Source organism: Paenibacillus sp. 7541 (genome assembly GCF_002276395.1).
Classification (GTDB): domain Bacteria; phylum Bacillota; class Bacilli; order Paenibacillales; family Paenibacillaceae; genus Paenibacillus_AQ; species Paenibacillus_AQ campinasensis.
The window spans coordinates 113,196-169,609 of the sequence record NZ_NQLZ01000016.1; the positions used below are offsets into that span (position 1 = coordinate 113,196).

Below are 56,414 nucleotides of genomic sequence, written 5' to 3' on the forward strand. Positions count from 1 at the left end.
AGAAGGTCCTTTCGGTCAAGAAGCTGGAGGAACGCCATTTTGTTGTGACAACAAACCTGGGCGAGCATCATGCCAAGGCAATCATTATTACAGCCGGCGTTGGAGCATTCCAGCCGCGCCGTCTCGAGCTTGAAGAAGCCGAGAAGTTTGAAAAACGCAATCTGCACTACTTCGTGAACGATTTAAGCCAGTTTAAAGGCAAAAAAGTGCTGATCAGCGGCGGGGGCGACTCTGCAGTCGACTGGGCGCTGATGCTGGAGCCGATCGCCGAACAGGTGACACTCGTGCACCGTCGCGACAAATTCCGTGCTCATGAGCACAGTGTCGAGCAATTGATGGCGTCCAAGGTGAACATTATCACCCCGACGGAGATTAGCGCACTTCATGGCGAGGAGACGATTACCAAAGTGACGCTCTCCCACATCAAGACCCAAGAAACCCAAGAGATTGAAGTGGACGATGTAATTGTCAACTTCGGTTTTGTATCATCGCTCGGACCGATTTCCGAGTGGGGCATCAACATCGAAAGCAATTCGATTGTCGTAGATTCCCGAATGGAAACCAGCATTCCGGGGATTTTCGCAGCAGGCGACATCACAACCTATCCAGGCAAGGTCAAGCTGATCGCCGTCGGCTTCGGTGAAGCCCCGACAGCTGTGAACAACGCCAAGGTGTACATCGATCCGGATGCGCGTCTGGCTCCTGGACACAGCAGCAACATGAAGCTGTAGATCCGCTCGCATCTGCCAGAATAATACAAACAAAAAAAGGTATCTCCATCCCGCTGTCCGGTGGGGTTGGCAGATACCTTTTCTATTTGTGTAGAGCAGCAAGTTTCAAATACGGTAATTGCTAACAGATCCAATGCTTCGTCATGCTGTTCCTTGGACATTTATCTCATCTATCGTTCATCAGCCTATACTAGTGCAAAACATTGCCGGAATTGGTGTCCAAGTTCCGTTTTTGAATTTCGGCCAGCAGGAGAGTGATAAACTCTCGTTCCAACTTTAACTCTACAGCCATATGATAGGAATCGAGCAGCATCTCATCCGACAACATAGCCATCTCTTATACACCCCTTCCTCTTTTTTCCTGGGTCTATCATAGCAAACATTAAATAGTGGAACAACTGTTCGCTTATCCACACCCAACTGTGGAAATCCTGTGTATAATTTGTTGGTAAGTATTAAAAATGTGCTCGTATCAACGTGGATTATGGGGATAAATGTTATACACAGGTGAGAAGCCAAATCTACTATAAAAAAAATTAATCACCTATTATATCGGTTTTTTTGTGTCAATTATTAAATACCCTATTAAATTTTCATATAAACGCTTAGATTTGGTCTCATTGGATAATCTTAGGGAGGAAGGGCATCCTATAAGAGATCAGCTCGGACGCGTATTAACTTCCAGAATCCAGATCTTCCCTTCTTGATCGATGCCGTAATCAAAACCGAGCTGTGCGATTCCCGGGAATTTGGATTCCAGGAGCGCAATGCAGTGCCGGGTGAGGCCGCGCATCTCCCGTCGTTTCTCCCTTACTTTCACACGCGGCAGGGATAACACCATCGCCTGGGTTCCTCTCAGCAGACTTCCGCCTTTGCAAATATTCGTGACAATCAGTCCCGGACTGGCAAGCCGGCCGACCATAGCCTTAAACCGCCAAGCGCCTCTTTCCTTGACCACCTTCACCCGATAATCCAGCGGACGGCCTCGTATTTTGGCCAAATGTATCCCTTGCTGAATCATGTATTCCCTTTTTAATTTCATGCGTGCAAGTACCCTCATAAGGGCATCCATCGTTTCCACATGAACCGTGCGTCTTTTGTAGGTAACCATGTAACCCGTACCGCTTTTGAGAATGCGTATGACACCATTGCCGCCAGTCCCGATAATCGGCTTGATGACAACCATGCCATGCTCCTCCAGCATCGAGGTCAGAGCCTCGGTCCCAAAAGCCTGGGTGGCCGGAATGTAGGGAGCAACCTGCGGATCAGACAGCAATGCCTCGGTTTTGAGCCATTTGCTGGCCAATTGTCTTCCCGCCATAGCTGCTTTCGCCTCCTTTATTCATGACATATCATATAGTACTCTCTAACGCACTGTCCCTCTTGGATGATTGTCCGGTATGGGATGCCTAATAATTGGCGGGCACCGCCCGTTCTGAAGCGCTATTCCAAATCAAGCCGACATGTCGTATAGTAAGTACAAGGCATACAACGACGTACACAAGCTAAACGGAGTATAATGAGGAGGATTCTTACCTTGGAACAATTATTTGAAATATTGTACTGGGTGGCAATCGTGGGGATGTCTGTCGCTCTTGCAGCGGTCACGGTCCTTATATTTGCCATCGGCTTCAAATTTATTAAGAGCAACCGCAAGGGACTCGGCGTGGGCTGCATTGCGTTCTCCCTTGTCGCAGCCGGGATGATTGTGCTCATGCTTAATGACACCTTTTTCTTCCCTGCCTGATGTTGCCATATCCCATGCGATTGCGATCAGCCATGCAGCTGTCCACTCTATACCAGAGGAGGCAACTGCATTTTTTGTTTGAACCGCGTTTTGCTCACATATAAAAAGCCCCCAATCAAACGCTCCTCCGAAATGTCCAGCGCGATAACAGCGGCGGGGAGATATGGGAGTGGTACGATACCAGCCCTACCTCGAACGAAATCGAGATGATTCGATCTATTATTGAATCCGAACAGACGACGCTCCGGCACGAAGGATCGCAATACTACAATGACCGCACCATCACCAATTCGGAAAAAAGAGCGTTAAAAAACGTGTTGGATGCGTATGAACTCATAACCGCCACGAATCCTTAATACCTAGCCCTCAATGGAGCAATCCTGCGAGGGCTCATTTTTTTATCCTTCTCTAGCGGTCCTTGTCCCATATAGCCAATCCAATTGCTTGATCAGCCCCGGCGTCTTCAGCACCGTGTACTTCAACTGCTCAAACGCAAACATATAAAAAAGCCTCTACAGCGAAAAACACGCTATAGAGGCTCTAACCGACAATCCTTAACGGTACCAGAATGGCTGGTATGGGATTATCGTTCATATTACAGGAATCTAAGCTTGTATGAGCATTATCCGCTTAGCACGGCTCCTCGCTTGGCTTGCCGGCATCGGTAGCCGTACGGAAGGAAGCCCCGCAGCCGCAAGTAACGGTCGCATTCGGGTTGTGGATTGTAAACCCTCCGGTCATGCCCGATTCCTCAAAATCAATTTCCAAACCGTTCAGGTATTTGATGTCATCCTTCTCCACAACAATTCTCAAATCCTGAACATCCATATATACATCAGCTTCCGTCTCTTGGTCGTCAAAGCCCATGGCATACGAAAAACCGCTGCAGCCGCCGGCAGTTACCCCCAAACGAAGGAACATATTTGGTGCTTCCTGTTCGGACAGCATTTCTTTTAAACGTTCTGCTGCCGTTTCACTGATTGTGATCATAGGTCATCCTCCTTTCGCTCATCTTTTAGTATACTCCTCTCTTCTCAATCCCTCAAGCATCATTCCCCCTGCCCGCCGCCATATATTTCCCTTCAGGCGGGGAAAATATGGCGATCGCCCCGTTAAAGTACGTTTTGACGGTCTTCTTTGCGTTATCGCTTTTCCCCAATAGTATTGCCCCTCCGAAATGTGAGGTTTATAATAGGGAAGGAACCCGGGCGGCAACGCACCGGATGGATCGTTTGTTCCGCCGGCCTCGCAGCCGCCGGAAGCGATGGGATTATTATTGTATATTTTTTCACAAAACGATCGTGCCTCGGCACGCAAACAAGAGGACCGTTCCCGCTTGGGAATGATCCATTTTAGCACCTCGATTCTCTGATACAGAGAATGGAAGGTGTGAAGAGGAGGATGGAGCATGTCCACAATCGTTACCCCCTACACCGACCATAGAATGGCGGAAATCGCCGATAAGGTACGCAATGGCGTTCGTCTTTCTCTTGAAGACGGTGTATATCTGTACGAAACCGATGACCTGCTGACCCTGGGGCAGCTGGCCAATGAAGTGAATCTGCGCAAGAACGGGAAAAAGGTTTATTTTATTGAAAATATGAGCCTTTATTTCACCAATGTATGTGAATCCCACTGCGCTTTTTGTAATTTTAGAAAAGATCAGGGCGAGGAAGGCGCGTACACCCTTTCCGGTCAGGAAATGATTGAATATGTTGAGCAGCATATCCATCCGGGTGTTCGGGAATTTCATATTGTCGGCGGACATAATAATCATGTGCCGTTTCAATATTATGTGGACTCGCTGAAGGCGCTGAACGAGCGCTTCCCTGATGTTACACTGAAGGCTTACACAGCGGCAGAAATCGAATTCTTCACCCGCATCAGCGGTCTCAGCACGAAGGAAGTGCTAGAGGAGCTGCGCAAAGCGGGCCTGAAGACGCTCACCGGCGGCGGGGCTGAAATTCTGTCGGATCAATACCGTCAGAAAATGAAAGTCGATAAAGCCAATGTCGATCAATACCTGGACGTGCACCGCACCGCGCATCAGCTCGGCATGAAGACGCATACGACCATGCTGTACGGCGCGATCGAAAGTCATGAAGACCGGATTCGCCATATGATCCAAATCCGGGATCTGCAAGATGAAACCGGAGGCTTCCTCGTCTTCATTCCGCTGTCGATGCAGCCGAAGAGCAAGAATGCCAGCATTATGCGCCGCAACTCGGCTTATGAAGACCTGAAGACCATCGCCATCAGCCGTTTGATGCTGGACAATTTTGACCATATCAAGGCCTATTTCATTAATATCGGTCCACAGCTGACCCAGGTTGCTCTGAGCTTCGGAGCCTCTGATGTGCACGGCACCATTCTGAAGGAAAGAATCAGCCATGCTGCCGGAGCATTGACACCGGAAGGACTGACGCGTAAAGAGCTCGTCTGGCTGATCAAGGGTGCAGGACGCATTCCTGTGGAGCGCGATACGTTCTATAACGAAATTAAAGTATACGAATAAGAAGTATAACAAGCCAGCCTAGACCAGACCGAATCAAGCCTATACAGATACAGAATGTTCCCGATAGCGGAAATTCGGTTAAAGTGATCATATAGGGTGGAAATCCATAAGCCGCTTATAGCGGCGTTTTTCTTGCGAAAGCGGATTCAAGAATCACATTCATACGCATTTTCTCTCAAGAAAGGAAGAAATCTATGAAAAAGCTCGTCATTCTCGGTGGAGGCTATGGCGGCCTCGCTTTGATTCAAGAATTGTTCAGCGGCTATCTTCCTCCAGATGTAGAAGTTATTCTCGTCGACCGCATGCCCTACCAGGGCTTGAAGACCGAATATTACGCTCTGGCTGCCGGAACCGTCTCCGATGTATCGGTACGCGTGAAATTCCCTCAATATGAAGGATTGCGCATCCTGTACGGCGAGGTGACAGAGATTGATCTGGAGAACAAGCGGGTGCTTATGCTGAACGATGATCCGATAGAATATGACCAGCTGGCCATCGCGCTCGGGTGTACAGACCGGTACCACGGCGTTCCGGGAGCCGAAGAATACACTTGCAGTCTGCAGTCATTTGCAGCGGCCAGAGAAACGTACGTCCGTCTGAACAACCTCAGACCGTACAGCCGGGTTCATATTATCGGCGGCGGCTTGAGCGGGATCGAGCTTGCAGCCGATCTGCGGGAGAGCCGGCCTGACTTGAATATCGCCATCCTCGATCGGGGACAACGGGTCCTTTCTTCTTTTCCGAATCGTTTGTCTGCTTATATTCACCGCTGGTTTGAGGATCACAATGTGGAAATCCATAACGGCGTGTCTGTCTCCCGGGTGGAGCAGGATGCGGTATTCAACCTTGAAGAACCTATCGAAACCGACATCGCGGTCTGGACGGCCGGCATTCAGCCGGTCAAGGTCGTTCAGGAGCTCGATCTGCCCAAAGACCGCAGCGGCCGTATCCTGCTGAATGAATGGTATCAGGTGCCCTCTCACCCTGAGGTATACGTCATCGGCGATTGCGCCAGCCTTCCGTTCGTGCCGAGTGCCCAGGCTGCAGGCGCGCAGGCGGAGCAGGTCGGCAACGTGCTGAAGGCGCTGTGGAGAAATGATACCCCTAAAGTCCATCCGTTGAAGCTGAAAGGGACGCTCGGTTCCCTTGGCAAGCATGCCGGCTTCGGATTGATGGGGAGCACTTCGGTCATCGGACGCGTACCGCGCATCCTGAAAAGCGGTGTCCTGTGGAAGTCGAAGCGGAATTATTAGCCCTTCTCATTCTCCTGCTCTAGAAGCTCAAGCTTCTGTGAAATAAGGGCGAACAGTTCTTCGGACGTGACGGCTTCCACCCGGTCGCCATCCACATAGGCAAAAGGCGCCAGGTAACATTGCCCGCAGTCGGTCAAGCAGCCATATTCAATAATTTGGCAATCAAACCGCTCGGCAAGCGGCTGAAGCGCCTGATCCGTTCCGAAATAGCTGTTACTCGTGCAAAATTCAATCATAATGGACATAAGTCAAGAACCTGCCTTATAAGTTTGCCATTTTATTTTGGCGGTTTATGTACTATAATAAAGAAAGGAAAGGAGTTGAACAAGATGAGCGATAACGCACAAATCACCATGTATGATGAAGTGGCTGAAGTGCTTGATAAGCTTCGTCCGTTCCTGCAGCGCGACGGCGGTGACGTGGAATTGGTCGACGTTGAAGACGGCATCGTTAAGCTGAAGCTGATGGGTGCTTGCGGAAGCTGCCCAAGCTCCACCATTACACTGAAGGCAGGAATTGAACGCGCCCTCGTTGAAGAAGTGGAAGGCGTTCAAGAAGTAGTACAAGTATTCTAATCATGGTTTATTATAAAAGAAAGTCTTGGTTCTTCTCCGAACCAAGACTCTTTTTTTTGCTGTCATTCCATACAGAATCGTTCACTTCAAGCAGTCGAGTCATTCCGGTTTAATCCGTGAACGGATCGGATCAAGCCCGCCGGACACATTGATCATGTTGCCGGTTAGGAAATCCGATCGATCCTGGCACAGAAACTCAATCACCCGGGCTACATCTTCCCCGCTTCCGGAGCGCCCTCGCGGTGTCAGCCCGTCATCGACGCCGGTCACTTCTTCAATCGTCTTCTCCTTGTTCGCTCCCCGAATATCACCGGGACACACCATATTGACCGTAATCCCGTGCGGCGCTTCCTCAATCGCAAGCGTCTTCGTGAACGACACCAGCCCGACCTTGGCCGCGGCATATACGGCCCGATGCGGCCAGGCCCGCGCCTCCACTGCATGCCCGAAGCCGAAATGAATAATTCGTCCCCACTTCTTCTCCCGCATAGCCGGCAGCACGCGATGATCCAGAAGCATAACCCCGGTTAGATTCCCGTTGACGAGACGAACAATCTCATCTCTGGAATAGTCGGCAAACAACCGCCGCTCATGAATATATGGCCCTGCATTGTTAACAAGAATATCCACCGTTCCAAGCTGCTGCTCCGTTGTATCCACAAGCGAGTACAACTGCTGCTCATCGGTTATATCCGCCTGAACCGATATCGATGACACGCCAAACTTCTGTATCTCTCGGCAAAGCGACTCTGCCTGCGCTTGACTGTTCACATAGTTAACGGCAATATGGCATCCCTGACGTGCAAGCGACAATGCAGTCATCTTGCCGAGTCCCGTCGCACTGCCTGTAATCAGCGCCACCTTCCCCTTCAAGGCTTTCCCTCCTCCAAGTGGATGTCCTGTCCTCAGTATAATGGATGGGATGGCCTTCAAACAACCTGAGACGTCACACCGCCGACCGCAGCCATGCTAGGCTGGCCTTCCTCCGTCCGTTACTATTCTCATCGCCTCTGTCTTCGTTTGCCCTTATAACACCGATTCTAGCCGTACTAAAAAAGCGAACAGGTGCGATAAATTCGCACCTGTTCGCTTATTCTGTCACAGTATGCTGTCTGTTCCGCTGCAATATTAGAATGCTGGAACGACCGCGCCTCCGAATTCCTGTTCGATAAAGCTTCTCACATCTTCCGTAGTCAACGCTTTAGCCAGTTTCTGAATGGCGTCGGAATCTTTGTTGTCCGGACGAGCCACCAGCAGGTTGGCATACGGGTTGTCTTTATCCTCAAGCAGCAGGGAGTCCTTGGTTGGATCCAGGTCTGCTTCAAGTGCGTAGTTCGTGTTGATCACCGCAAGATCCATTTCATCCAGCATGCGCGGCAGCATCGCTGCATCTACATCCTGGAATTTCAGATTTTTCGGATTTTCCACGATATCCCGGGTGGTCGCTTCCAGCTTGTTCTCATCCTCCAGCTTGATCACGCCGTTCTTGGACAGCAGGGACAGCGCACGGCCCAGGTTGGTTGGGTCGTTTGGAATCGCCACGACCGCGCCATCTTTAAGCTCGTCAATGGAAGTAATCGTTCTGGAATATACGCCAAGCGGCTCAATGTGAACGGCAATAACCGGTTCAAGTTCCAGACCGCGTGCATTGATTTCTCCGTCCAAGTAAGGCTGATGCTGGAAGAAGTTCGCATCCAGCTCTTTGGAATCTACTTGTGTATTCGGCATTTGATAATCGGTGAACTCGACAATTTCCAGGTTAACGCCCTCTTCGGCAAGAGCCGGCTTGATATGCTCCAGAATTTGGGCATGCGGTACCGGTGTTGCGCCAACCTTGATGGTAACTGCTTCAGGAGCAGACTCGCTTCCACCCTCCGGCTGGGATGCATTATTGTTGTCTGTGCCTCCGCCGCCGCAAGCCGCGAGAGCCCCAACCAATGCTAAACTGATGAATCCGGATAACCATTTTTTCATTTCTTAACCCCTCCACAAATGTAATATCATCTCTATATGTGAAATCCCTTGCTGCCTTCTTCAAAAACTTACTTTCTCGTAAAACGCCGCACCAGCCGGTCACCGGCCATCTGCAACAACTGTACCAATACAATCATGGCAATAACGGCAATAATCATAATCTCGGTATCATAACGATAATAGCCGTATTGGATCGCCAAGTTACCAAGACCGCCGCCGCCGACCTGGCCGGACATCGCCGTATAGGAGACCAGCGTAACGATAGTGATGGTCATCGCTGCGAGCAGACCCGGCCGCGCCTCCGGCAGCAGTACCCGAAAGATAATGTGCCGTGTCGAGGAGCCCATCGCCTGAGCCGCTTCAATCACGCCCTTATCCACTTCATTCAGCGCAGTTTCCACCAGCCTTGCAAAGAACGGGGCCGCCCCGACAACCAGCGGCGGAATCGTTCCAATCACTCCGTAGGATACACCGACAATCGATTTCGTAATCGGAATCATCGCCACGATCAGAATGATGTACGGAATAGAACGCAGAATATTAACGATAAAGGAAAGAATTCCATATCCGAATCTAACCCAGCCCGACGTCGACCTGGCGGCCATATACAGTATTACCCCGATCGGCAAACCGAGAATAAAGCTGAATAATGCCGATAGCCCCAGCATCCGCAGTGTATCAAGCGAAGCGGTCCCGATTTCATTCCAGTTTACCTGAGAAAAGTCCAAACCCAGCATCAACGAATCACCTCCACGTCGAGCCCTTGCTCAAGCAGCTTCTTTATTGTCTCGTCCGTGGCAATTTCGTCACCTTCGAACCGGACGATCAGCTGACCGTACGGCGTTTCCTTGATCGTTGAAATTGTCCCCTGCAGAATAGCAAAATTCACGCCGGTCTCATGCACAATGCGGGACAGAATCGACTCATACGTCTTGGTGCCAAGGAACGTAATCTTCACCGCGCGCGATGGACCGGAAGCAGCACCTGCAATCGCCAGACGCAGCGCTTCGCCGCTATCGGTTTCCTGGCGGATGAATTCCTTTGTAACCTCATGCTGCGGCTTGAGGAACACCTCCGCTACCGGCCCCTGCTCCACGATGCCGCCCTGGTGAATGACAGCAACCTTGTCGCAGATGCTTTGGATGACGTGCATCTCATGCGTAATCAGCACAATCGTCAAGTTGAACCGCTTGTTGATATCCAGAAGCAGCTTCAGGATGGAATCCGTCGTCTGCGGATCGAGCGCCGAAGTTGCTTCGTCGCACAGCAGCACCTCCGGGTCGCTTGCGAGCGCTCTTGCTATGCCAACCCGCTGCTTCTGTCCGCCGGACAGCTGTGCAGGATATTTATGGCTGTGCGCCTCAAGTCCGACCAGGCTCAGCATCTCCTTCACCTTGCGCTCGATTTCCGCCTTGGGCGTCTTCGTCAGTCGCAGCGGATACGCGATATTGTCAAACACGGTCGCCGAGGACAGCAGATTGAAATGCTGAAAAATCATACCGATCTTGCGCCGCTGGGCCTGCAGCTCGGTCTTGCCGAGGCGCGTCAGGTTGACGCCGCCAACCCATACCTCGCCCGACGTCGGCCGCTCCAGCAGATTGATGCAGCGGATCAAGGTACTCTTCCCGGCTCCGGAATGTCCGATAACGCCAAATATTTCTCCTTTGTCAATTGACAGATTCAATCCGGACAAAGCGGTAGTTACATTGCCGCCCGTGCCGTACTGCTTCGTCAATTGTTTGATCTGTATCAAATCTTGAGCCTCCCTTTCCCTAGCCTTTGGCACATCTATTGTCCATAAAGAAAAGAGCCTCTCTTTGTCAGAATCAAAAAGGGCTCTCTTTACGTAAAGTCAATGCCTTTTCTCATCTGTCAAAACTTCGGATAGATTCCAAAGTCTTGAAGGAATTAGCACCATGACACTCCAGACGTCTGCGGTGATCCGCTTAACGTCAGGAATCGGTTGCCGGGCTTCATCGGGCCTGTCCCTCCGCCGCTCTCGATAAGAAATAAATGTGTTATGAAATTATCGTTTTCATGAGGAATTTCATCGAATGCAATTGTTAGTATAGTTTTTTTTCAGCTTTTTGTCAAAAGGAATTTCATAGTAGCTTCCCCATCAGGTCAGTTTTCAAGCTGAATTCCTTGGGTCGTCCAGATCTGATTCGTATACCGGAACGACGCTGCGAGCGTCTGGCATACCATATCCAGTCCTTGCTTCAGATCATCCAGATGCGCATCCAGATCCTCCAGCTCAAGCTTCGTATCATGCCCCTGCATCCTCTGCCACAGATCATCCTGCATTTCAGCGTTCATGTAATGAATCTCGGCATTACGCCGTTTGCGCAGCGTCCCCATCGGCACCTTGTACTTGGCTTTGATCCCTTCAAGCTCCTCGGACAGCGAATCATGAATTTTCAGAAATTTAAACTGCCGCAGTACGGTAAAATAGGAAAAATGCACTTTTACCTTGGATGTGTGCAAATTGAACAGCTCATCAAGCACAGTGCCCAGCTTATCCAGAATGGCAAACACACGGATGAATCCATTCTTATAAAAATACACATACCTGGCGTACTCTTCCTTCTCCTGAAGCGACATATCATCAATGAAGCCGGACGTCACCGATTTGCGAAAATGGCAGGCTGCATACCAGCTCTGCTCCAGTTCATCCAGCGATACAATCAGCCCGCGTATCCAGATTTCCAGCTTGCGGTGGTCATGGGTCGGATCCGGATGTTTCTTGATCTCCTCCCGCAGCAGCTGTACGGTCTTCGTCATCGATTCCACCGCAGCTTTAAGATATCCATCATTATGTCGGGGCTGCTCCCCTAACAAGGTCCGAAGCATGCCATCCCTCCCTGTTCACAAGTTGTCCGCCATTCGCCGCCATAGTTTCCCGCATACTTCTACTTCAACATCTCCAGAGCAACCGAATACAGCTGACGCGAATGTCCCGATTACTTGCCAAAATACTCATTCCAGCGCTCATCCACCATGTTGACGATATCCTCACGCGGGAACAGCTCAGCAGGATAATCCGGCTTCATGCGCGCGTCTATAACAATCGGCAGCCGGTACGACAGGTGATGATGCTGAACATTCGCCGCAGCGAACAGGTCGGTCGCTGGATTGAAGCGGGTAAATACCGTCCACAGGAAGGAGGTTTGGGTCGCTGCCGCCTGCTGTGCATTATCCACAACGATAACGAGCGGCCACGACGTGTCCCGCGATTTCAGATGCTCCATCACGCGCAGGGCGAGATCGGAATCTTTGTCATAGGATGCCCCGGAAACGACAAGACAACCGCCGCAATACGCAACAACGTTGTCAATGCCCGGGATGTCGCCTTCCTCATAGCTGCGCGGAAGCTCGCGAATTGGATGGCCAACGCCGATGAGCACAGCCTTGCTGCCATGATTCAGTTTTTCACCTGTATAATCGAGCGTATCCTGGGATGTTTTGTTGAAAATATACAGGTCTGTGGACGGGTCGAAGCGCTCAAGCACCGCCTCCAGCGTCTCGTTGAAATCGGTCAGATCCACCGGGCGGCTTGTCAGCATCAGAAACTTCGTCAGCGACAGCTGCCCTTCTCCCAAGATGCGGAAGGCCGATACGAGCGCTTCACGCGAATAGCTTTCCCGAACCACCGCGGCCGTCAGTGCATGGAATCCGGTCTCAGCATAAGTCCAGAGCGAGCGGACCGATGGCATTACCATCGGAAACGCCGGCGACAGCAGGCGCTGCAGGAAATCGCCCAGATAATAATCCTCCTGTCTCGGTTTGCCTACAATTGTAGCCGGATAGATGGCATCCTTGCGATGCCACATATGGTTCACATGCAGCACCGGATACTCGTGCGCCAGAGAATAATAGCCGTAATGATCGCCAAACGGCCCTTCAAGACGGCGCTCATGCGGCGGCACATAACCGCTGATCGCAAATTCGGCCTCCGCCGGAATGCGATGTCCGCCCAGCGGGTTGTCCGTCATCGGCAGACGCCCGCCCATGATCAGCGAGGCCAGAAGCAGCTCAGGCAGATGCTCCGGAACGGGAGCGATCGCTGCAGCGATCAGCGCCGGAGGGCCGCCGATAAAGATCGACACCGGCAGCGGCTGGTTCTGCTGCTCCGCTTCAAAGTAATGGAATCCGCCGCCCTTATGAATCTGCCAGTGAATCCCGGTCGTGTTATTGTCGTAGATCTGGATGCGATACATACCCAAATTGTGGTGCTTTGACCTGGAAGGGCTCTCTGTGTAGACGAGCGGAAGCGTAATGAACGGACCTCCGTCCTCCTGCCAGCTTGTCAGTCTTGGCAAATGTTTCAGCGGCTCCTCCGTCACCTTTACGCCCATGATCGGGGCTTCCTGCGGGACGACACGCTTCATGCCAAGCTTGAGCATATCCTTGATCAGTCCGCGCTCGTTCCAAATGGCCGGCAATGTCGGCGGAATCAGCGTTCCCGTCGCTTCAACCAGCGACTTCATCAGCTGCTCAGGCCGAGGACCAAAAGCCATATCCACCCGCCGCGGCGTGCCGAACAGATTCGTTGCTACCGGGAACGGCGTGCCCTTTACATTCGTAAAGAGCAGCGCAGGCCCTCCCTCCTCAATGACACGGCGATGAATTTCAGCAAGCTCCAGGTACGGATCCACCGGTGCTTCGATGACGGTCAGATCATTTTCCTTACGAAGCGTTTCCAGCCATTGGCGTAAGTTTTGATAGATCAACGAGCCCACTCCTTCAATAGCAGCATAGTCCTCGTACAATTGTCCGGGGACTATGCCTGCGTTTCCATATGATGCTCATCGTTGGACTTCCACAGCCTGACGGCTGCCTCTAAACGATATGTTTCTGATCCCGGGCCTGGTCGGATGTCTGCTGCAGCGAGGCTGGTCTGCTCAGCTGCCACACTCTGACACTCATATAACTAAGGACGCCGAACAATATGGAGATCAGCAAGGTATGTCCCAATGCCGAGAACACATAGACTTCCTCGTTGTGGATCGTTGCCATAATAATCCCGCCGCTGATCACCTGCAGCACGCACAGAATCGTTGCAGCAACGCCCAGCATCTGAATCTCCCGGTTGTTCCGGTTGCGCCAGTATGCAAAATGTCCCATAACGGCCACCAGTACCAGTAGCAGCAGCGCCGCCACCCTGTGCATAAAGGCGATGCCTACGCCTCCGCTCAGCTCCGGAATCACCTCGCCGTTACACAGCGGCCAGCCTGAACAGCCTTCCCTGGAATCGGTATGACTGACAAACGCCCCGATGTAAACGACGATATAGGTATAAATAGCCGTCGCCCAGACGAGCCAACGAAACGCTGGCGTAACCCGGGGCTGGGGCTTGTCGTTGGCCATGCCCCCCGACTTCTCCACTCTTCGCATGCCCAGCGCAAGCATGGCCGAGCTGGCAAACGCAATAAGCGAAAAGCCGAAATGCAGGGCCATGACAGCTGCCGACTGCCGGTTCACCACCGCAAAAGCTCCCATAATGGCTTGTACGATGACAAAGATGGAGGTCATGATGACATACGCCATCAAGTCCCGGCGATCCCGCTTATATTTCCAGAAGGCGATCAAGGATGCGAGCGCAGCCAGACCTGCAAGTCCGCTCACCGCCCGATGCGAGTATTCAATCATCGACGCCACGGTGTAAGCGGGAACAAATCTGCCGTTACACAGCGGCCACTCTTCCCCGCACCCAAGTCCTGACCCTGTCTTGGTCACGACCATGCCGCCGAAGGTTGCGCAGAACATGATCACACATGTTGCGTAGCTAAGCCATTTCAATTGTTTATCATTCACTAATCTCACCTGCTGCCCCGTAATGATCTATCCCACAAGCCGAACATTACCTTCTATGTACAATCCACATTCCATTATACCTGATTCCGCTGTCAAGGTCATGAAGCGTTTGTGACAAAATAGATGAAAACGCGTTCAATAGTAGCACGACCGAGCATTCGCTACAAAAATACCGCCGAATCGGCGCTTCCCAATTCGGCGGCATCTGCACTGCCTGTTGCTCTTCGGTCGCTGTTCACCTTCCCGAACACCAGCCTTACTTGTGGATCGTCTCGTATACGTCCACGGCACGCTGCAGGAAATCTTCAATCTCCTCGCGCGATTTGCGATATTTATTCACGAAGCGAACGAGCTCGCGCCCATCTGAATAGGCCACAAAGCTCGGAATGCCCAAAATGTTCTGCTGCTGGCTGACATCCCCGACTGCGTCCACATCCACTTCAACCAGAGTGAGCTGATTGGAGAACTTGGTCTCCACTTCCGGCATGAACGGATCGATGAACTTGCAATCTCCGCACCAGTCCGCTTTAAAAACAGCGACCGTCAGTCGTGGCGACTGGATCGCAACCTGGAATTCCGCTTCAGATGTAATCTTTTGCATGTGGGTATCTCCCCTTTCTGACGAATCTGTCACCCTTAGTGAATCAAATTGAAGAGTGGAAGTCAAATTTTCGAGCCATACTGACAATAAACGATGTGAACGTCCGACAGTCAAGGATAAGGAAGGTGTTCATCACATGGGCGATTCTCACGGCTTCAAGGCCGGCACCCGGCATCTGTGGTCCAGGCTGGCCTCGTTGCCGAGAGCGGCGGGGGCAGCCTTGAGCGGTTTTACAGCAGCCTGGCTGGATTCCAGCGAGCTCAGACGCTCCCCGCAAGATCTCCATTGGAACGAGAGTGCAGTCCAGAGCATTTTAGAAATATTAAACAAAACCGCCGCGATTCGACGCATGGAGCACACCGGGGGCCATCCGGGGCCGACAGGCGCCTCCCATATTCCCCCCATCCAGGGCTCTGCTCCGGCACCGTCGGAGCTTTCCAGCCGGGACCACCTGCTGCTGCAGCGCATCCGTGAAAATGTTCAGGATGCCAACAAAAGCAACATTACCCGGACCCGGGCTTACTTACAATTTTATGAGGCGTTCCCCGAGGTGCACTGGGCGCTGCTCGCCCATATGGTATCGCGCAATGCCGGCTGGAATATGACCGATCTGAAGAGCGGGCTTATGTCCGATCTTGTAAAGGATCCGTTTAAGGACCGGCTGTATCGCTTTCTGGAACGCTGCAATGCGCTCATTTTTCAGGACGCTTATCCGCAGCTGCTGCTGTATCAATACAGCCGCGAACAGGGGAGAAGCTGCTTTCATTTGCTTCCCCACTTTCATATCTCATCGTTCATGACTCCGTTCTGGGAACGATTCTGGTTGGACCGGAGCAGCAGCCCGGTATTAACGGTTGCACTCATTATCAATGAGCAGAACTATATTGAAGGGCGGGTCGTCCAGAACCCGATGTTTCGCCAAAATGTACTGGATCATCCCTCGATGAAATTATTTGACATCGCCAGGCTGAACCAGGTTCTGTTTCCGCTCGGGAGCCCGAACTGCCGCCACGATCTGTTTCGTGAATCCATCCTGCCTCTGCGTCCGCTGGCCGGATTGACCATGCGGCAGTTCAAGGACGTTGCTGCACGGATCAGGACAGGGAAGGCGTTATACGCCATGCTGTTCGGCTATAAGGATATTTACGAGGGAGTGATGCATTTTGCCCGCTGCACGGATCATCACGGCTCGCGCTCCGAATATTGGCCAGCGCTGTTTACATCCCGGAAGCAGGCGGCCATGGCGGGTGAGGATGCCAGCCTGGAGCTGCTCGAATCCGAATGGAGAACTTACGGTGATCGGCTATACAGCCCACGGCTCGAAGATGTTTGGTACGATAACGAGTACGAGCCGATTCCGAGGTACGACTGGTTTCAGTCCACAGAGCGGCTTAGCCACCTGAAGCGGCCTTCCCGCCCGCTCCTGATCGACATGACCCATGCTCACCGGTTTGTACTGGAGCGAATTGCCTTCGCTCACGATGCCGAAGAACAGTTCTAGTCACCTAGAATCATAAAAAAAGCCAGGCCACCTCCCATACCAAGGGAGACGAGCCTGGCGCTTCATACACACTTCCTGTAGCCGGAGATACTCGCAGCGCACTTTCCTGGTACGCCATCCGACCTGCATGAAGCTTTCGGCAAGCGACTCCGATCGAATAAGATCGGACACGATCGGACATGCCTGGACACATAACACACGGGGCTTGTCTTCACCCCTCACATCAAACGATGTGGACAGCCTGTTATCCCCGCTCGCGAAGACGTGCAGGCTGCAGTCTCATCAGCGGACGGAACAGCTTCTGCAACGGACGCGGATAGCTGGCAAGCTCGGATTGACGCAGCACGCCAAACATCACCATGAGCACCAAATACACCACCACCACGGCTACGCCGACGATGAGGCAGGTTATCAGGAATGCCAAGCGGCTCGGCATCACATGCACCAGCTGAATGCCCGCCTGGTTGAGGCCGTAGCCGACCAGCCCGGAGGCCAGCACCGTCAGCGCGAAGCCGACCCAGCGTTTTCCGAGCATGGAGAACGCAACAATCGCTTTGATCGAGCGAAGATTAAGTGCTGTGATCACGAGGAAGCATATCGCGGTGCCGCCGATAATGCCGTAAATGCCAAACAGCGGGGCCAGCAGGAAGCTTGCGGCCAGCTTGACCACCACTCCAATCATGACATGGACCATGGATAGCTTCGCTTTGCCGATGCCAAGCAGAATCGAGTTCGTGGTCATCATCGTGATCTGAAGGATGGTGCCAAATGTCAGGAACGCAATGATACCGGTTCCCTCCAGATTACTGAACAGAAGACCGTTAATGGAGTATGCTGCCGTACACAGCGCAATCACAACCGGCATGCCGGTCATGATCGCGACCCGCATCGCCATCGTCACCTGCTGCTCCAGATGCTCCTGATCCTTTCGCGCATACGCTGCGGAGATGATCGGAATGAGCGAGGTGCTTAGGGCGATGGCCAGAATCGGCGGAATGCCGGCCACGCTCTGTGCCCGCGTGCCGAGCACCGCCAGCGCTGCCGTTGCCGCTTCCGCACCAATCGGCCCGGTAAGCAGCGGCTTGACGATGGAATTGTCGATGAAATTGACCGCTGGCACCGCCATCGATGACAGCACAATCGGAATGGACAAGGTGAATATCGCCTTGTAGATTCCCCTCAGCGGGATCGAGCGGTCAGCCGGCGGCATATGGGCCTCCCGGTCCGTGCGGCGGAGCTTGGCTGCAAAATACAACATGACCGCAAACGCCCCGATGCTGCCCAGCACGCCCCCGAAGGATGCCCCAGCCGCAACCCACTTGTCATCATACCCCATGCGAAGCAAAATGTAAGCCAGACCGATAGCGGTAACGACCCGCGCAATCTGCTCCACGATCTGCGACAGCCCGCCGGCCGTCATATTGTTGCGGCCCTGGAAGTAGCCGCGCATCATCGCGATCGCCGGGAACAGCAGCAGCGCCGGCGCCAGCGCCTGAATCGCCGGGGCCGCTTCCGGAAGCTCGGCCACATAAGTGGCGTAATACGGCGCTGCGAAATAGAGCAGCACCGTGATGATCACGCCTGCTGCGGCTGCGAACAAAAGCGCAGCCTGATATACCCGCCGGGCCTCGGCAGGCTTGTTCAAGGCGTGGCGCTCGGAGATCATTTTGCTGAGCGTGCTCGGTATGCCCGCTGTAGCTACAGTTAACAGCATCAAATATAACGTATTGGCAAAATTGAATGAGGCCTGTCCCACATCGTTCAGCATGTGCTCAAGCGGCACGCGCTGCGCGATGCCCAGCACGCGCGCCACCAGAGCAGCCACGGCCAGAATGATGGTTCCTTTAATAAACGTTTCCTTCTTCGACAAGTGTCTACCCTTCTTTCCCCAAAAAAGCATCCCGTCAGCTCAGCAACCATGCGCCGATCATCTGCCACCCGTTCTAAAGCAAAGTGTGACCATGCCGTTCTTCAATCAATTGCCGGCCCTAAGGGACTGTTATTTAGAAAACCCAGATAAAGAAAATAATAATCATCGCCAGCTGCAAGATCACCTTCACCAGCACGCTGCTGAACAGTCCCAGTACAGAGCCCATTCCAACCTTGAGCGACTTGCCCGGCGAGGAACCGGTCAGCATCTCCCCGATCAGCGCCCCCAGAAACGGGCCGATGATCAGACCGAACGCCGGAATGACAAACGGCCCGATAATGAGTCCGATCGTACTGCCCCATATGGAGGCCTTCGAGCCGCCAAGCTTCTTGACACCCCAGGCATTCACCGCATAATCAGCGATAAACAGCACGACCAGAATCAAGGTCTGGATGATCCAGAACCATAACGTGTAATCTGCAAACGAGAAGAACCACCCGTACACAAACAGTGCAAAATAGATGGCGAGCACCCCGGGCAATATTGGATAGATCGCTCCGGCCATACCGATGACAAACAGAGCGATCACGATAAACCAGCCTAATATGTCCATAACCTCACCCTTCGATCAAAATATGATCCCGGATCACCTCGACAATGCCGTCCTCGTTGTTGCTGGACACGACCAGATCCGCCTCATCCTTCACGGTCTGTTGGGCATTGCCCATCGCCACACCGAGTCCGGCCTGCTGTATCACCGCCAGATCGTTCAAGCTGTCGCCAACGGCAACGACCTGGGACATCTCAATGCCCAGCAGCTCGCACACCTGCCTGATGCCCGTCGCTTTGTTGACGCCCATCGGGTTAATCTCCAGGTTATACGGCGAGGAATTGGTGATTTCCAGTCCGCCCATATCCTGCAAGGACATCAGAATCCGATGCCGGACCTCATCATCCTCGGTCGTATACCCAAACTTCAGCCATTCCTGGCCCTCCACATCATCAATCCAGTGAGTGTCATTGTAAAGCCGGTCAACGGTGTAGGCCCAGAACCATGCGCCCGTCTCCACTGCCAGCTCATGCATCTGCTTCACCAGCTTGCTGTCGAGCAGCGCACGGCGGTGAAGCTCATACGGCGCCCGCCATACTTCGCTCCCGTTCACCGTCACCATCGGCGTCATCAGCTCCAGCTGTTTCGCGTAAGGATATGCATCCTTGAACGGCCGGCCGGTGGACAGGCATACATAGATGCCGCGGCGGACCGCCTCCTTGATCCATTTCACCGTCTCGTCAGAGATTTCATGATTGTCCTGAAGCAGTGTTCCATCCATGTCCAAGGCCAGCAGCCGGTATTTATAATCCATGGTTCATCCCCCTTGGTTTCTCCAAACATGATCTGGTGCGTTCGATCCCACACCTTTTATAGCTCACGCATAAACATAACGACATTTTACCACAAATAAATAGGAAGCAAAAAAGATCGGCAGACATCCCCAGCAGGCAGTCTCAGTCATACCTTGTGCATATACGTTCCGGAGGTGTATTTCGTTTCACCATAACAAAAGACAGGCCACAGGGATAGGCTCCCCACGGCCTGTCTATTCAGCACAGAGGCGGCGGGAGCTCCCCCGATTATGGCTTACTGGTTCTCCCCGCCCTCACCCTGCTCTCCATCCTCCTGCTCCGTTTCTAGGTCTTGCTTCGGATGCGGTGTTCCGTCGAGCCCGTAGATTTCATCATAGGCGTCGAATATTTTGCGCGCGATCGGCGCAGCGCTCTGGGAGCCGAATCCGCCCTCCGGTATAACTACAGCTACCGCCAGCTTCGGATTCTCACGCGGTGCAAAAGCGATAAACACACCGTTATCCACCCGTTTGCGCGTTCCATTAATGTAAATATCCTGCTCGGACGTACCGGTTTTTCTGGCAAAATCGTACCTGAAATCATCAAATGCCCGCAGACCCTGCGTGTTCATGCCTTTAATGACCGCATCCCAGTGTTCCTTCGAAAATTCCATCTTGTTCAGAACTTCCCGTTCGAACTTCTTCACGACATTGCCGTTATGGTCAACAATCTCCGTCGCCAGCTGCGGCTTGATCCGCTCGCCTCGGTTTGCCAGAGTTGCGGCGTATTGAGCCAGCTGCAGCGTGGTATACTTGCCCCCTTGACCGAAGGATGAGAAGGCCAGCGACGCCAGCGAGCTACCCATCTGCTCTACATTGTTGTATTCCTTCCGGCCCAGGAACTCATTCGGAAGACCAGAGCCTGTCGAGACGCCAAGGCCAAAGGCTTCCATATAGTCATTCCATACATCAAGACCTTTGGAACCGTATTTGCCAAACAGCCGTTCTGCCACCATATCGATCATATAGGCATTAGAGGAGTTCTGAATGGCGGTTATTGCATTCAGCGAACCGAACGCCCGGCTTCCCGAGTTTCGGATTTGACGCGGGTCTTTCCCGATCTGGGCATATCCGATGTCCGGATAGTATTCATTCACGCCAAACAGATTCTCGTTCAATCCAATCAGCACGCTGAGCGGCTTGACGGTGGAACCGAGCAGCAGCACAGATTCCAGATTATTGCCTGATCTGCCGGAGCTGTATGGCGAAATCGTACCGTTGCGGTAATACTTCATGACCGACTCCCAATCGTCCGATCCGTTCTCCCACACGTTCGGATCATAGTCCGGCATGCTTGCCATCGCCACGATGTTTCCGGTATCGACCTCCATAGCGACTGCGTAACCGGTCAGCGCATCCCTGTGAAGCTTGCCGGAGACCGGATTGGTGTGCAGCCATTGCAGCTGCTCCAGGATCGCCTCCTGTGCTGCCAGCTGAATATCCTTGTGGATCGTAGAGTGGACATTGTAGCCTTTCTCCGGCGGCACCATCGTTGGCACGCCTTCCGCCATATTTTGCGGATTGATCGGAATGCTGATGTAGCCATTCTTACCGCGAAGCTCCTCCTGGAACATCATTTCGAGTCCATCTACACCGACCTTCTCCTGCTCGGTATAGATCAGCCCCGGATCCTCCTGGGTTCGGTTCTGCTCATCGATCTCCTTATATTTGTTCAGATCCTTAGTCCCTTTAAACTCCCGTAAATAACCGATGGTCTGTACCGCAATGCGGTCCGTATTGTAATGGCGCGAGCTTTCTTCCACTACCTCTACGCCAGCAAATATATTTTTGTGCTCCAGAAAATACGCCACTTCCTCAGGCGTCAGATTGCTCTTGATCCGTCGCGGCTCATACCCGGGCTGCTTGTTAAACTCCAGGTCCATCGCTTTGATGACATCATCAACGGTCATCTGCTCCCCATCCGGGTCCCCGTACTCATCAAATACCTTGACCATTTGCTCGGCCACTTCTTCGATCTCAGGCCGATTCTGCTGCCCTCTCTCCGAAGAACTGTAATCCTTCAGCAGCGTAATATACAGCGATTGAGAAGCTGTCGAATAAGCAAGCGGCGTACCGGAGGCATCCACGATGCTTCCCCGGATCGGCTGAAGCGGGAAGCTTCTTGACTGGCCGCCGGTTTCCTGTCCCTGAAGCTGAGGCCCCTCTACAAATTGGAGAATCGCCAATCGAACGATAATGATACAAAATAGAATGAATGTACTGAAGAAAAACACATTGATCCGCAAATTAAACTGATTGCTGGATTCCCCTTCGTTCTGTTTGTTGTCCGGCTTAAACCCTTTCACTTTAAGCTTCTCCCCTTTATCCCAATCACATAAATTCATATTAACACAAAATGATAAGCCGCTTCATCCGGAGAACCTAGGAAAGGCGGACTTTCACCCGAAAGCCCGCCTCTAAAGCTTAATGATTAACGAAGCCTCGGCCCTCTAGAAGACCTGCTCCTTGATATGCGTTTCGTTGAAGCGCGGCGGGTTGAACCAGTCACCGCTCTGTGCCCAGGTAGGATCAAGCGGAACCCATCGTCCTTCCTCGCTGAGGTATACTTCATTCCAGGCGTGCGGGCCATAGCCGCCCTGACCATTATACCCCCGCCCGGTCACAACTCGCACATCCAAATCCTGCGAGCGGGCCATCATGGCGTACAGGCGGGCATAATCGATGCAGACACCAAGCCGGGTATTGTAGGTATCCTCCGGTGTCTGTTCCTTCCAGATGCGATGCTCTTCGTACAAGCGCACCTTCTCATGATCATAAGCGATGCGGGTGCCGACCCAGTCATACAGCCTGCGCGCTTTCTCCTCATCGGTCTCAGCTCCCTCCACGATATGGGAAGCCGTTTGCTCAATGCCCTCCGGTATCTGGTGATCGATGACCTCATACTTCCGCTGAATGATTCCGTTCAGCTCTTCCTGAACCGATTGCGTGAAGACCGGCAATCTCTCGCGGACGATCGTCCCTGACAGAGGCTCAATCACCGCTTGCGCTCCCTGCTTGTAGACCGGGGAGGCCTCGACATAACGGCTGAAGCCGTTGTCGGGATTCAAGCTGACCCAAATGAACAAAATCGCAATCAGGATGATGCTGCGAGCGGCTCCGATGACGCCCCCGATGCCCGCTCCGGCCAATCGGCTGAGCAGCGATGCGGAAGAATCCCGTCCCGGGCCGAACAAGCTGATCCGGCTGCCAAGCGTCATCGCAGCCAGCAGACGGAGCATGAAGCCGACCAGCCCGTAACCGATGATGAACAGCAGTGCAAACCGAAGCAGCGGGAAGTCCGCGATCGATCTTACTGCCGTATAGTACATCTGCTCCCACAGCTTCAACTCCCGGTCTGGTAGCGAGCTGCCAAGCTTCGTAAGCCAGTCCCCGGCTTTCGGGGACAGCCACAACGTAAACGGCACAGAGATAGCGAGCGCAATCAAACGAAGAAGCGCATCCCCCACAAAATGAACGAGCTTTCCGGCTGATCGCGAAGCGCCGCGATTCCAGCCCTGAAATATCGAGAACAATATAACCAGGAGCAACAGAACCGTAATCCCGTTGCCCTCTTTCAAACTATTCAACCATTCTGTCATCATGGGCATAATCCTCCCCTCCCGGATGATGTCATTGTTGGTATACGAGGAAGAGTTCTGCACCTAGTCGATCGTTGCCATTCAAGCCGAGACGAACCATCTTCCGTATTTCTGTCAGCCTTGATTGGACCCGGTGTTATTTCTGGCGCTGTCAATATAGCTGCGAATGGTGTCATTCATTTCCCATTTGCCCACAGGAACCCCTCTGAAAGTCACTTCAACTTCATTGGAGCCGGACTCCCCCTTAAGCTGCAAATTCGGGGCCGTAATGGAGAAGCTGCCGTCGCCGTTGCTAACATACGTAGCTTCTTGCGCTTCTTTCATCATCATATTCAGTGCCTCCGTCTTCACGGTGTCGATGGTCTCATCGGTCACCGTAGACACGACATCCTTGATCTGATCAAGCGAAATGCCGCTGTAAATCAGCAAACCTGCAATGATCAGCACAGCGAGGGCCCATTTGACAACCGTCCTCACCACATTGAGAACAACAAACAATACGATCAGGGCGATGACAATGACGAGCCAGTTTTGCTTCAGAAACTCTATCCACACTTCCGTATTCATAATCCTTCACTCCCGTAGACTCTTCAGACAGCTCACACGGGCCGCCCTTGTTAATTATACATGATTCCCAGTTGCTCTGTCAGCCAACCCTCCCGGACATTGAAAAGGTATAAGCTTGCCCATTCCAACGTACAAGTAGTAACATAACATCTTTTGCCGGGTTGGAGGTGCCGTCTTGAAAACTGCATTATGGCTCTATATGTTTTTGTTCCTGGCCTTTTTTGATCTTCACGCACAGTATCCCGTATTGACGCCGTTCGCCATATCCCTTGGCGCAGCGCCGGCCTTTATCGGATGGATGATGGGCATCTATGCACTCACCCATCTGCCGGGCAATCTGATTGCCGGCGGCCTCATTGACCGCCATGGCAGCAGACGCTACATCATCTTCAGCCTGACAGCGGCCGGCATTGTGCTTCTGCTGCAGGCACATGTCCAGTGGCCCTGGCAGCTCCTCGTCCTGCGTTCCATCAGCGGCTTTGTGCTCGCCTTCCTGTCGCCGGCCTGTCTTGCGCTCCTGGCCTCCCTGTCCCGGGATCCGGTAACGCAGGGCAAGTACATGTCCGGCCACGGCGTCATCCATACGCTGGCCTCTGTGCTCTCCCCTGCTGCAGGCGCCTTTATCGTAGCCAACACCGGCTTCTCCGGCACCTTTCAAAGCCTCGGCTGGCTGCTGATCCTCACCGGACTTATGGCTTATCTAAGCCTGCCGAAGAGAGCCCCCGTTCCAGCCAACTCGGCCAGCCCCGAAACCGGGGACAAGAAGGAGACTGATGCGCGTCTTCCCTTCAGTCTTCGTCTATATTTGCTCCCTTTTGCCATCGCTTGCTCTCAGGGCATCCTCTTTTTTGAAATTCCGCTGCGAGAGAGCGGGAAAGCGAGCATTCTGTCCACCGGCCTTCTGTTCTCGGTTGTCAGCCTCGGAGCGCTGATCACGCTGTGCATGCTGTTTCTGAACCGGTATGAGCCTTATCCCCGTGTCGCTTTCGGCATGCTTGGGTTCGCGCTGTGCTTCTATGCCTTGGCCGGTATCGGGCAGATCCCGCTTACAGCTATCCTGTTCATTCTCGGCCTTTGCAAAGGCATCTTGTTTCCGGCACTATCCTCACTCTTTATTGAGCTTAGCGGCGGGACGAGGCTCGGCCGTGTCTTCTCGTATCAATCGATTGCGATGTCACTTGGATCGTTTGCCGGTCCGATTGCAGCCGGTCAGCTGCGCGCATTCATCTCTCCTTATTTCATCGCCTTCGTCCTGCTTATGGTTGTGCTGATGCTGCTGCCGAACCAGCGGCGCCCGGTAGAGCGCATTCGCCCGGCTGATCAGCCGATTTCGACCTAGGCAGCGGACCATATTTCGGAGCTTCGCCCGCAGACAGACCATAACTTCAAGCGCAGCATCCTGAACATGTGCCCAAAACGCCTGATTTGGGCCGATGCACAATCGTTGCGGGACATTTGACATAAGATACAGTGTGGCAAATGACCACGGACATCAGACCTAAGGGGTGAACATGGATGAGTCATGTGCATAAGCATCATCACCATAAATCTCCGGTAGGCGGAGGATATTCTGTAGGCGCGATTCTGGTGCTGTATATATTGCTCGTTATCATTCTTAGCGGCTACTATTATTAATCCCCAGTTCGTATCCTTCCCTCATGGCTCCCGCAGGTCCTATAGACCGATGGGGGCTTTTTCACATGCTCAAGCCTGTGTAGCAGCTCGGCTGTCCCTCTTGTACTATCGCTTCGGTTTTTTGCATGAATCAGGGAATCCAAGTTACACTAGTGACATACCCAAAACGTCTGTAACCTGACCGAGGTGAGTTGATGTCGATTTATATGATCGTGGAAGGAAAAAATGACCGCAGCCGCCTTCGCAGGCTGCTAACGTCCGACATTACCATTCTATGTACGTTCGGCACCCTGAACACCGCCAAGCTGGAATCGCTTCGCAAACAGGTCAGGGATCATGAAGTCTACCTGTTTATGGACAACGACAGCTCCGGCAAGAAAATCCGGGCCATTCTGCGCGATGCGTTTCCAGACGCTGTTCAATTGTACACCCGGCGCGGCTATGCGGGCGTTGAAGGAACGCCCGATGAATATTTGATCGCTCAACTGGAAAAAGCCGGACTTGAAGAGTTCATTATATATCCTCCCCCGGAGCACGAACCGGGCCTTTCCGGTTACAGCGGTACAATTGAGCACCGCCTTCCAAGAAGGCCCTGACCGATAGGCTGCCCCATCCAGCAACCACCAACCACCAGCTGCGCATTCTCCGCCACGCCTCCGCCAATAGACACAACAAAGCGCCCGCCACACAAGTGGACAGGCGCTTTGCTGTCATGCGCATCTATTCGTTGATCAAGTTGTATATATCTTTCACCACTTCATCGATCTCCACATCCTGCGGAATAGCCGCATTATACATCTTGCGGATGTTGTTGTCCCTGTCCACGAGCGCGATGTAATTGCCGTGGGTATAGTTGGTGGCATCGTTTCCGAGCAGAGGGATTTTGAACGAATCCCGCATCAGTGTCCGCGTCTCCTCTTGATCCCCCCGAAGGAAGTACCAGCCGTCGTAATCCGCATAGAACCGGTCGCCAAACTCCTTGATCTTCTCCCGGGTATCCGTTTCCGGATCAAACGAGATGGATACGAAGGATACCTTCTCGCCGAAAACACCTTCCTCCTTCTTCAGCTCGTCCTGAATTTGGGACAGCAGGAAGGTCGTCACCGGACACACATCCGGGCAGCTCGTAAAGTAGAAATACATCAGCCGGACTTGACCGGCCGTATCATCCCGCGAGACCGTAGCACCGTCTACATTCTCCATGGTGAAGTCCCCGACTTCGCGAATGACCGGCAGCTTCTCCTTGCCGAAATCAAGCGCATTATATACCAGATAGACTGCCGCGATCATACAGACAACCAGCAGCAGCCAGCTCCATTTATGTTGTTTCAATCCGTTCATCTTATAAGTCTCCCTTCATCTCATCAGCCTTGCATGACTCGCCGCTAGCCAGCTTCGAGCACCGTCTTAGAAAGACGTGTTCAGGATGAGAACGATCAGGCTCAAGGTCAAATAGTTGATCGAGAATAGGAACACTTTTTTGGACCAAGCTTCGTCATCCTTGGCTCGAAAGCCTTGCAACGCCGTATAGAGCCATCCGATCGCCAGCAGAAGGCCGATGACCAGGAAAAACACGCCTGCATATCCGTAGGTGTACATCAATATTGGCAGCGGTACCAACAACACCAGATACGGAATCATTTGAAACTTCGTGCGCCGAATGCCCTTCACTACCGGCAGCAACGGAAAACCGGCCGCCCGATATTCTTCCACACGCCGGATGCCAAGCGCCCAGAAATGCGGCGGCTGCCACAGAAACAGCATCGCAAACAGCAGAATAGCCCCCATATCGACGCGATGGGTAACAGCTACATAACCGATGACGGGCGGCATCGCTCCCGAGATCGCCCCGACCGACGTGCTCCAGGTCGATGAGCGCTTAAGCCACAACGTGTAAATGACCACGTACACAAACATCCCGACAACGCCGAAGATGCCTGCGAGCAGCCCTGAGAACAGGAACAATATCGAGAGGCCGGCGATGCCCAGTATGATCGCATACCACAGCACGACCTTCGGGCTCAAACGTCCCGTTGGCAGCGAGCGATCCCGGGTCCGCTCCATCTTCATGTCAAGCTCCCGGTCGAAGTAGTTATTGAACACGCAGGAGGATGCCATGACAAGTACGGTTCCCAGCAGTGTGGAGACCAACAGTCCGAACTGGATGTCCCACTTGGAAGCAAGCCAAAATCCGGCAAAAGCTGCTATTAAATTAGACCGGAGAATTCCGGGTTTCGTCACAGTGATAAAATCTTTCCATGTTCCCGCTGGCTGATCTGCGGGTGCAGCGGACGCGAGGGCCGCCGATTCTGAAGGAGACTGGTATCTCAAGCGATTGTCCACGTGTACAATATTCCTCCTTGTTCTTTCGATGATGGAGGAAGTGCCGCCTCCGCTATAAAGTTTATCATATCATTCCAAAAAAGTGTTGAGCAATCCCGCGCAATTGTTCGGATCTGTATGACAATTCGGTGAATTTTGCCAGGCCTCAATCTTGACGCCAGACCTTTCTTTAAGGCACAATTTCAGTTAGACGTTCTGACCTCGATCCACAGCATAAAAAGCCCGGTGCATAGAAGCACCAGGCCTGTGATCGCTTATTGGTTAAGAAACAAATTTACAGTGTACGGCCAGACCCGGAGAGGGACTGCTCGGCCAGTTGAACCAGACGTTTAGTAATATATCCACCCAGGGAGCCGGTTTCCCGAGAAGTATAGTTACCGTAGTAACCATCCTGCGGAATCGTCACTCCAAGCTCACGGGCAGCCTCCATTTTCAGTTGCTGAAGAGCGGCTGTTGCTTGCGGCACTACCAGATTGTTGCTAGAACGTCCTCTTGCCATATTATTGTCTCCCTTCACTGAATGTCTGATGTTCCAGTGCAAGCTTGCAAACTTATTATGGCTCTTTATCGCAACGTTATTCGTATTTTTTTAGTTTACACTTCCCGGGAGGTAATCTTGATATGAGCAAAGGCTTATCCTTATGGTTTGCAATCTCGTCCATTGCCCTGCTTAGCGCTTCAGCCATGACGATCAGTTATAACGGATGGCTTGCTGCCATGCTTGGCGTGCTGTCCATTCTGAACATCGGCTGGGGATTCGTCATTAAATCCAAACGCAGGCGCTCCTGACCCAGCTGCAGGCCGCAAGCGGATTTATTTCGGAGCCAGAAATCCCATCTTCTCCTTCACATCGCGAAGCGTTGCAGCGGCGGTTTGACGAGCCTGCTCTCGGCCCCGGGCCAGAATATCATGAATTTCCCCGGTTTGGCGGATTTCGAAGTATCTAGTTTGGAGCGGCTCCAGCGCAGCCACAACGACTTCGCCAAGCTCCTTTTTGAAAGCTCCGTACATCTTTCCTTCGAAACGATCCTGAACCTCTCGGAGCGAGACTCCCGCGCATTCGGAATAGATGCTCATCAGATTGCTGATCTCAGGCTTCGCTTTCGGATCATAAACCACTTCTGTGCCGGAATCCGTTGTCGCCCGGCTTATTTTTTTGCGAATCTGATCGGGAGAGTCGAGCAGCTTAATATAACTGCCTTCAACCGGACTGCTTTTGCTCATTTTTTTCGATGCATCGTCCAGCGACATGATTCGTGCGCCCACTTCCGGAATGTATGGCTCCGGGATGGTGAAATATTCACCGAAGCGGTGATTAAAGCGCGCCGCCAGGTCGCGGGTCAGCTCCAGATGCTGCTTCTGATCATCGCCTACCGGCACAAGATCGGCGTTGTACAGCAGAATATCTGCCGCCATCAGCGCCGGATAAGTAAACAGGCCGGCACCCACGGACTCTTTGCCCGCCGACTTGTCCTTGAACTGCGTCATCCGCTCCAGCTCTCCCATGTGAACAAGCGTGGTCATGAGCCATCCGAGCTCCGCATGCTCCGGTACATGGGACTGAAGGAAGACATTGGAGCTGGACGGGTCGATGCCCGCCGCCACGAACAGGGAAGCGACCGCCTCCGATTGCTCCCTGAGCGCGGCCGGCTCCTGAGGAACCGTGATCGCATGCAGGTCCACCACCATGAAATAGCACTGTGATTCATGCTGCAGCTTGACGAAATTTTTCATCGCGCCGATATAGTTGCCGAGTGTCAGGCTTCCGCTTGGTTGAATGCCGGAAAGTACCTTTTTCATATCGTTTAACCTCCCTATTGAATATCCATGAAATACAAAAAGGCCCTCATCCGCTAAAGGGACGAGAGACCGTGGTGCCACCCTAATTCGCTGCAACAGGACCATGATGTCGCACATCATTGCCGCAGCCTTGGATTCTTATAACGGAGAATAACCGGCCCGCATAGTAAGGAGGGAGCACGAGGCTTCTTCCTGTTCTGCCCAAGGCACTCCAAGGTCCATTCAGCAAAGCGGCTTCACCGATTCGCATCACCCATCGGCTTTCTGAAGAATGACCGCGCCTGCCTACTTGTCCTTGTCATCGTGTTTAAAGTCATTGAGAACTTGTTACAAGCAAATGATAAATCCCCGAACTTCCCTTGTCAATTCCATTTTGACCGAACTTGTCCTTATGTTTCGAAGCTTTTCTTTTACGTACACTGCAAAAATCTGTTATGATGTGGTTAATCGTCAAGACAATGATTTCTGTTAGTAAAGGAGCATCGATATGAATCAAGTGACCAAAGGTCAATGGAATGGTTACGACACTTATACTCTTAACAGCGGCCGTCTTGAAGTGACACTCCTTCCCCGTTTAGGCAACAATGTTATTGAAATCAAGGACAAAGACAACCATCGCCAAGTTCTACGGAAGCCGGATGAAACCGAGCTGGCCTTCTATTTGCAGAAGCCGTATCATTTCGGGATTCCGATGCTCATTCCGCCCGGCCGGATTGATAAAGGACGGTTTGAATACGGCGGCGTTGAATACCAATTCGAACAGAACACTGCCAATGATAATCATATTCACGGTTTGCATCGCACCCAAGCGTGGTGCGTCAGCGATATTGAAGAAGACGATGAAGGATGTGCCGTCACTACGGAATTTGTCACCTCGGACGATCCGAAATGGATCGCGCAGTTTCCAGAACCTTTGAAGCTTGAAATGAATTTTCGACTCCAGAACAACCAGTTCATCCAGACCCTTCGTGTGCATCATATGGGAAAGCAGCCGGTCCCGTTCGGCCTTGGGTACCATACGTGGTTTTTGCTGGACGGACAGCCGCAGAACTGGACGCTTCAGCTGCCGGTTGAGGCGATCTACACGCTGAACAGCGAGCTGCTTCCTACAGGCGACACCGCTTCCCTGGGGCATCTCCAGCCGCTGAACAGCGGCATGAATCTGAAGGAGGCCGATCTGGATACGATTCTGAAAATTCCAGAAGGACAGCCTGCCGAAGCGGTGCTCACCCGGAATGACGGTTATCAAATCCGTTATTCTGCCGACCGTGCCTATTTCAAACACTGGGTACTGTATACCAAGGGCATCGCGGATCAGTTCCTGTGCATTGAGCCATATACATGGCTTCCGAATGCTCCGAATCTGGATTTGCCAGATTCCGAAACCGGCTTGATCCGGCTTGAACCTGAAAGCATGGTGGAGCTGCGGACCAAGCTGACCATCTCGAGCCCTGAATCGGAGGCCTGAGCTGCAAGGCTCCTGCCAGAAGGTCGCAATCGACACTGTCAGCTGCTCTCCTTACAGTCATTTCCCCCGACTGGCGGGACTATACGAAAGCGCGAGTAAACGGATGTATTTCCGTCTGTACTCGCGCTTTTTCATATGGATAAACCACGGAATAGCTTGTCGTAAAAACCCGAAAGATGACATATAAAAACTTGCATGAACTAATCATTCATGCAATATTAGGGATTATTACCCAATTGTGTTGAATATTGTTGATCAGACAATATGTTTGTCATATAATGAGTCACAAGCCCTAGTAAATATAGGGAATAAGTATTGTTGAGGAGGTGTTTGGAATGATTCAATTGGACCAGCTTTCGCTAGCCCGACAATTGGACATTGTTTTTAAAGAATTAGAGGAGGAGTTGGCAGGACTTAACTCCGGCACGGTATTTGTTCAAATACGAAATAATGTCATTGGCAAATTCGGAATTCGACATAATCCGGTACAAGGGCGCAACGGTTTCCTTGATTCTCAGGAGCCGGGACTTAATGAAGCTCAGCAATTATCATTTCGAGCCATGGCACTGGAAAGTCTCAAGCACAAGCGACGCTGGACACACGGTGAAATCAGTTACGAATTTATGGTAAGACAAGGCACGATTGTCGTTGATGCTATACTTGAATCCAACTATAATATGGCGAATCTAATGATACGTTATCCCCGACATACATATGCCGAGACGGTGTCAGAATCCTAATATTCCATGAACTTATTATGTATACCTTATTTATAACATAGTGAAAGAGGCGATCTTTGGGGAGAAGATCGCCTCTTTCTATTCCGGCTGGAGGGAAGAGATGCGATTACAGGTTCGAACGACCCGATAATTGCTGCTCAGCCAATTGAACCAGACGTTTCGTAATGTAACCACCCAAAGAACCGGTTTCACGGGAAGTGTAGTTCCCCATGTAACCATCTTGAGGAAGAGTCACACCCAGTTCTTGAGCTGCTTCAGCTTTCAGTTGTTGAAGAGCTGCGCTAGCTTGAGGAACGACAAGATTGTTAGAACGGTTGCGTCCTTGACCTTGACCTGCGAATCCCATGTATGTCACCTCCTTTGATGTTGTATGAGGTTATTATGGTTGAAAGAAGCCTTTCTCATTCGCGCAATCGAAAGTGTAGTATTGGTAATATTAGCCGTATGCTAAAATCCCGCCGTTATTACGGTTTCCTGCCACACAAAAAGGGCTGTTCCCCAAGGTATAAACCTATAGAGAACAGCCCGCTTTATGGCTCAATAAACGAAGATACAGGCATCCCGAAGCAAGGGATTAAACCAGATGATCCGTCATTTTCAAAAATTGCTTCACATCCGAGATGCACAGATCAGCCGCACTTTGCCAGAAATCACGCTGGGTCAAATCGACATCCAGATGCTTCTTGGCCAGGTTCTCGACCGTCATCACACCTGTATCGCGCAGCAGCGCATCGTACTTGTCCGCAAACGAGCTGCCTTCCTCCATGGCGCGTACATACAGTCCCGTGCTGAACATATATCCGAACGTATAAGGGAAGTTGTAGAACGGAACCCGGGTGATGTAGAAATGCAGCTTGGAAGCCCAGAAATGCGGATGATAGGAAGAAAGCGCTCCGAGATAAGCTTCTTTCTGTGCCTCTACCATCAAGTCCGAAATTTCCGACGCGCTGAGCAGACTTGTTTTCCGCTGTTCATAGAACCGGGTTTCAAACAGGAACCGTGCATGAATGTTCATGAAGAAAGCAACGTTTCTCTGCACTTTCTCCTCCAGCAGCGCCAGCTTCTCCTGCTCATCGGCAGCCCCCTTCACGAGCGCATCAAACACAATCATCTCCGCGAAGGTCGAGGCCGTCTCGGCAACGTTCATCGCATACCGTTGATTTAATACCGGCACGCCGTCCATCACATGCTGATGATATGCATGCCCGAGCTCATGGGCGAGTGTCGACACGTTTGAAGCCGTTCCGCCAAAGGTCATGAACACGCGAGTCTGTTTGCTGTTCGGGAAGGAAGTACAGAAGGCGCCCGGACGTTTGCCAGAACGATCTTCAGCCTCCACCCAGCCTTTGTCAAATGCCATCTGGGCGAACTCGGCCATCTTCGGATTGAATTTTCCGAACTGCTCAACCACGCTTGCTGCCGCTTCTTCATACGGAATTTTGGCTGCCGATGTCCGGATCGGAGCGTCTACATCCGTCCAGTCCAGCGCTTCCAGACCCAGCAGTTTGGCTTTGCGGTTCAAATACTCAACCAGCACCGGCTTCGTATCCTGAATAACCCCCCACATCGTATCCAGCGTTTCCTTGGTCATTCTTCCGATAGCGAGCGGCTCCTTCAGCACATCGTCCCAGCCGCGCTTCTCATACAGCTTGAGGCGGAAGCCCGACAGATGATTCAGCGTATCGGCACAGTAATCAGCGGAAGCGGACCATGCATTCTCCCACTTCTCAAACAGTTCCTGACGAACCTCACGCCGAGGATCATGCAGCTTGTTGAACGCTTGTCCGGCCGACAGCATCTCGGTCTTTCCATTTTCCTCATAAGGAATTTTGATTTTGCTGACGATCGTATCGTACATGTCGGACCATCCATGATAGCCATCAACCCCCAGTGCCAGGGCAAGACTCTCCAGCTCGGGGCTCATTTTCTCCTTCGCCTGATCGCGGCTTTCATTCAGAACGAAATTATACTCCGCAACCTTCTCGCTCTTGATCCAGTCTGCCCACAGCTCATCATTCATGCCGCGAAGCAGATTGTCGAACTGTGTCTTTACGCTCTGCAGGACGGCAGACAGTGACATCACGCGTCCTGAAATTTGCGAAGCTTTTTTATCATTTACGTTTTGGGCCGTCAAACAGCTTACAAACGCAGACGCCTCACGGATACGTGCAAAACAGCTGCCGTACAGCTCAATTATGTTCTGAGTGGCGGATACTTCGTCCAGGCTTGCAGGAACCTTCGCCCCCTTAACCTCTTGATCAAGCTGCTGAATATCCTGCTGAAGAGCCTCCAGAAAAGAGGACAGCTCAGCCGAGTCCGCGCCTCCAGGGAATACCGAATCCAAATTCCAGGTCTGTTGAAGTGACATACTTGGGGTCAACACCTTTCATAATAATGTGATAGGATAGCAGTAAGCATTTGTGTGGCTTTTGGGAAAAGTGTATAACTATATATAACAACAAATTACTGCTGGAGGTACACATCCATGAGACCTTTGCAAATATCTGCGGAGACAGCGATTGCGTTGTCCAAGCAGCTTGGCGTGCCGATTGAGCAGCTGATGCATATGCCGCAGCACATTCTGATGCAAAAGATCGCCGAACTTGCCAAATCGGACAATGCCCCTGCTTCGGGCAAGGATGAGCAACCGCCGTCCCAACAGGAGAACTGATGATTCCTTTTTCAAACACCTGGCCGTATGACATTGTTCAGAATGATGTATATGTACAAGACTGCCCGTTTTGCGGAAGCCGTAATGTACTGCTGCCCATGAAGCCGAAAGAGCTGGTCAGCGTCCGCGAAGGGAAAAAGAAGCTGCTCGTTTTCCCCTGCTGTCATAACCGGGTCACTGTTCTGGACAGCGATCCGGATTATATCCTCACGGATCAGAAGCTCCGTTAAATCGACTATGGCGGTTACACGGAGCGTAGCAAGAGGCGTGTCCCTTCCCGGGAACGCCTCTTTCGCTTTGCGGGCGATCCGGCCGCCATCACGAGAGACCGGCTTCCTTGCCCTGCTCTTCCATCTGCTGACGAATAAGCTGCCATTGTTCTCTCGAAGCCCGAATCATGGCTGCATCCATGATCTTCTCATCCCTGACCACTCTGGAGAACCATTGCACCGCTTCGTTGAAACGTCCCAGCCGCCGGTTAATCTCCCCGATCAGGTAAAGCAGACGCGCATCGTTCGCACCGACGCCTTCATACTCAAACACACGGATATAGGAATCCAGCGAGTAGGCGAGAAAACGCTGCTCCTGTGCGGTGTTGTTCTGGTATCTATACAGCCAGGCAATGTGATGCAGCAAGCTCGCAATCAGGCGATCCCGCTCCCCGATCACCTGCGCGCACAACAGCGCCAGCTTGTACACCTCAATGGCATCTTCCAGACTTCGTTTGCCGCTGAAGTCACGCCCTACCCAGCGGCTTCCGATCTGTGATCTGAAGTCCTCCCGCTGCTTGTCTGTCAGCTTATTGACAGAATGCTCCGTTGAGGCAAACCCGCATTTCGGACATACTCTAACCACGTAGAAATCCGGATTCTCCGCTTTGTAATAAGCACAGAAATCCGTATCCGTCCGAATCGGCTTCTTGAAGCTGGGCCGGACGCGGGATGTAGCGTACTCGGTACCGCATTGGACACACGTTACGTTAATCGAATACAAGGGCTCTAGTTTCACAGGATCTCCATCTCCTCTTGACGTCCACAAAACGTATTCAGGCACATCCAGCTCCGTTACTCTGGTGTGTTCACAAAATGATTAGCCGGTCCAGACAGTCTCTGAATGACAAATTCGCGGAGCGTTTCATCGACACCGATATCCTGAAGTGCCGCCGACATACATTTCAACCATTCCTGCGCATGACTTGGCGTGATGGGAAACTTCAAATGCCTCGCCCGCATCATCGGATGCCCGTAAGCTTCCGAGAACAGGGCCGGCCCTCCAAAAAATTGGCTTAAAAACATATACTGCTTCTCCATCACCGGATCGATATCCTCCGGAAACAGCGGAGCAAGCAGCGCATTCTTCTGAACTCTGGGATAAAAAGCCTCAACCAATGAGCGAATGCCATCAGCTCCGCCCAGATTGTCGTAAATGCTTAAGTTCGGATTCATGGTCGTATGCTCTCCCATCTAATTTGGATGTGCAATCTTATTATAGCAAAAAACAACAAAAAAAGGCGCTAAACGACAGTTTAGCCCCTTGAACTCCTTTAGTAACTGCGCCAATCCTCTTCACCCTGGACGAGAGAAGCACGTATGACATAAACGAAGGCGCATACCAATATACCCGCGACTATGCTCATCATCATCACTCCATCCACACTTAATCCCGTTAACCGTTACGATTAGTGGTTTTATTATAACACAAGATTCTTAAAAAGGAAGCTTTTTTGCAAGCGCTTACCCCAAGTTTTTATACTGTTTGTCCGCTCTCAGGCATACATTTTTATCAATATGGACGTGTTGCCTACACTGACCTTCAACGAATCCGGGAGTTGATCATAATCATGACCCAGAAAATCGCGAGTTTGCTCCTCATAACCGGGGCGCTGTTAAGCGTAGTTGCCCTAATGACTGTTTTCCCGGAGGCCGCGCTTGAATCGTCGCTGCGAGGACTGGCGATCTGGTGGGACGTGCTGTTCCCTTCGCTCTTCCCCTTCTTTGTCATATCCGAAGTGCTGCTCGGCTTCGGTGTCGTTCATCTGATCGGGACGCTGCTCGATCCACTGATGAAGCCGCTGTTCCGCATCCCCGGAAGCGGCGGATTTGTGGCCGCCATGGGCTACGTATCCGGCTATCCGGTCGGTGCGAAGCTGACCGCCAAACTGTGGGAACAGAACATGCTGAGCCGGGATGAAGGAGAGCGTCTTGTGGCCTTCACCACTTCTTCAGACCCGATCTTCCTGATCGGGGCGGTCTGTGTCGGCTTTTTTCACAAGCCGGAATTGGCCGTCATTCTGGCGCTTGCCCATTATGGCAGCGGGCTCCTTGTCGGCCTCTTGATGCGATTCCATGGGCGTAAGGAAATAGAGGCCACCACATCCCGCTCGGAGAATAAACGGAAGACAAGCCGCATGAAGGCTGCCCTTCAGGCAATGCACGCCGCAAGAGCACGTGACGGGCGGGATCTGGGCACCTTGCTGGCCCAGGCGATTCAGTCCTCCCTCCAGCTTATTATTGTCGTCGGGGGGCTGGTTGTATTCTTTTCTGTTTTCCTGGAAATGTGGACGCAGGCAGGCGCCATTCCGCTGCTCACCCGCGGGGTGAATGAACTGCTGGCTGTGATGGGCATGCCGGAGGAGTTATCGACGGCGCTGATGGGCGGATTGTTTGAGGTCACGCTTGGCGCTCGCTATGCCGGCGAGGCCTCAGCGGCAATCCCGCTTATGTATAAGGCAGCTGCCGCTGCGTTTATCTTGTCCTGGGGAGGCCTCAGTGTCCATGCCCAGATCGTCAGCATTCTGAACACTACCAAGCTCAGATACTGGCCGTTTGCCATGGCGCGATTCATCCACGGGGTACTCGCTGCCGGCCTTGTGCTATTGCTGTGGAACACGCTGATGGGATCAGAGCCTTCCGGCACGGTTACGCCATCCTTCGCCTACTCGGCTTCCGGCGGGTATGCTACCCTGATGTCCGCATTCTGCCTGCTGTTTGGAATGCTGCTCGGCATTGCTTTACTGATGCATTGGGTCAGCCTGTGGCGGCAGAAATTTCGCAATTTTCCCCGGTGAGCGTTGTGTTCTCCTTCAGGTTTGAGTTATCATCGTTATATACCCTTATAAAGGAGCTATCAACTTGAGATATTATGTTCTGGATCGCGGAGACCCATTGTCTGTCGAGCTGACGCAGCAGTTTCACAAGCTTGCGGAACAGCGGGGATTTGAGCTGGATGCAGAATCGCCTGAAATTGTCGTCTCCATCGGCGGAGACGGAACTATGCTGCATGCTTTTCATACGTTTATAGATCGGATTCCCGACTTGGCGTTTGTCGGTGTTCACACCGGGCATCTTGGATTTTACGCAGACTGGAAAGCGGACGAGCTGCACGAGCTCATCGACCACATGAGCGGCGCCCGTGGTTCCGACTCGCATCCCCGGATTGTTAAATATCCATTGGTTCAGCTGGAAATTCACAAGAAGTCCGGAACGTCCTCTTATATCGCCTTAAATGAATTTACGCTCAAGGGCATTGACGGCACAGTCGTCGCCCAGATCGACATCAATGACGTGACCTTTGAAATGTTCCGGGGCGACGGCATATGTGTATCCACACCTTCTGGCAGTACTGCCTATAACAAAAGTGTGGGGGGAGCGATGGTTCATCCTTCGATTGAAGCGCTCCAAATCGCTGAGATCGCATCGATCAACAACCGGATTTTCCGTACGCTAGGCTCCCCGCTGCTGCTGCCGAAGCATCATCATTGCGACATTTTCTCACGCAAGGAGCAGCGTCTGCTGCTGACCGTGGACCATATCAACATTACGATTGACGATCTTATCTCTGTTCGCTGTCAAGTTGCCGAACAAGAGGTCAGCTTTGCCAGATACCGCCCGTTTCCGTTCTGGAATCGGGTGCGGGATGCGTTCCTCGGCTAATCGAATAGGTATACACCATAAGGCCCCCTGCTTGGTTGCAGGGGGCCTCTATGCTTTTTCTATGCTTTTTCTATGCTTTCGTTGTCTCTGCCTCTTTCGAAGCATCCTTGGCAGCTTCCTTGTGGGAACGTTTCTCTTTGGATTCCCGGTGCGCACGCGCTTCCCGCTTGCCTTCCCGCTCCCGTGATTCCCGGGCTTCACGCGGCTCGCGCGGTTCCTTCTTGCCTTTGGCTTCGCCCTCAGGCCGGGGCTCGGCCGAGCCCCGGCTCTCGCGGGCTGCATCGGCATCCTTCGCATCTTTGGAATCTTTGGAATCTTTGGCGTCTTTAACGTCCTTGGCCTCTTTAGGCTCCTTGACATCCTTCAGCTTCTGCAGCACAAAATGCGCGCAGCCGAAGTTGCAGTATTCGTTAATATAATCGGATACGCTGGAAAACGTCGCGTCCTTGGGCGCTTTCGGATGGTTGTCACGATAGAAGCCCTTCAAACGGAGCTGGTTGTAGCCCCAGTCGCCCACGATGTAATCATAACGATCCAGAACCTCGCTGTATCTCTCCCGGAAAGCCTCGGGGTTCCAGCCGTTGCGGTGGTCCTTGAGCACCTCGTAACTTTTGTTGCCGATCACGATCACTTACGGTTCCCCTGCCTTTCATCCAAGGTTAAGAGCTTACTGGCTCTTCCTTCTGGCGCTGAGCCGATTTCACCTGTTCATGCGCATGGTAGGAGCTGCGGACAAGCGGTCCGGACTCGACATGGCTGAATCCGCGCTTCATACCCTCTTCCTTCAGCTGTGCAAACTCCTCCGGCGTGTAGTATTTCTCGACATTCAGATGCTTCGGTGATGGCTGCAAATATTGTCCGATCGTCATGATGTCGCAGTCTACTGCGCGAAGATCGTCCATCGCCTGCAAAATCTCGTCCCACTGCTCGCCGACGCCCAGCATGATGCTGGATTTGGTTGGGATGTCCGGCTGCATTTTCTTGGCATTGGCCAGCAGCTGCAGGGAACGGGAATATTTCGCTTTGGCGCGGACCCGATCCGACAGTCTCTCCACCGTCTCGATATTGTGATTCAGAATATCCGGCTTGGCATCCATAACGATCTTCAGCGCATCTTCGCTGCCCATGAAATCCGGAATCAGCACTTCGACCGAGCAGAGTGGAAGACGTTTGCGAATCGCTTTGACCGTTGCTGCAAAAATCGACGCCCCTCCGTCCTTCAGATCATCGCGCGCCACACTCGTCACGACGCAGTGCTGCAAATTCATCTGCTCGGCAGCTTCCGCTACCCGCTCTGGCTCCTGAAGATCGAGCTCCGTCGGCAGTCCCGTATTCACCGCACAGAAGCGGCAAGCACGGGTACAAATATCGCCCAGAATCATAAAGGTTGCCGTCCGGTTCGCCCAGCACTCGTAAATGTTCGGGCAGCGGGCCTCCTCGCACACGGTATGTAGCGTCTTGGAACGCATCATGTTCTTGATTTCCTTATAATTATCGCCAGTCGTCAGTTTGATTCGTATCCAGTCAGGTTTTGGCTGTTTAGTTTTGGACAAAGAAAATACCTTCTTTCGAATGGATTAAGGGATATGGTTCCCCCTCTATCTTCAACTGTTCCATATTATATCATGAAAATGGTTGATTTACCTGTTTCACATCGGTATGAGATTGATCTAGGTCCGGCATGGATAAAATTTCTCCTTTGGAAGCACGCTACTGGGTAGGCGAGAATCTATCGCCCCGACATAGGACCGGCGTTCAGCCAAACGCTGGCTGCCTATAGCCATCAAATTGCAGTCCTTTCATTCAATATAAGGAGGAGAAGACGCCTTGAGGATCGTCAATCTCAGAGACCGCCGCTCTGCCGGCAAACGGTGGAGTGCTGCCTTCATTGCCGCCGTGACGGCAGTATGCTGCCTGAGCAGCTCCGAAACCGCCGAAGCATCTCCTTCATCGAAGGAGGAGCCCATGGCAGCCAAGATTAAGGCGGAGACGGCCGAAGAAATTTTTGCAGCTCGTAAAGCGTTATATGACCAAATCTCAGCCGTTACCCATATCCCGTGGTTCCGTCTGGCTGCCATTGACCAATATGAGCGCACCATGACCCGCGTGCATCCGAAGGATCGCAAACATCCGGACCGCCTGATCGGCATTTTCGTCCCTCCGACGCGCTGGGCAGGACCGCTCAATCCTGACAAGGAGGATACGAATCCGACATCCATTCGCGTGTTCTCCGGCATCGGCCGGGACGGCAATGGCGACGGCATCGCGGACCCGAACAATGATCTGGATCTGCTATACTCCATTGCTGCCAAGCTGGGCCCTTACGGACATTCCCAAGAGGATTTCAGCATTGGGCTATGGGCTTATTACCAGAACAGCCGGGCGGTTCAGCGCGTCGAGCAATATTCGAAGCTATATGAAACCTTTGGCAAACTCGACCTGTTTGAGCATGCCTTCCCGCTCCCGATCAAAAGCGACTATTCGTACAGAAGTACCTTTGGCATGGGCCGAAGCTGGGGCGGCCGGCGAATACATGAAGGAACCGACCTGTTCGCCGATTACGGCGTTCCTGTCCGCAGCACCTGCTATGGCGTTATCGAGATCAAAGGCTGGAACAAGTATGGCGGATGGCGAATCGGAATCCGGGACTTGAACAACCAGTATCATTATTACGCCCATCTCCAAGGCTTCGACAAGGGAATCAAGCTCGGCGACGTCGTACGCCCAGGGCAAACCATCGGCTGGGTCGGCAGCTCCGGCTACGGCAAGCCCGGCACCCAGGGGAAGTTCCCTCCCCATCTGCACTATGGCATTTACCGGGATACCGGCCTGACCGAGTGGTCCTTCGATCCTTATCCGCTGCTGAAGCAGTGGGAGCGGGAAGAGATGCGCCGGCCGAAGAAGAAAACGCGCTCCTGATTGAAATCAGGGCGCGTTTGTCTGTGTACCGGCCGAGTCTGCGTCGCTTCCGGATATGCCGCCGCTATTCGGCGCCCCCTCCGGATGTGGCGGCGGCTCAAGCGTCGTCCCGGATGGCGACATTTCCAGCCCCCCGGTGCTGGACTCTTCCTCCGAAACCGTCGGCGGCGGAAGGGCAATGCTTGGCGCACTGGCGCTGTTCTCGCCTACCGCTCTGCCCTGGCCGTCATAGTAATACATCGGCACATCACCGACGATCAGCAGATACGAGATCGGAATATCGGTCTGAACAGTCTGGGCCTCCATATCAAAGGGCACCACAACCGCTACCTCTGTCGTGATCCGAACATACACCTCCACCAGGATGTTGTTGATGCCCGCTTCCTTCTGGCGCGTGGACAACTGCACTTTTACAGCTCCTTGCGGCTCAATCTTGACGGGAATTTGCGGGCCGAAGGAGGCGACGATCGGGCTCTTAAGCACCTGCCCTAGCGGAATATGCTCCTGCCGCTTGTGAATGTCATCGAGCGTCTGCTGCACAATTTCCGTCGTGAAGGACGTAATCTTCAAATGCTCGTCATAGTTCAGCATAAAGCCGCTGACTTTTCCAGAGGCATCGGTTTTCCAGTTGACTAGATTGTCAAATTGCTTGCCTTGGGCGACCTGGCTGGAGATCGCCTTGTTAATGGCCTCCGTGGCAATCTGCTTCACCCGGATTTGCGCCAGATGCATAATGGGCGGGCGCAGATTGCGCTCGATATACATGAAAAATTCAAACATCGCGAAAATCATAAGAAACACCGCGAGGAGCACCCATTTTTTCCGGCCGCCGGGCTTGACGGTTCTTGGCTGGTGCGAGGAAGGCCTTGGTGTCCTGAAGCTTCGTCGCTGCGCCTTGAACCCCCGGCGCGCTTTGGGCCACGAAATGGACGGAAAGGTCAAGCGCCTCGTTCCCCATCTTTTTCTTCTCAAAGCGTTCCCCCCTCTTTACATTCATGAGGAGTCTGTGTTGACTTGGCAAGCTCCTTTCTGTATAGAAGGTATGCAGACAGGCGCCAAAAAAGAAGAGCCGGGACACTCGTTCGTCCCGGCTCTTCACTCTTATTATGAAGACTCATCCGTATCCGATTCCACATAAGCGCGAAGCATGGACAGCTTGTTCTCCCAGAAGCGGTCAAAGTAAGATAGCCACGCCTTCAGCTCCAGCAAAGGCTCCGTGTCCAGGCTGTACCTTGTTTCGCGCCCGACTCTCCGCTCTTTCACTAGACCGGCCTCGGACAAAATCCTTAAATGCTTGGAGACGGCCGTTCGAGTCATTGAAAAATGCCCGGTAATATCCTTGAGCGGACGCTCTCCGTCGCCGAGCAGGCTGAGCAGCTTGCGGCGGGTCGGATCGGCAACTGCCTGAAAGACATCATGCTTGGCAGGGGCTGCACTCATGATTACTCCTCCACAACCCCGGCCAGTTTCTGCACGAGACCGCCCCAGCCGTTGTCCATCCGGTCCCGAACGATCGAGTGGGCCTCTCCAAACTCGGTCAGCTGATCTGCTGTCCATCCGCCGTGAATCAGCGTGAACTGCGTGTAGTCCCCCTGCTGCACCAGCTCAAAGGTGACCGTCCAATCCTTACCCCAGTTGAACGATAACCCATTCGGTGGGTCGATCATCGTCACCTTGCACGGGGAAATCCCGAACGGTCCTGCATTCAGCTGAAACTCATAGCCCTCGATCGGCTCAAATGTGTTCGGCATGAACCATGAGGCTATGCCTTCGGATGTGGCAACTGCCTTCCATACCTTATCGATGGAAGCCTTCAAAACCAAGGTGTGGCGAATATCAGGCAGCTTGGACGGATCTATGTGCTCACTCATGTACATCTTCCTCACTTTGTATCTTATTTTATGAAACCATTCGGTTTCCATTTCGATTATATGACACCATATGGTTTCATGTCAATCCAGATAATCATCGCCTCTATCTTAGCTAAATGAAAAAACCGGCGCTCTCGGGTAGATTCCCCGAAAGCACCGGCTTTATGCCGCGTGCATAGCTGCATCAGCGTGGAATGCTTATGGAACCACGGGATATTCCGTCCTTGTCTAATGGATGAGCGGATCTCCTAGGTTTGCGATGCCGGCCGGCTTCTTCTCACCGCCAAACGGAGTAACTGGATAAACAACGCAAAGATCCATCCAGCCAGAGCAAACAGCACAATGAGCGTCATGCCCGTGGCAGCAATGCGTCCAACGTTCAGCAAGAGAAAAACACACCCCATCCCGGCCCCCGCCAAAAAGTAGACGAACATTTGCCATATCACACCGTATTTCATGACCCAGGCATCGATATAGATAGATACCGGCACAGCAAAGAACACATATATAAAGAACAGAACCAGGAATCCTTTAAGGAAGGTGCCGTAATAATACAGCAAGCCAGCCACATCCGGGCTATTGATCACAGTAAACCCCAGCGAGAGCAGCATAGCCGACAATATGGCAGACATAAACCGGATCAAGATACGCCCTCCCTCCAGCATTCACAATTTAAACGCATGGTGCCGAGACTGCCTGTCTTCCATCATTTCGGCGTGTCCTTCGATGATCCCTTTAGTTCCATGCCTCTTGTAAAGAATACGACCCCCAGAGCGGCAAAAGTAACATAATTGCTTATTCTCGCTATGACGGCCTCATCATTCTCATATTGAATCCAGAACAAGAGAGCAATTGGCGAGATGATCATGAGTGCTTTCATAACGAGCATAAAAACATACCGGACTTTCTGCTTTCGCAAATCCCCTTCAGTTTCCGCTATTCTAAGGCTCACCTTGGACGAATCATAAATGGTGATCAATAATGCGATGATGCTCGTATACGCCGTTATTTTAACGCCGATCTGAATCCATGGTATAAAGGCCACAACGGCAATGCCCAAATATATTCCTGCAGCCAGATAAAAAAGGTTGCTCTTTAGTTTGTTGCGCAGCATTCTCTCTCTTGTCCTCTCATCAGCCTATGATTTAATCATTATCGGAACGCTTCCCGCTCGTTATGAAGGAATGAGCGGTTTATAACATCCGCTGCCGCAGCGCCTCAAACAAGAGCACGGAAGCGGCCATCGCGGCGTTAAGCGATTCCGCTTTCCCCGGCATCGGAATGATCATCGTATCGTCGACGAGCGCCTCCACTTCAGGAGATACGCCGCGGCCTTCGCTTCCGATCACCATCCAGCAGTTGCCCCCAAAATCATATTCATAGCAGGAGCGGGATGCGGCGAGCGATGTGGTCACCATTCTTGCTCCGCGCTCCCGGGCTTCAGGCAAAATGGTCAACAGATCCCCCTCCACAACCGGCAGGTGAAACAAAGAGCCCATGGTGGAGCGGATCGTTTTCGGATTGTATAAATCCGCACAGCCCCGGCCGAGCAGCACCCCCGCTGCTCCGGATGCATCCGCACTGCGAATAATCGTCCCGACGTTGCCCGGGTCCTGCAAACCATCCAGCACCACAACGAGCCCCTCCTCATGAAGAAGCAGATCCTGCCAGCGGCGGGATTCCTTGCGCACGACGGCAAAGGTCGGCTGCGGCGAAGGCGTGTCACTCACCTTGGCAATGACGGCTGGCGAGACGCCGATCCATTCGATCGCTTGTCCCGTATCCACGGTGGCAGCCTTAAGCTCATGCGGAATGCCTTTCTCCACATCATAAGCGACACATTCGATGTCCGCTCCGGCCTGCAGCGCCTCCTGGACCAGATGAATGCCCTCGATGATATATTTTTGCTGCTTATCGCGATGCTTCTTCTCCTGCAATTGTGCCCACGCTTTCACTCTAGCGTTCTGGGGCGACAAAATCTCCATAGCTGATCATACGTCTCCTTTATTTGGCATACGCCAGTTCAAGCTTGGTCAGATCATTCTTATGACCGACGATAACGAGGATGTCTCCATCTTCAATCCGGTCGTCCGGATGCGGGGAAATGTTCATATCCTCTCCTTCGCGGATCGCCATGACGTTGCAGCCAAAGCGTGCCCGGATATCCAATTCCCTCAGGTTATGGCCAATCATATTGCCCGAGGCCTTCATTTCCATAATGCTGTAGTCATCCGACAGTTCGATATAGTCCAGAATATTCGGCGATACAAGATGGTGGGCCACCCGCATCCCCATGTCCCGTTCAGGGAATATCACTTTGTCTGCACCGATTTTGGCAAGTACCTTCCCGTGCAGTTCATTTCTTGCTTTTACAATAATAACCGGCACGCCGAGATCCTTCAGGATCAGCGTGGTCAGAATGCTGGCTTGAATATCCTCGCCAATCGCCACAACCACGACGTCGAAGTTCCGGATGCCAAGCGCCCGCAGCGCCTCTTCGTCCGTGGAGTCTGCGGATACCGCATGGGTAACCAGACCCGCTATCTCCTGTACTCGCGATTCGCTCGAATCTACCGCAAGCACGTCAAATCCCATTACGCTTAGTTCCCTGGCCACGCTGGTGCCGAAACGGCCCATGCCAATGACCGCATACTGCTTCTTCGCCATGTCAATATCCTCCCACGAACCTGAGCTTTCCTTATATGATCAGTATATCACACTGTCTTTGTTCCTTGTATGTAACTCGGGTCAAGCGGGTACATTACACATTGACCCTGAATAACAAGGAGGAGCATTTCGATGTCCATATTGTTAGATCTAAGGCAGGCCGTCATTCACAAAGTCCATGACCAGGACAAAGACCAGCTTCGCTCCATGATCGAGGGTTCCGTTGACGGGCCGGAAGCTGCGCTGCCGGGACTCGGTGTTATGTTTGAGATGATGTGGAAGGATATGGATGCCAGCCAGCAGGATCAGCTTGTTGATACCATCCATCATCATTTGCAGAATACCACGCCGGGACAGCTTGTGAACGGTGCCGGCAACGAATGAAAAAGGACAATCCCCCGGCGGTCTTGCCCGGGGGATTGTTGTCTCCATCGCCTAATAAGCGATATTACGGAGCCATCTCAAGGAACTGGGCGGTCGGATTTTTCTCCATCGCCGTTCTCATCGCATATTCATTTTCAAACAGAACGACATAGTTGTCCTTCTTGTCCTTCACCAAGGTGGAGTTAATTCGGAATTTGGACGGGTCCAGATTCTCGTCCACGATCCAGCGGGCGAACTGGTACGGCATCCGCTGCAGCTGAACGTCTACCCCATACTCGCCCTTCATCCGATATTCGAACACCTCGAACTGGAGCTGGCCGACCACGCCGAGGATCGTCTCGTCAAAGCTTGTGGTGCGGAATACCTGAATCGTCCCTTCCTCGGTAAGCTGGTCGATCCCCTTCTGATACTGCTTATGCTTGAGCGCATTTTTCACCGTGACTTTGGCGAACAGCTCCGGCGAGAATGTCGGAAGCTCGTCAAACACCACTTCACGGCCTTGGCTGAGCGAATCTCCGATGCGGAAGATGCCCGGGTCGAACAGCCCGATAATATCGCCAGGATAGGCTTCCTGGACAATATCCCTATCCTGTGCCAAAAATTGCTGCGGCTGCGACAGCTTGATCTCCTTACCGGCCCGCACATGCTTTACGCTCATGCCGCGTTCGAACTTCCCGGACACGATGCGCAGGAAAGCGATCCGGTCGCGGTGGGCCGGGTTCATATTGGCCTGAATTTTGAATACATACCCCGAGAATTTCTCGTCGGTCGGCTCGATCAGCCCTTCCGTGCTCTTGCGCGGCTCCGGCTTAGGTGCCAGCTGCAGGAAGTTCTCCAGGAACGTCTGGACGCCGAAGTTGTTGATCGCACTGCCGAAGAAGACGGGCGTTAGCTGCCCTTGCAGCACTTTGTCATAATCGAACGGATCACCGGCCACGTCCAGCAGCTCCAGGTCCTGGCACAATTGCTCATGCAAATATTCGCCGGCCATCTCGCGAATCACCGGATCGGTGTAGCCGTCTACCTTCTGCACTTTAATCGTGGAATGATCGTCCCCCTGGAACAGCTCCACCTGATTCTTCATGCGGTCATAGACGCCGCACAGATCCCGCCCTGAACCGATCGGCCAGTTCATCGGCACCGAGCGGATGCCGAGCACCTGCTCGATCTCCTCCATCAGGTCAAACGGACTCTGTCCCTCCCGGTCCAGCTTGTTGATGAATGTAAAGATCGGAATGCCCCGCTTGGCGCAAACCTGGAACAGCTTGATCGTCTGGGCCTCGACGCCCTTGGCCACGTCGATAAGCATGACCGCGCTGTCTGCGGCAGTTAACGTACGGTAGGTGTCTTCACTAAAATCCTGGTGACCCGGGGTATCCAGAATGTTCACCCGATGTCCCATATAATCAAATTGCATGACAGAGGAGGTTACGGAAATCCCCCGCTGCTTCTCGATTTCCATCCAGTCACTTGTCGCATGCTTGCTTGCTTTCCGGGCCTTGACCGTGCCCGCCAGACGGATCGCGCCGCCGAACAGAAGCAGCTTCTCGGTCAGCGTCGTTTTCCCCGCATCCGGGTGAGAGATAATCGCAAACGTTCTGCGCTTATCCACTTCCTGCTGGAGCTCATCTATTTTACTCATTTCACATATCCCTTCGCACTAAAGTCACGTATATCATTGTACCACAATTCATACGCAAATCATCCCCATACGTAACACGCATGAGGATGATTTCAGCGGCCTGCCCGGGACATGTTTACTGCCCTTTCAGCCACACCACGTTATCTTCTTTTTGCCCGTTAACCGGCCACCAGTGGAATCCGTCTTCCTGCAGCAGCTCGTCGGCCTTCGCCGGCCCCCACGATCCTGCCGGATACATCTCCAGATCCCCTTGCTCTTCCTTCCACGCATTCGCAATCCGGTCGACAAAAGCCCAAGCCGAGGCGACTTCATCCCAGCGGGTGAAATAAGTGGAATCTCCGCGCGCAGCATCATGCAGCAGGCGCTCATACGCCTCCGGCGAGTTGATGCCAACGATGCAGCTTTGGCAGAAATCCATCGCCACCGGCGCAATCTCCGATTCCGACCCTGGCTTCTTCGCATTGATCTTCACGTAGATGCCTTCCATCGGATTGACGCGAATCACGAGCAGGTTCGGCTCCAGCGAATGCTTCTGACCCAGGTAGACATTGGTCGGCATCCGTTTGAACTCAACGACAACCTCGGTCGTTTTCACCGGAAGGCGCTTGCCTGTACGAATATAGAACGGAACGCCGGCCCAGCGGAAATTGTCCACGAATACCCGGGCTGCAAAATAGGTTTCCGTCAGCGATTCCGGATGAACCTTGTCTTCTTCACGATAAGCAGGCAGCTCCTTGCCGTCCGCCGATCCCTTCGTATACTGGCCGCGAACAACATTGTTCCGCACTTCCTCACTTGTGGCATACGGACGCAAGGAGCGAAGCACCTTCACCTTCTCGTCGCGAATATCCTCGGCCAGCAGGCGGCTAGGCGGCTCCATCGCAATCATCGTCAGCAGCTGCAGCATATGGTTCTGCCCCATGTCACGCAGCGCCCCCGCATGATCATAGTATCCGCCGCGCTCCTCAACCCCGACCGTCTCACCGAGCGTAATCTGAACATTGGCGATATGCTTGTTGTTCCAGAGCGGCTCGAAGAAGGCGTTGGCGAAGCGGATGACCTCGATGTTCTGAACCATCTCTTTGCCAAGATAGTGGTCGATCCGGTAAATCTCCTCTTCCTTAAATACCTTCCGGATTTCCTCGTTCAGCTTCGCTGCCGATTCCAGATCGTATCCGAACGGCTTCTCGATCACCAGCCGGTTCCAGCCTGCGCCTTCGAGCATGCCGCCCTTCATCAGATTGAACGATACGCTGCCGAACAGCTCCGGTGCCAGCGCCAGATAGAACAGGCGATTGCCCGGAATGTTAAACTTCGTCTCCAGCTGCTCAGTCTGCTCGCGCAGTTCCCGGAAGCCGTCGATGTCGTTAATATCCAATGATTTATATTCAAAATGCGCTGCAAATTCGCCCCACTCCGGCGCTTGCTCCGGCTTATATCGGCAAAACTCCTGAATGGACTGATACACGTCCTCCCGGAATTCCTCTTGCGTCCGTGAACGTCTTGCCACGCCGATCACCGCAAAATCTTCGCTCAGCTTGCCTTCGCGATAAAGACTGTAGATCGCCGGAAACAGCTTGCGTCTTGCCAAATCTCCGGTTGCTCCAAAGATGAAAAATACCGTTCCCGGTGCTTTCAAAGGTTCTAGATTTTGATTTTCAGCCATGGCTCCTCATTCTTTCTATGTAATATTGTATATGCTCCATTGTAAACACAAACTCAATGTGATGACATTTTAGCATATTCATTTCAAGGATGCTATTGCCAGCCCGATTTTTCATTGTTGTTTCAGAAATACACTTTCAATACTCAACGGTAATGACGGGAAATCCGATCGTGATTCTATTCCATTTATTTATGGAATCTTCATGGACCGCAATCTGCATCTGGATCGGCTGCCGTCCGCTCATGACATGAAGCGGGAGGTCGGGAACGTTATAGGACCGGCTTATTGTCGTTACATCTTCATAATTCTCTACCTGCTGAAAATGAAGCATCGGAGACAGCTCGCGTTCAACCTGAGCGATCGTCTCATGAACCGCCGCAGTCTGCCCGGCATACCCCTGCATCGATGCATTCCAGTCAGCCTTGATGCCAAGCGCCGCCATCTCCGTCTGTACTTGCTGCTGCAGCGCGGTCAACCGTTCCACTTTATCCGGCCGTTCCTCAGTCAGCATCACCCTCACATAGCTGTTGCCATCCGGCGTTACTGCCCAGTTCAGAGCAGTCTGGATCCCGCCGATAACCCCTTCCGCATGATACACGTCATTGCCATGAAGCTGGTCTTCCCGGACCTCGGTCAATCCGATGGCCGAAGCGAGCTGCTGGGCCGCTTCCCTAGCTTGTACGAATGATGCATGATTTATCAGTTCTCCTTGCAATTTGACAGTGATCGTCCCGCCTGCTTCCATCTGCCGAGCGCCAAGGTCGATAAGCATGCGCAGCTGATCAGCCGCGTCAGCCTTGTCGCGTTCCAAGCGCTGCCCGGCCTCCGAACCCGATATAACGCCACATCCCGACAGAACGACGACGATACCGCTTAACAAAGATATAATCATTGCCAGACTCCACAACTTCATTCCGAATTGTCTCATGCTTGGCCCCGCCCCTCTTACAATCTATCAATCTAGTAAAAGGTTAGCCAAAGGACATTCGCTTTATACCTTCCCCCGTCCAAAATAAAACAAGCCTAACTCTTCTTCTACATAAAAAAGAACCGGCCTTATTACTCTGCCAGTCCGTTCTTGTAGGCATAAATCGCTGCCTGTGTCCGATCCTCCACACCCAGCTTGCCTAATATATTGGTCACATGAAATTTGACCGTCTTGATGCCAATCACCAGCTCATCGGCAATATCCTGATTCGATTTTCCTTGCGCCAGCAGACGCAGCACTTCCATCTCCCGTTCGGTAAGATCATGATGCGCAGCCGACTCTGTCTTCGGATGACGGAAACGATTCATCATCTTCGAAGCCACCTGCGATTCCAGCACCGATTGCCCGCGAGCCGCAGCCCGTATCGCATCGGCCACCTCGGAAGCCCGGGATGTTTTCAGCAGATAACTGAAAGCTCCTGCTTCAATGACCGGGTACATCTTCTCATCATCCAGATAACTCGTCAGCACAATCACCTTCAGCTCCGGAAACAGCTTCATCAGCTGCCGGGTCGTCTCGATCCCGTCCATGCCGTCCATCACCAGGTCCATCAGCACCACATCCGGGTTATATTCCTTGGCCAGACGGATGCCTTCTTCGCCGCTGCCCGCTTCCCCGACAACCTCAATCCCGTCCTCTGTTCCGAGCACGGCAGCCAATCCGATGCGAACCATCTCATGATCATCCACAAGGAGGACCTTAATCGGTGTCTCCACTTCCATTTGTTTCACCCCGTTTACGTTCTTCGTTCATTAGTGGTACTGTAATTTCAATTCGTGTCCCTTTGCCAGGCGCCGTGATGATCTGCATCGAGCCTCCCAGCTCCGCCACCCTTTCCTGCATCGTTGAAAGGCCGTAGGACGTTTGCTTCTTCTCATCCATTTCGAACCCGACTCCGTCATCCCGCAGCATGACACGAACCGTATTGTTCTTGCGGTGGATGCGAATGTCCATCTTCTCCGCTTTGGCATGCCGAAGCGTGTTGGACATCGCCTCCTGGACTATCCGGAACAGATGGTTCTCGATCCCTTTGACCAGCTGAATGCCTTCATCCATCTCAAATGTAATCTCCATCGGCACCTTGATCCGCAGCTCCTTGATCAGCTCCCGCAGCCCTTGTTCAAGCGCCTTGCCTTCCAGGTACACGGGACGCAGATGAAGCAGCAGCGCTCGCATCTCCGACTGGGCCACAGCGGCCATCTCCTCAATCAATGCCACCTGTCTCTGGGCTTTGTCAAAATCCTTCTCCAGCGTCCGTCCAACAGCCGTTGCGGTCATCGAAATCGCAAACAGCTGTTGAGACACCGCATCATGGAGCTCGCGCGCCAGCCGCTGACGCTCTTCCACGATAGCCGAAATCCGCGCCTGCTCGGCAAGCTGCGCATTGTTCGTGGACAGCCGCTGCAGCGTAGACACCTGATCCTCCCATCGCTTGCTGATCCGGACCAGCTGCTCCCCGAGGCGGCCGACCTCGTCTTCCCCAATATCAGGCATGACATCGGTCAGACTCCCCTTCTCCCAGCTTACCAGAGTTTCTCTCACGAGGTCGAGTCTTTGCTTCACCCGATAGCCTTGAAAAAAACCGTACACCGCTCCCAGCCCGAGCGGCAGCAGCACCAGCGTAATCACCGCTTCGATCCGTCTTCCCCACGATTCAAACGGCTGAAGATATCCATATGTATAGAGCAAATACAGCACCACCAGCATAACGCCAAGACCCAGAAGGGTTCCTTCTCGCATGCTTCGGGTAACCATATTTGCTTTTTTATCCGATTTCACCGGGCAACCCTCCTGATTCTCTCCGCTATGGCGCGCCTTCATTCTATACCTGGCGAATGGTCAAATCTCCGCCCAGGTACGACACCATAAATTTCACTTTATATTCGGACGCTTCATAATTAGGCGACTTCCAGCGTACCCGGTTCATCAGACCCGTTTCCTTCCGTCCGTCAAAATCAATCGAACCGAACAAAATAAAACCCTCGATCTCCACGCCATAATAGTCTGGGATGACAAGATCAATATCGCCAAGCATCCCGTAGAACATCATGACGGTGTGCCGCTCCTCGGGCAAGGCAAGCGTCAGATCAACGTCGGCTTCGCCGAGCACATGCCATATGCTATGGCTCCGCATCACCCACGGGGCCCGGTCCCAATCAAAATTGGACATGAAGTTCTGTTTCTGAATATAACCATCCGTCGTATGCGCCTTGCTGGACTTCCGATAAAATATCCCGAGCGATACAAGACCGATCCCAATGATAAGCATCAGGTGCTCAAGCATCACCATAATGGCCCCGACCGCAAGCAGAATATATCCCTTCTTCACCTGACCGTCCCGAATTTGCAGCACGCCAGCAAAGATTAATAAAAGGGCGACAATCGTAAAGAAACCAAACCATTGGCCAAACAGCATGATGAAGCCCAGGAAGATTAATCCAACGGCAATCCAGCGGTTTCTATCCATGTCGCACCTCCTCAAGGATCATGATGATAAGCTTGCAAAAGCCATAAAGCGGGCCTTGGGCCCACCGTATGGCTTTGCTTGGAACATCCTTAGCATATCCCATTGCTATAGCATATCACATGAATCTAGATTTTCGAATAAGATCGGCACTTGTAAGGGTGAAATAATGCTTACTCCGGTTTGGAGCTGTCATTCATTTTGTTCTTCAGTGCCTGAAGCTGTTCTTCAACTTTCAGCTGCTTTTCAGCATCTACAGGGCTAGTGTAGGAGGAAGCGCCTGTTGGGCGGTACGGAGCCCGAAGCACATCCGCCTCGGCTTCCATCTCCATAATCTTCTCTTCCATACGGTGGAAGCCCATCGAAGCGCTGCCGCTTTCGATTGTGTGCAGACTGCTGATCTGGGACATCTGCTTCTTCGCTTTGGCCATTTGGGCACGAGCGACAAGCTCATTGCGCTTGTTGCGCATTTTATAGAACTCATCCTTCATTTGATGCAGCTGGTCCACCAGCTCTTTGGCTTGGCTTTCGGCCTGCATGTGCAGCTCCACATACTCGGTTACTTTTTGATCGAAGTATATTTTCTCTTCCAGCAGCTTGCGCGCCACTTCCTCCTGACCGTTCTTCAGTGCCAGCTCAGCCTGGGCTTCGCGCTGCCCTGCCATTTTTACCGCTTCGTCCACACGATGCTTCATCCGGCGCTCATTCGCCATTTGCTTCGCAACCGTAACCTCAGCCTCGTGAATTTCTGCCTCCATGTCGCGCAGATACTGATTCAGCATTACAATCGGATCTTCTACTTTATCCAGCAGATCATTTACAGACGCCTTCGTCATGTCTTTAATTCTTTTAAATACTCCCATTGTTATTTATCTCCCTTCTCATAGTTCGAAAGTTTTTTCTTAAGTTCCTCAATTTCCTTCTGCAAAGCCTTCTTCTCGATATCTTTCATCATGGCGTCCAGATCGGAGTCATCCGACTGGGCTCTGCCGCCTCTCGCGTCGTAACTGTCATCGTAGCGGGCATCACGTTCAGGACGATCATATCTCGGACCGTATCCGCCGCGGTTGCCCCGAGGACGGTCGCGATCATAACTGTCACGATAGTCTCTGTAGCGGTCGCCGCGCGCCCCGTCATTATAGCGGTACCCGCCGTCATAACCGCCAGGACCACCATATGGGTCGCGGTAGTACGGTTCCTTCGGAACGACCAGCGATGCAATCAGGTAGATCAGTAACGTTGTACCGCCTGTGAAGAAGATACTGATGACGAATATGAAACGTAGTAGTGTTGATTCTACACCGAAGTAATCGGACAGCCCGCCGATCAACCCGGTGAACATTTTATCTCGGGTGGAACGGTACAATCTGCTCATGCTTACTCCTTTCCGCTGTTATCCAGCTTTTGCTTCAACCGGGCAAGCTCCTTCTCAAGCGTCGAGGAGACAGAGTGAGCTGCCTGATCCAAATATTCCGATCCCATCCGGCGCACATCCCGCAGGCTCTTGGCTTCAAGCTCCCAATCGGTAATGCGGTCCTCCAGCCGATTGAACATCTTCGGCACATCGTGCCCGCCGCCATACGCTCCAGTACGTTCGTTCATCTTCTGCTGGAGTCGAAGCGTCTCCATCCGGGCTACATAATATTGACGTTTGCTGTACACCGTCTGGTACTCCATCCGAAGCTCGCCGAGCTGTTCCTCAATCTCTCTCAAGGATTCCAGGCTTGCGTCCAGGAGGCCCTGATACTGCTCGATTTTCTCTTCATAGATGAGCTTCTCTTGCAGCGCCAGCTTAGCCAGGTGCTCCTCGCCCGCCTTCAGTGCAAGCAGCGCTTGCTCCTCCCGCTTGTACTTCATCGTCTCCGCTTGATCCACCTGCTGCTTCAGCTGACGGGCATGTGTCTCGCACTGGCGAACCAGCTTTTCGGCTTCGGTAATGTCTTCTCTTGTCGTGTGCAGGAACTGGTCAATCAAGCGAACCGGGTCCTGACTCTGCTCTAGCTTTTCGTTCAATGTTGCTACCGTTATGTCTCGAATACGGCGAAAAACGCTCATATTGGATTGGCCCTCCTCTTCTTACAAATTACTCCGCGCTTTCGCAGCTGGAGGCTGTCGTTATGTCATGCGTTCAGTAACGCGTTCTTCCGTTTCTCAATCTCGAAATTCCGTAGAGGATCAAAAGTATACCGAATATCGGGCCGATCACCCAGGAAAGTTTACCCATCAGCCAGATCACACCGATGATCAGGATGATCCATCCAATAAAATTGTTGCCGCGGCGGATGCCGTAATACCCGAGTGCGATCATCATCACCGGTACCAGAAGACTGAACAGCCATCCAAGCAGCGGACCGAATACGCCGAGAAGAATCAACACTCCAATTCCTATCAAAAGTATGCTCAGCCCGTTCCCTTTCGTTTGCCTCATATGTTCACCACCTTCCGAATTCATTATCGTGTTTCACCTTATGACTCTATTTTAGGTAAATCCGCATTGAATCAAAACGGACCGGGGACGGTTTTTGATCCTAGACCTAAGGCGGGGATGGCTTTGGACCCCAGACCAAGCATTTAATTAGCCCTGTGACGTTACCCCCTGGAGCAACTGAACGAGTAACGACAACTAGCCTGCTGAATCATCAGCAAGCTAGTTGTCGTTCACAAGCACGCGATTATCTACGAAACAATCAAACGGCTTTTTACTCGTTTAAATAAATTGTCACTTTGTTCTGGATCAGCTTTGCTACTTCTTCAGCCGTTTTGTTTCCGCTAAAATAGGCCATCGATTCTTCTCCTACGATAGAAATCACCCGACCATCCGCTTCCGAGTAATTATCCGCTGCATCAATGAACTCCTTGAACCTTACAAATTCATCATCCGATACTTTAGGTGTTTTCCCGTCGGGTGTCTTATACGTTCCGCTTTTCACTTGTTCCTGAATGTCATTAAGCTGTTTCTCGTTCACGGATTTCAGCAGTGAAAACCCTTGCCGTTCTTGAAGAGACTGCCCTTCTTCGGATAGCATGAATGAAATAAACTTCCAGGCCTCTTCCTTCACTTGCGAGTTGGCTTG

Annotated in this window: 64 protein-coding genes, 1 riboswitch and 1 other annotated feature (2 of these 66 cut by a window edge); of the genes, 17 read left to right on the forward strand and 47 right to left on the reverse strand. The window is 52.5% G+C overall.

Annotation, left to right across the window (positions count from 1 at the left end):
• Positions 1–731: the 3' portion of an NAD(P)/FAD-dependent oxidoreductase gene (locus CHH75_RS11090; protein ID WP_095264670.1), read on the forward strand. It extends 271 nt beyond the left edge of the window; only the last 731 of its 1,002 coding nucleotides appear in the window; its start codon lies off the left edge, out of view; its stop codon occupies positions 729–731.
• Positions 732–921: 190 nt separating this feature from the next.
• Here the strand turns inward: CHH75_RS11090 and sda are convergent, their stop codons facing one another.
• Together sda and CHH75_RS11100 are read right to left on the reverse strand one after the other, a co-directional pair.
• A complete protein-coding gene (gene sda, locus CHH75_RS11095) occupies positions 922–1,065 on the reverse strand; it encodes a sporulation histidine kinase inhibitor Sda (RefSeq protein WP_095264669.1) in 144 nt (47 codons plus the stop codon).
• Between the two features lie 324 nt (positions 1,066–1,389).
• Positions 1,390–2,052 (reverse strand): YheC/YheD family protein, encoded by a 663-nt coding sequence (locus CHH75_RS11100; protein WP_095264668.1) that lies wholly within the window; start codon positions 2,050–2,052, stop codon positions 1,390–1,392.
• Between the two features lie 216 nt (positions 2,053–2,268).
• Between CHH75_RS11100 and CHH75_RS11105 the strand changes: the two genes are divergently transcribed.
• Positions 2,269–2,478 (forward strand): hypothetical protein, encoded by a 210-nt coding sequence (locus CHH75_RS11105; protein ID WP_095264667.1) that lies wholly within the window; start codon positions 2,269–2,271, stop codon positions 2,476–2,478.
• A 630-nt stretch (positions 2,479–3,108) separates the two neighbouring features.
• Here CHH75_RS11105 and CHH75_RS11110 read toward each other — a convergent pair.
• Positions 3,109–3,468: a HesB/IscA family protein gene (locus CHH75_RS11110; RefSeq protein ID WP_095264665.1), complete on the reverse strand. Its 360-nt coding sequence runs from the start codon at positions 3,466–3,468 to the stop codon at positions 3,109–3,111.
• Between the two features lie 418 nt (positions 3,469–3,886).
• On the opposite strand from CHH75_RS11110, the gene mqnE reads away from it, so the two are divergent.
• Positions 3,887–4,993 carry an aminofutalosine synthase MqnE gene (gene mqnE, locus CHH75_RS11115; protein ID WP_095264664.1) on the forward strand — a complete coding sequence of 369 codons (1,107 nt, stop codon included), beginning with the start codon at positions 3,887–3,889 and terminating at the stop codon, positions 4,991–4,993.
• Between the two features lie 194 nt (positions 4,994–5,187).
• Positions 5,188–6,246 carry an NAD(P)/FAD-dependent oxidoreductase gene (locus CHH75_RS11120; RefSeq protein ID WP_095264663.1) on the forward strand — a complete coding sequence of 353 codons (1,059 nt, stop codon included), beginning with the start codon at positions 5,188–5,190 and terminating at the stop codon, positions 6,244–6,246.
• Here CHH75_RS11120 and CHH75_RS11125 read toward each other — a convergent pair.
• Positions 6,243–6,491: a YuzB family protein gene (locus tag CHH75_RS11125; protein ID WP_095264662.1), complete on the reverse strand. Its 249-nt coding sequence runs from the start codon at positions 6,489–6,491 to the stop codon at positions 6,243–6,245. The genes CHH75_RS11120 and CHH75_RS11125 overlap by 4 nt on opposite strands.
• An 84-nt stretch (positions 6,492–6,575) precedes the next feature.
• Between CHH75_RS11125 and CHH75_RS11130 the strand changes: the two genes are divergently transcribed.
• A complete protein-coding gene (locus CHH75_RS11130) occupies positions 6,576–6,821 on the forward strand; it encodes a NifU family protein (RefSeq protein ID WP_095264661.1) in 246 nt (81 codons plus the stop codon).
• 99 nt (positions 6,822–6,920) lie between these two features.
• On the opposite strand, the gene CHH75_RS11135 is transcribed toward CHH75_RS11130, so the two are convergent.
• The 8 genes from CHH75_RS11135 to CHH75_RS11170 all read right to left on the reverse strand — a co-directional run bounded on the left by CHH75_RS11135 (position 6,921) and on the right by CHH75_RS11170 (position 15,210).
• Positions 6,921–7,694 carry an SDR family oxidoreductase gene (locus tag CHH75_RS11135; protein WP_095264660.1) on the reverse strand — a complete coding sequence of 258 codons (774 nt, stop codon included), beginning with the start codon at positions 7,692–7,694 and terminating at the stop codon, positions 6,921–6,923.
• A gap of 255 nt (positions 7,695–7,949) precedes the next feature.
• Positions 7,950–8,795 (reverse strand): MetQ/NlpA family ABC transporter substrate-binding protein, encoded by an 846-nt coding sequence (locus tag CHH75_RS11140; RefSeq protein WP_095264659.1) that lies wholly within the window; start codon positions 8,793–8,795, stop codon positions 7,950–7,952.
• Positions 8,796–8,863: 68 nt separating this feature from the next.
• Positions 8,864–9,532, reverse strand: coding sequence for a methionine ABC transporter permease (locus CHH75_RS11145; protein ID WP_095264658.1), 669 nt, complete (start codon positions 9,530–9,532; stop codon positions 8,864–8,866).
• Positions 9,532–10,548, reverse strand: coding sequence for a methionine ABC transporter ATP-binding protein (locus CHH75_RS11150; protein ID WP_095264657.1), 1,017 nt, complete (start codon positions 10,546–10,548; stop codon positions 9,532–9,534). The genes CHH75_RS11145 and CHH75_RS11150 overlap by 1 nt, the downstream gene beginning before the upstream one ends.
• A 109-nt stretch (positions 10,549–10,657) precedes the next feature.
• Positions 10,658–10,804: riboswitch (SAM riboswitch) on the reverse strand.
• Positions 10,805–10,919: 115 nt separating this feature from the next.
• Positions 10,920–11,645, reverse strand: a complete 726-nt coding sequence (locus CHH75_RS11155) for a Cthe_2314 family HEPN domain-containing protein (RefSeq protein ID WP_095264656.1) — start codon at positions 11,643–11,645, stop codon at positions 10,920–10,922.
• Between the two features lie 110 nt (positions 11,646–11,755).
• A complete protein-coding gene (locus CHH75_RS11160) occupies positions 11,756–13,525 on the reverse strand; it encodes a UbiD family decarboxylase (RefSeq protein WP_095398167.1) in 1,770 nt (589 codons plus the stop codon).
• 109 nt (positions 13,526–13,634) lie between these two features.
• Entirely contained in the window at positions 13,635–14,609 is a 975-nt protein-coding gene (locus CHH75_RS11165) for a COX15/CtaA family protein (protein ID WP_095264654.1), read from the reverse strand.
• A 256-nt stretch (positions 14,610–14,865) separates the two neighbouring features.
• Entirely contained in the window at positions 14,866–15,210 is a 345-nt protein-coding gene (locus tag CHH75_RS11170; RefSeq protein WP_095264653.1) for a thioredoxin family protein, read from the reverse strand.
• 136 nt (positions 15,211–15,346) lie between these two features.
• Here CHH75_RS11170 and CHH75_RS11175 point away from each other — a divergent pair, with 136 nt between their 5' ends.
• Positions 15,347–16,711 carry a DUF2515 family protein gene (locus CHH75_RS11175; RefSeq protein WP_095398168.1) on the forward strand — a complete coding sequence of 455 codons (1,365 nt, stop codon included), beginning with the start codon at positions 15,347–15,349 and terminating at the stop codon, positions 16,709–16,711.
• Positions 16,712–16,955: 244 nt separating this feature from the next.
• On the opposite strand, the gene CHH75_RS11180 is transcribed toward CHH75_RS11175, so the two are convergent.
• From CHH75_RS11180 to CHH75_RS11205, 6 genes are all read right to left on the reverse strand, one after another.
• The gene (locus tag CHH75_RS11180) at positions 16,956–18,581 is read right to left on the reverse strand and encodes a putative polysaccharide biosynthesis protein (protein ID WP_095264651.1); all 1,626 of its coding nucleotides are present in this window, start codon (positions 18,579–18,581) and stop codon (positions 16,956–16,958) included.
• Between the two features lie 133 nt (positions 18,582–18,714).
• Positions 18,715–19,194: a DUF456 domain-containing protein gene (locus CHH75_RS11185; protein ID WP_095264650.1), complete on the reverse strand. Its 480-nt coding sequence runs from the start codon at positions 19,192–19,194 to the stop codon at positions 18,715–18,717.
• A 4-nt stretch (positions 19,195–19,198) separates the two neighbouring features.
• Positions 19,199–19,945: a Cof-type HAD-IIB family hydrolase gene (locus CHH75_RS11190; protein WP_095264649.1), complete on the reverse strand. Its 747-nt coding sequence runs from the start codon at positions 19,943–19,945 to the stop codon at positions 19,199–19,201.
• A gap of 275 nt (positions 19,946–20,220) precedes the next feature.
• Positions 20,221–22,290: a peptidoglycan D,D-transpeptidase FtsI family protein gene (locus tag CHH75_RS11195; protein WP_095264648.1), complete on the reverse strand. Its 2,070-nt coding sequence runs from the start codon at positions 22,288–22,290 to the stop codon at positions 20,221–20,223.
• Positions 22,291–22,434: 144 nt separating this feature from the next.
• Positions 22,435–23,586 (reverse strand): transglutaminase domain-containing protein, encoded by a 1,152-nt coding sequence (locus CHH75_RS11200; protein WP_095264647.1) that lies wholly within the window; start codon positions 23,584–23,586, stop codon positions 22,435–22,437.
• Between the two features lie 111 nt (positions 23,587–23,697).
• Complete coding sequence (locus CHH75_RS11205) at positions 23,698–24,150, reverse strand: hypothetical protein (protein WP_095264646.1); 453 nt, start codon at positions 24,148–24,150, stop codon at positions 23,698–23,700.
• A gap of 175 nt (positions 24,151–24,325) precedes the next feature.
• Between CHH75_RS11205 and CHH75_RS11210 the strand changes: the two genes are divergently transcribed.
• Both CHH75_RS11210 and CHH75_RS11215 read left to right on the forward strand, forming a co-directional pair.
• A complete protein-coding gene (locus CHH75_RS11210; RefSeq protein ID WP_095264645.1) occupies positions 24,326–25,489 on the forward strand; it encodes an MFS transporter in 1,164 nt (387 codons plus the stop codon).
• A gap of 490 nt (positions 25,490–25,979) precedes the next feature.
• On the forward strand, positions 25,980–26,381 hold the full coding sequence (locus tag CHH75_RS11215) for a toprim domain-containing protein (protein ID WP_230875688.1): 402 nt from the start codon (positions 25,980–25,982) through the stop codon (positions 26,379–26,381).
• Between the two features lie 124 nt (positions 26,382–26,505).
• Here the strand turns inward: CHH75_RS11215 and CHH75_RS11220 are convergent, their stop codons facing one another.
• The 3 genes from CHH75_RS11220 to CHH75_RS11230 all read right to left on the reverse strand — a co-directional run bounded on the left by CHH75_RS11220 (position 26,506) and on the right by CHH75_RS11230 (position 28,627).
• Positions 26,506–27,126, reverse strand: a complete 621-nt coding sequence (locus tag CHH75_RS11220) for an SCO family protein (RefSeq protein WP_095264644.1) — start codon at positions 27,124–27,126, stop codon at positions 26,506–26,508.
• A gap of 66 nt (positions 27,127–27,192) precedes the next feature.
• Complete coding sequence (gene cyoE, locus CHH75_RS11225) at positions 27,193–28,128, reverse strand: heme o synthase (RefSeq protein WP_095264643.1); 936 nt, start codon at positions 28,126–28,128, stop codon at positions 27,193–27,195.
• 274 nt (positions 28,129–28,402) lie between these two features.
• Positions 28,403–28,627 (reverse strand): alpha/beta-type small acid-soluble spore protein, encoded by a 225-nt coding sequence (locus CHH75_RS11230; protein ID WP_095264642.1) that lies wholly within the window; start codon positions 28,625–28,627, stop codon positions 28,403–28,405.
• A 122-nt stretch (positions 28,628–28,749) separates the two neighbouring features.
• Here CHH75_RS11230 and CHH75_RS24845 point away from each other — a divergent pair, with 122 nt between their 5' ends.
• Complete coding sequence (locus CHH75_RS24845) at positions 28,750–28,917, forward strand: hypothetical protein (RefSeq protein ID WP_176475528.1); 168 nt, start codon at positions 28,750–28,752, stop codon at positions 28,915–28,917.
• Positions 28,918–28,941: 24 nt separating this feature from the next.
• On the opposite strand, the gene trpS is transcribed toward CHH75_RS24845, so the two are convergent.
• Positions 28,942–29,928 (reverse strand): tryptophan--tRNA ligase, encoded by a 987-nt coding sequence (trpS, locus tag CHH75_RS11235; RefSeq protein WP_095264641.1) that lies wholly within the window; start codon positions 29,926–29,928, stop codon positions 28,942–28,944.
• Between the two features lie 54 nt (positions 29,929–29,982).
• Positions 29,983–30,239: a binding site (T-box leader), on the reverse strand.
• A 176-nt stretch (positions 30,240–30,415) separates the two neighbouring features.
• On the opposite strand from trpS, the gene CHH75_RS11240 reads away from it, so the two are divergent.
• The gene (locus CHH75_RS11240) at positions 30,416–31,396 is read left to right on the forward strand and encodes an aldose 1-epimerase (RefSeq protein WP_095398169.1); all 981 of its coding nucleotides are present in this window, start codon (positions 30,416–30,418) and stop codon (positions 31,394–31,396) included.
• 335 nt (positions 31,397–31,731) lie between these two features.
• On the forward strand, positions 31,732–32,136 hold the full coding sequence (locus tag CHH75_RS11245) for an O-methyltransferase (RefSeq protein ID WP_095264639.1): 405 nt from the start codon (positions 31,732–31,734) through the stop codon (positions 32,134–32,136).
• A gap of 106 nt (positions 32,137–32,242) precedes the next feature.
• Here the strand turns inward: CHH75_RS11245 and CHH75_RS11250 are convergent, their stop codons facing one another.
• Positions 32,243–32,482, reverse strand: a complete 240-nt coding sequence (locus tag CHH75_RS11250) for an alpha/beta-type small acid-soluble spore protein (RefSeq protein WP_095264638.1) — start codon at positions 32,480–32,482, stop codon at positions 32,243–32,245.
• Between the two features lie 228 nt (positions 32,483–32,710).
• Entirely contained in the window at positions 32,711–34,504 is a 1,794-nt protein-coding gene (locus CHH75_RS11255) for a M3 family oligoendopeptidase (protein ID WP_095264637.1), read from the reverse strand.
• A 117-nt stretch (positions 34,505–34,621) separates the two neighbouring features.
• Here CHH75_RS11255 and CHH75_RS11260 point away from each other — a divergent pair, with 117 nt between their 5' ends.
• Positions 34,622–34,807 carry a YycC family protein gene (locus CHH75_RS11260; protein ID WP_095264636.1) on the forward strand — a complete coding sequence of 62 codons (186 nt, stop codon included), beginning with the start codon at positions 34,622–34,624 and terminating at the stop codon, positions 34,805–34,807.
• On the forward strand, positions 34,807–35,037 hold the full coding sequence (locus CHH75_RS11265; protein WP_095264635.1) for a hypothetical protein: 231 nt from the start codon (positions 34,807–34,809) through the stop codon (positions 35,035–35,037). The genes CHH75_RS11260 and CHH75_RS11265 overlap by 1 nt, the downstream gene beginning before the upstream one ends.
• 88 nt (positions 35,038–35,125) lie before the next feature.
• Here CHH75_RS11265 and CHH75_RS11270 read toward each other — a convergent pair whose 3' ends face one another.
• A complete protein-coding gene (locus tag CHH75_RS11270; protein ID WP_095264634.1) occupies positions 35,126–35,815 on the reverse strand; it encodes a DUF2225 domain-containing protein in 690 nt (229 codons plus the stop codon).
• A 56-nt stretch (positions 35,816–35,871) separates the two neighbouring features.
• On the reverse strand, positions 35,872–36,252 hold the full coding sequence (locus CHH75_RS11275) for a globin domain-containing protein (RefSeq protein WP_095264633.1): 381 nt from the start codon (positions 36,250–36,252) through the stop codon (positions 35,872–35,874).
• A 395-nt stretch (positions 36,253–36,647) separates the two neighbouring features.
• Between CHH75_RS11275 and ylbJ the strand changes: the two genes are divergently transcribed.
• Both ylbJ and CHH75_RS11285 read left to right on the forward strand, forming a co-directional pair.
• Positions 36,648–37,874, forward strand: a complete 1,227-nt coding sequence (gene ylbJ / locus CHH75_RS11280; protein ID WP_095264632.1) for a sporulation integral membrane protein YlbJ — start codon at positions 36,648–36,650, stop codon at positions 37,872–37,874.
• Positions 37,875–37,938: 64 nt separating this feature from the next.
• Entirely contained in the window at positions 37,939–38,739 is an 801-nt protein-coding gene (locus tag CHH75_RS11285) for an NAD kinase (RefSeq protein WP_095264631.1), read from the forward strand.
• A 70-nt stretch (positions 38,740–38,809) separates the two neighbouring features.
• On the opposite strand, the gene CHH75_RS11290 is transcribed toward CHH75_RS11285, so the two are convergent.
• Both CHH75_RS11290 and lipA read right to left on the reverse strand, forming a co-directional pair.
• On the reverse strand, positions 38,810–39,364 hold the full coding sequence (locus CHH75_RS11290; protein WP_255223016.1) for a YutD family protein: 555 nt from the start codon (positions 39,362–39,364) through the stop codon (positions 38,810–38,812).
• Positions 39,365–39,398: 34 nt separating this feature from the next.
• Positions 39,399–40,292, reverse strand: a complete 894-nt coding sequence (gene lipA / locus CHH75_RS11295) for a lipoyl synthase (protein ID WP_095264629.1) — start codon at positions 40,290–40,292, stop codon at positions 39,399–39,401.
• 334 nt (positions 40,293–40,626) lie between these two features.
• On the opposite strand from lipA, the gene CHH75_RS11300 reads away from it, so the two are divergent.
• Positions 40,627–41,658 (forward strand): M23 family metallopeptidase, encoded by a 1,032-nt coding sequence (locus CHH75_RS11300; RefSeq protein ID WP_413773607.1) that lies wholly within the window; start codon positions 40,627–40,629, stop codon positions 41,656–41,658.
• Between the two features lie 6 nt (positions 41,659–41,664).
• Here the strand turns inward: CHH75_RS11300 and yunB are convergent, their stop codons facing one another.
• The 8 genes from yunB to CHH75_RS11335 form a co-directional block, all read right to left on the reverse strand.
• Positions 41,665–42,438 (reverse strand): sporulation protein YunB, encoded by a 774-nt coding sequence (yunB, locus tag CHH75_RS11305; protein ID WP_255223017.1) that lies wholly within the window; start codon positions 42,436–42,438, stop codon positions 41,665–41,667.
• Positions 42,431–42,655: a hypothetical protein gene (locus CHH75_RS25265; RefSeq protein ID WP_244908124.1), complete on the reverse strand. Its 225-nt coding sequence runs from the start codon at positions 42,653–42,655 to the stop codon at positions 42,431–42,433. Before CHH75_RS25265 ends, yunB begins: the two co-directional genes overlap by 8 nt.
• Positions 42,656–42,762: 107 nt before the next feature.
• Positions 42,763–43,098 carry an ArsR/SmtB family transcription factor gene (locus CHH75_RS11310; RefSeq protein ID WP_095264626.1) on the reverse strand — a complete coding sequence of 112 codons (336 nt, stop codon included), beginning with the start codon at positions 43,096–43,098 and terminating at the stop codon, positions 42,763–42,765.
• 2 nt (positions 43,099–43,100) lie between these two features.
• Positions 43,101–43,529, reverse strand: a complete 429-nt coding sequence (locus CHH75_RS11315; RefSeq protein WP_095264625.1) for an SRPBCC family protein — start codon at positions 43,527–43,529, stop codon at positions 43,101–43,103.
• A gap of 248 nt (positions 43,530–43,777) precedes the next feature.
• A complete protein-coding gene (locus tag CHH75_RS11320) occupies positions 43,778–44,173 on the reverse strand; it encodes a hypothetical protein (RefSeq protein ID WP_095264624.1) in 396 nt (131 codons plus the stop codon).
• Positions 44,174–44,235: 62 nt separating this feature from the next.
• A complete protein-coding gene (locus tag CHH75_RS11325) occupies positions 44,236–44,643 on the reverse strand; it encodes a hypothetical protein (RefSeq protein WP_095264623.1) in 408 nt (135 codons plus the stop codon).
• A 79-nt stretch (positions 44,644–44,722) separates the two neighbouring features.
• Positions 44,723–45,514, reverse strand: coding sequence for a TrmH family RNA methyltransferase (locus CHH75_RS11330; protein ID WP_095398170.1), 792 nt, complete (start codon positions 45,512–45,514; stop codon positions 44,723–44,725).
• A 19-nt stretch (positions 45,515–45,533) separates the two neighbouring features.
• Positions 45,534–46,196: a potassium channel family protein gene (locus CHH75_RS11335; protein WP_095264621.1), complete on the reverse strand. Its 663-nt coding sequence runs from the start codon at positions 46,194–46,196 to the stop codon at positions 45,534–45,536.
• Between the two features lie 132 nt (positions 46,197–46,328).
• Between CHH75_RS11335 and sspI the strand changes: the two genes are divergently transcribed.
• A complete protein-coding gene (gene sspI / locus CHH75_RS11340; protein ID WP_095264620.1) occupies positions 46,329–46,580 on the forward strand; it encodes a small acid-soluble spore protein SspI in 252 nt (83 codons plus the stop codon).
• 64 nt (positions 46,581–46,644) lie between these two features.
• On the opposite strand, the gene CHH75_RS11345 is transcribed toward sspI, so the two are convergent.
• The 11 genes from CHH75_RS11345 to CHH75_RS11395 all read right to left on the reverse strand — a co-directional run.
• On the reverse strand, positions 46,645–48,222 hold the full coding sequence (locus CHH75_RS11345) for a peptide chain release factor 3 (protein ID WP_095264619.1): 1,578 nt from the start codon (positions 48,220–48,222) through the stop codon (positions 46,645–46,647).
• 115 nt (positions 48,223–48,337) lie between these two features.
• Entirely contained in the window at positions 48,338–49,888 is a 1,551-nt protein-coding gene (gene zwf, locus CHH75_RS11350) for a glucose-6-phosphate dehydrogenase (RefSeq protein WP_095264618.1), read from the reverse strand.
• A gap of 136 nt (positions 49,889–50,024) precedes the next feature.
• Positions 50,025–50,816, reverse strand: coding sequence for a YwmB family TATA-box binding protein (locus CHH75_RS11355; protein WP_095398171.1), 792 nt, complete (start codon positions 50,814–50,816; stop codon positions 50,025–50,027).
• Between the two features lie 131 nt (positions 50,817–50,947).
• The gene (locus CHH75_RS11360) at positions 50,948–51,598 is read right to left on the reverse strand and encodes a response regulator (RefSeq protein WP_095264616.1); all 651 of its coding nucleotides are present in this window, start codon (positions 51,596–51,598) and stop codon (positions 50,948–50,950) included.
• The gene (locus tag CHH75_RS11365) at positions 51,576–52,655 is read right to left on the reverse strand and encodes a sensor histidine kinase (protein WP_095264615.1); all 1,080 of its coding nucleotides are present in this window, start codon (positions 52,653–52,655) and stop codon (positions 51,576–51,578) included. The genes CHH75_RS11360 and CHH75_RS11365 overlap by 23 nt, the downstream gene beginning before the upstream one ends.
• 43 nt (positions 52,656–52,698) lie before the next feature.
• Complete coding sequence (liaF, locus tag CHH75_RS11370; protein WP_095398172.1) at positions 52,699–53,343, reverse strand: cell wall-active antibiotics response protein LiaF; 645 nt, start codon at positions 53,341–53,343, stop codon at positions 52,699–52,701.
• Between the two features lie 170 nt (positions 53,344–53,513).
• Positions 53,514–54,203, reverse strand: coding sequence for a PspA/IM30 family protein (locus CHH75_RS11375; protein ID WP_095264613.1), 690 nt, complete (start codon positions 54,201–54,203; stop codon positions 53,514–53,516).
• Positions 54,204–54,205: 2 nt separating this feature from the next.
• A complete protein-coding gene (locus tag CHH75_RS11380) occupies positions 54,206–54,715 on the reverse strand; it encodes a PspC domain-containing protein (RefSeq protein WP_095398173.1) in 510 nt (169 codons plus the stop codon).
• Positions 54,716–54,717: 2 nt separating this feature from the next.
• Complete coding sequence (locus CHH75_RS11385) at positions 54,718–55,395, reverse strand: PspA/IM30 family protein (protein WP_095264611.1); 678 nt, start codon at positions 55,393–55,395, stop codon at positions 54,718–54,720.
• A gap of 73 nt (positions 55,396–55,468) precedes the next feature.
• Complete coding sequence (locus CHH75_RS11390) at positions 55,469–55,768, reverse strand: LiaF transmembrane domain-containing protein (protein WP_095264610.1); 300 nt, start codon at positions 55,766–55,768, stop codon at positions 55,469–55,471.
• A gap of 271 nt (positions 55,769–56,039) precedes the next feature.
• Positions 56,040–56,414: the final stretch of an ABC transporter substrate-binding protein gene (locus CHH75_RS11395; protein WP_095398174.1), read on the reverse strand. It continues 915 nt past the right edge of the window; 375 of the gene's 1,290 nt are visible here — the last part of the coding sequence; its start codon lies off the right edge, out of view; the stop codon is at positions 56,040–56,042.

Bases quoted from the DNA above. Each gene is read 5' to 3' on its own strand.
- CHH75_RS11260 (WP_095264636.1), top strand. From the start codon at position 34,622: ATGAGACCTTTGCAAATATCTGCGGAGACAGCGATTGCGTTGTCCAAG.
- CHH75_RS11130 (WP_095264661.1), top strand. From the start codon at position 6,576: ATGAGCGATAACGCACAAATCACCATGTATGATGAAGTGGCTGAAGTG.
- CHH75_RS11175 (WP_095398168.1), top strand. From the start codon at position 15,347: ATGGGCGATTCTCACGGCTTCAAGGCCGGCACCCGGCATCTGTGGTCC.
- sspI (WP_095264620.1), top strand. From the start codon at position 46,329: ATGTCCATATTGTTAGATCTAAGGCAGGCCGTCATTCACAAAGTCCAT.
- CHH75_RS11265 (WP_095264635.1), top strand. From the start codon at position 34,807: ATGATTCCTTTTTCAAACACCTGGCCGTATGACATTGTTCAGAATGAT.
- CHH75_RS11200 (WP_095264647.1), bottom strand. From the start codon at position 23,586: ATGATGACAGAATGGTTGAATAGTTTGAAAGAGGGCAACGGGATTACG.
- CHH75_RS11360 (WP_095264616.1), bottom strand. From the start codon at position 51,598: ATGGAAGTGGAGACACCGATTAAGGTCCTCCTTGTGGATGATCATGAG.
- CHH75_RS11205 (WP_095264646.1), bottom strand. From the start codon at position 24,150: ATGAATACGGAAGTGTGGATAGAGTTTCTGAAGCAAAACTGGCTCGTC.
- CHH75_RS11220 (WP_095264644.1), bottom strand. From the start codon at position 27,126: ATGAACGGATTGAAACAACATAAATGGAGCTGGCTGCTGCTGGTTGTC.
- CHH75_RS11335 (WP_095264621.1), bottom strand. From the start codon at position 46,196: ATGGCGAAGAAGCAGTATGCGGTCATTGGCATGGGCCGTTTCGGCACC.
- CHH75_RS11120 (WP_095264663.1), top strand. From the start codon at position 5,188: ATGAAAAAGCTCGTCATTCTCGGTGGAGGCTATGGCGGCCTCGCTTTG.
- CHH75_RS11145 (WP_095264658.1), bottom strand. From the start codon at position 9,532: ATGCTGGGTTTGGACTTTTCTCAGGTAAACTGGAATGAAATCGGGACC.
- CHH75_RS11125 (WP_095264662.1), bottom strand. From the start codon at position 6,491: ATGTCCATTATGATTGAATTTTGCACGAGTAACAGCTATTTCGGAACG.
- trpS (WP_095264641.1), bottom strand. From the start codon at position 29,928: ATGAAAAAGGTACTTTCCGGCATTCAACCAAGCGGAAGCCTGACACTC.
- CHH75_RS11250 (WP_095264638.1), bottom strand. From the start codon at position 32,482: ATGGGATTCGCAGGTCAAGGTCAAGGACGCAACCGTTCTAACAATCTT.
- sda (WP_095264669.1), bottom strand. From the start codon at position 1,065: ATGGCTATGTTGTCGGATGAGATGCTGCTCGATTCCTATCATATGGCT.
- CHH75_RS11110 (WP_095264665.1), bottom strand. From the start codon at position 3,468: ATGATCACAATCAGTGAAACGGCAGCAGAACGTTTAAAAGAAATGCTG.
- CHH75_RS11325 (WP_095264623.1), bottom strand. From the start codon at position 44,643: ATGCTGCGCAACAAACTAAAGAGCAACCTTTTTTATCTGGCTGCAGGA.
- CHH75_RS11185 (WP_095264650.1), bottom strand. From the start codon at position 19,194: ATGGACATATTAGGCTGGTTTATCGTGATCGCTCTGTTTGTCATCGGT.
- CHH75_RS11375 (WP_095264613.1), bottom strand. From the start codon at position 54,203: ATGGGAGTATTTAAAAGAATTAAAGACATGACGAAGGCGTCTGTAAAT.
- CHH75_RS11170 (WP_095264653.1), bottom strand. From the start codon at position 15,210: ATGCAAAAGATTACATCTGAAGCGGAATTCCAGGTTGCGATCCAGTCG.
- CHH75_RS11245 (WP_095264639.1), top strand. From the start codon at position 31,732: ATGATTCAATTGGACCAGCTTTCGCTAGCCCGACAATTGGACATTGTT.
- CHH75_RS11330 (WP_095398170.1), bottom strand. From the start codon at position 45,514: ATGGAGATTTTGTCGCCCCAGAACGCTAGAGTGAAAGCGTGGGCACAA.
- CHH75_RS25265 (WP_244908124.1), bottom strand. From the start codon at position 42,655: ATGAATGTAAAGAGGGGGGAACGCTTTGAGAAGAAAAAGATGGGGAAC.
- CHH75_RS11240 (WP_095398169.1), top strand. From the start codon at position 30,416: ATGAATCAAGTGACCAAAGGTCAATGGAATGGTTACGACACTTATACT.
- CHH75_RS11380 (WP_095398173.1), bottom strand. From the start codon at position 54,715: ATGAGCAGATTGTACCGTTCCACCCGAGATAAAATGTTCACCGGGTTG.
- mqnE (WP_095264664.1), top strand. From the start codon at position 3,887: ATGTCCACAATCGTTACCCCCTACACCGACCATAGAATGGCGGAAATC.
- CHH75_RS24845 (WP_176475528.1), top strand. From the start codon at position 28,750: ATGAGCAAAGGCTTATCCTTATGGTTTGCAATCTCGTCCATTGCCCTG.
- CHH75_RS11190 (WP_095264649.1), bottom strand. From the start codon at position 19,945: ATGGATTATAAATACCGGCTGCTGGCCTTGGACATGGATGGAACACTG.
- CHH75_RS11155 (WP_095264656.1), bottom strand. From the start codon at position 11,645: ATGCTTCGGACCTTGTTAGGGGAGCAGCCCCGACATAATGATGGATAT.
- CHH75_RS11215 (WP_230875688.1), top strand. From the start codon at position 25,980: ATGTCGATTTATATGATCGTGGAAGGAAAAAATGACCGCAGCCGCCTT.
- yunB (WP_255223017.1), bottom strand. From the start codon at position 42,438: ATGTTTGAATTTTTCATGTATATCGAGCGCAATCTGCGCCCGCCCATT.
- CHH75_RS11390 (WP_095264610.1), bottom strand. From the start codon at position 55,768: ATGAGGCAAACGAAAGGGAACGGGCTGAGCATACTTTTGATAGGAATT.
- CHH75_RS11315 (WP_095264625.1), bottom strand. From the start codon at position 43,529: ATGAGTGAGCACATAGATCCGTCCAAGCTGCCTGATATTCGCCACACC.
- ylbJ (WP_095264632.1), top strand. From the start codon at position 36,648: ATGACCCAGAAAATCGCGAGTTTGCTCCTCATAACCGGGGCGCTGTTA.
- CHH75_RS11275 (WP_095264633.1), bottom strand. From the start codon at position 36,252: ATGAATCCGAACTTAAGCATTTACGACAATCTGGGCGGAGCTGATGGC.
- CHH75_RS11255 (WP_095264637.1), bottom strand. From the start codon at position 34,504: ATGTCACTTCAACAGACCTGGAATTTGGATTCGGTATTCCCTGGAGGC.
- CHH75_RS11230 (WP_095264642.1), bottom strand. From the start codon at position 28,627: ATGGCAAGAGGACGTTCTAGCAACAATCTGGTAGTGCCGCAAGCAACA.
- CHH75_RS11310 (WP_095264626.1), bottom strand. From the start codon at position 43,098: ATGAGTGCAGCCCCTGCCAAGCATGATGTCTTTCAGGCAGTTGCCGAT.
- CHH75_RS11345 (WP_095264619.1), bottom strand. From the start codon at position 48,222: ATGAGTAAAATAGATGAGCTCCAGCAGGAAGTGGATAAGCGCAGAACG.
- zwf (WP_095264618.1), bottom strand. From the start codon at position 49,888: ATGGCTGAAAATCAAAATCTAGAACCTTTGAAAGCACCGGGAACGGTA.
- CHH75_RS11385 (WP_095264611.1), bottom strand. From the start codon at position 55,395: ATGAGCGTTTTTCGCCGTATTCGAGACATAACGGTAGCAACATTGAAC.
- CHH75_RS11355 (WP_095398171.1), bottom strand. From the start codon at position 50,816: ATGAGACAATTCGGAATGAAGTTGTGGAGTCTGGCAATGATTATATCT.
- CHH75_RS11140 (WP_095264659.1), bottom strand. From the start codon at position 8,795: ATGAAAAAATGGTTATCCGGATTCATCAGTTTAGCATTGGTTGGGGCT.
- CHH75_RS11100 (WP_095264668.1), bottom strand. From the start codon at position 2,052: ATGGCGGGAAGACAATTGGCCAGCAAATGGCTCAAAACCGAGGCATTG.
- liaF (WP_095398172.1), bottom strand. From the start codon at position 53,343: ATGGATAGAAACCGCTGGATTGCCGTTGGATTAATCTTCCTGGGCTTC.